Source organism: Treponema sp. SP13 (genome assembly GCF_050938355.1).
GTDB classification, from domain to species: domain Bacteria; phylum Spirochaetota; class Spirochaetia; order Treponematales; family Treponemataceae; genus Treponema_D; species Treponema_D socranskii.
In genome coordinates, this window is sequence record NZ_JADOVM010000001.1 from 230,113 (window position 1) to 287,783 (window position 57,671).

Genomic DNA, 57,671 nt, shown 5'->3' on the forward strand with positions numbered 1-57,671 from the left:
TATTTTTCAAAATGCGCGCGGCACTCTCTTCGGTAATCGTTTCGTTCGTTAAGAGGACGGCCCCCGGAATGTGACCCGCCTTGTACTCATCGGGACGGCGCACGTCGACGAGAATAAAATCCTTTTCCGTTTCCATAAGCTTTGCAGCTTCGTCCATCGAAATCGATGTGAATTGCTCTGCCGCCTTTTTTTCATTTTCTTTTGCAAAGCATGAAAAAAACATTATCGCCCCCATAAAAATAATAATTCCTATCGTTCGTGTATTCATATTTCCAATCCTTATCAAAATAGTATATGATCCGTGTCAACAACACCGGAAACCGTATTTTCCAAAAACGGCATATAATATAAAAATCGGCTGCACTTCCAGCAGAAGCCCTCGCGTTCGACGCGGCGATTACAAAACCGTGCCGATTGCGTCGAGAGACGGTAATATGCACATCGCGATTTTTTTCATTTCATCGTCGGGTGCAATTTTATCGGGCACCATGATGCACGAAAGTCCCGCTCTGTACGCGCTCCGCATACCGTTCGGCGAATCTTCGATCGCACAGCAGACATCGGGCGAAAGACCGAGCGATGCGCAGGCGCGCTCGTAGATTTCGGGATCCGGTTTTCCGCGAGCGACCGTATCGCCTGTCGTAAGCGTTTCGAAAAAATCGATAAAGCCGGCGTTTTTCATCTGACGGCGTACGGCATCTCCCTCGGTGGAAGAGGCAAGCGCGACGCGGTAGCCTTTTTTTGTCAAATATTCAAGCGCCTCACGCGCGCCTTTCATCGAAGGAAGCCCCTCTTCCGTTTCGATTTTATTGAACAACACGGCGATGCGATTCATAAATCTATCGGCCGCGGATACGCTTTGCAAATCGTGTTCGAGCGAGGCACGGGTGTCGGCATAATTGCATCCGCGATTTTTTTCGATAAGATACTCGATATCGGCAATGCCGTACTCTTTTGCCGCTTTACGCCACACAAGGTCGCAGACGGTTTCGCTGTCGAGCAAAACCCCGTCCATATCGAAAATCACTGCGGCAAAAGTTTTCATCATCATCGGTGTTCCGGCGCTTAGGCTTTTGCCGTCCAGAGTCCGTGCTTATTGCAGTACTCGTATGCCGCAATCAATTTGTCGCCCGAAGCAAGCGCAAACGACGCTTCGGGTTTTTCTCCGGGTTTAAGCGACTTGCGCTGAACACCCTGTTCTGTTTCTATCGCGATCCACTGAATATAGTGGTCGGCTTCCATCGGATGGACGGCGGAACCGACTGCAACGTGAACTTCGCTGCCTTTTACCGTGATGACCGGCACGTGCTTTTCCTGCGCAGCATCAGTCGTGTTCGCTTTCAGCTCCTGCATCTCCTCTCCGCAACAAGACGGAAGGCAGCCTCCCTTGTGAATCATGCTGACGATTGTGCCGCAATGTCTGCATATGTAAAATTGCATAGTGTCCTCCAAGACATAGTATCATATATAATATACCGAAAAAACAAAAAAAAGCAAATAATTTTATTTTTGTTTTTATTTCACTTTTTTGCTCATTGACGGAAATGCGCGGTTCGAGTAAATTTTTACCATGCATAAAAAAATCGAAAGCTTGTATCGTTTCCATATAACGGCATCCCGCTTCTTTGCAAACGGTAAAAAAATTATTAAAACAAATATGCGCCGCGCTCGTACGGTATGTACGGTTCTTTTTATTGTCTTTTCCGCCCTTCCCCTCTCCGCTTCCCGCCGCGCCGTTTTTTTGTGGCAGGGCGTGCGGAGTATGAAAAACTGCGATTCGGTTATGTTTATGAGCAAGCCCGAAAACGCAAACGGGGCAGCTCTCATCATTTGTCCCGGCGGAAGCTATCACCACTTGGGTATGTATAACGAAGGGCACTGTACTGCAAAGCGATTCAACGCACTCGGCGTTACGACTTTCGTACTGCGCTACCGCGTCGCCCAAGGAGGCGCTCATCACCCCGCCCAGCTCGAAGACATACAGCGGGCGATCCAGCTCGTGCGCGAAAATGCGGACGACTACGGCATCGATCCCGACAGAGTCGGCGTAATCGGTTTTTCCGCAGGCGGACACTTAGTGACGATGGCAGGCGCCTTTGCCGAACGCGACAACGAACTTGCAAAACTCGGTATCGATGTGAAAGGAAGCCTGCGCCCCGACTTCGTTATGGCGATCTACCCCGTCGTTTCGATGCGCGACGATATCGCAAACAAGTGGTCGCGGAAAAGCCTGCTCGGAAAAAACATGAGCGAAGAACGAAAAGAACGCTTTTCCATGGAAAAGCAAATCCCTCCGACAATGCCGCCGACATACATCCTCGCCTGCCGCGATGATCCCGTCGTCAAATTCGAAAACAGCCGTCTCCTGTACGCCTCTCTCAAAGCGAAAAACATACCGTGCCGCTTTGCGCAATACGAAACGGGCGGGCACGGCTTCGGCATGCTCGACGGCGCTTTTATGAAAGAGACGCACTGGAACGAAGACATAGAGGCGTGGTTAAAAGAAAACGGCATGCTGCAGAACTAGCATATATCCGAATGAAAGCCTTTCTCGTAGTGCGTTCCGTAGACATGACTTTTGCTTTGTTTTGCATAGTTTTTTGAGACTGTGAAGACCTTTCTGGCGCCTTTTTTTTATTTTGTAAGCTTTTCTAAGCTCATCATCAAGCCCCATGCTTGTCGGTTTTCTTTGTCGATTCGTTGATTACCTTAAACTTCAACGTATTGATTACCGTCACTTCCGCTCCGGCTTTCTCAACCTGATTCTTGAAGACCGTTTTGCTTCAGGGAAATCTAATCGGTAGTGTGTTCCATTCCGCTGGAAACTTCGTTGCGAAGTTCCCATTCAGTCTCTTACGATTTTATCATGCCCCCATTATTTTTTTATTTTGCGGTGCCCGTATAGTTTTTTTATAAAAAATTATTCTTTAGTTCTTTTTCCAAATCGGACGGTAACTTTTCATGCATGATATCTTTCCATGCTTTTATAAGCTGTTTGGGTTTTACAACATACGGATCAACGCCGATGTATTTAATTTTTTTATTTGAAACCAAGGATTTTGCAACAGCCATTGCAGCTGCGACTCCTTGTTCATACGGGCGCTGAGTGCTTAAACCTTTTACCATTTTTTGGCGCAACATATTCATTGAAATATCATGATCAAGATCACATGTGAACACGGCAATATCCAATCTTTTTAAATCGGTAAGAGCACGAATCGCTTCAAGCGCAGGCTGATCCCATGAAATATATAAACCCTCGATTTCGGGGCATGAGTTAACCAAGTCATAGCAGGTTTTGTATGCGTTTGAAATCGAGATAAATTTTTCACATGCAAAAATATTTACATTAGTATAATACTCTCTGACAAGTTTCTCCGCTGTAGAATCTCTTATCTGTGTTCCGTAAAAAGGTATTCCATGGACAAGAAAACCCACCGTCACATGTTCCCTTTTTTTGTAATATTCGCCAAGCAGTGTTCCGACATTCCTTCCGTTTTCGTTTTCATTTACCGAAACACATGAAACATAGGCGTCGGCATTAAAACCGGCGGGAACATTGCTTAAAAAAATAAGTTTCATCTGTTTTGACAATTCCGTAAATTTAAGAGACGTAAGATTATCATCGGTAGGTATTGCGATCAGAGCGTCGGGTTTTTGCAATCTAATCGCATCCAGCTGTGCAAGTTGTAGTTTAGGATCGAAATCCGCATCCATAACGGATATTACCGAAATTCCAAGATTTCCCAGGGTTTCTCTGATCCCTTGTTCGTGCAATCTTGCCCATGCGGTTCCTCTGTAATGAAGAGAAATCGCAACCTTGGGTTTTTTATTTCTGATAATCTCTTTTTCCCTTTGCGTTAATTCCAATTCTTCGGGTGCGGTTGCTTTTTCTCCAAATGGCCCCATGCTGATCATCTGTATAGATTTACCTTGTATAATTTCAATCGGTATGACAATCTTCTTTGTTTCGGGTCTTTCACCTTGTAAAAGTTTCATCATAAGGACATTCGAACTTTCTATAATTTTTGAAACATTCTGTTTTAATACAGTCAACGGGGGAGAGTACAATTCACTCCAAGGAGAATCTCCGTATCCGATAACGGATATGTCTTCAGGGCAATCCAAACCAAGTATTTGAAGGACTTTAATTAACGACAAGGTAAGATTGTTTCCGCATGTTATGCAGGCTGTAGGTTTTATGTCTTCTAAAAACGTTCTGATCTTATGCTCTTGATTTTCCATAAATTGCTCCGAGTCAACGGTAAGGACCAAAGAATCTCTAAAGAAAACATTGTGCTCTGCCACGGCTTCTCTGTACCCTTCAAGCTGTTCTGAAGCCCTCGATGGGTCATTTTCTAAAACAATAAGAGCAATGTCATGATGTTTGCAGATTAAAAGCTGCTGTGTACTAAGGTAGACGGCCTTTTTATAATCGGAAATTATTTGATATATGTTTTTAGAGTTAAGTTTTCCGTCCAAAAAAACTATGGGTTTGTTTATTTTTATTAAACGTTTATAATTTGCAATGTTATTTGTAGTAGGTATAATAAATATGCCTGCAATAGTTTTATCGGCAGCTAAAGAAGTAAGTATATCTTTTTCTTGCGATATGTTATTACTCGTAATCTCCACGATAAAGCGGTAATTATGTGACATGAAATAGATTCCCAGCATAGTGGCAATTCGAAGATTTACGGTACCGGAAAGATTGGGTAATAATAGGCAGATCACGGAACATTTGTTTCGCTTTTTCAAACCGGTATCTTTTATGTTGTCAGTGACATACCCCAGCTCTGCAATAGCCTTAAATACTTTTTCATTCAAGTTCTCGGCGACAAACCTTGTATGATTTATTGCATGAGAGACGGTTGCAATCGATACCCCCGCTCTTTCAGCTACATCCTGTAAGGTAACTTTTTTATTATTTGCCATCGGTATTCCTCAAATTTTACGTAAAATAATAACATATGATTGCATAAAACACAGAGAATAACAAGGATAAAAGCTTCTGTGTGCGTGTAAAAAGAAACAGCCTGATATTTTTTACAGGTTTTTCTATTATAATGTACAAAGTTATACAGATTATTTGTACTTTACAATATTTTACGTAAAATTAAAGAAAAAGTCTATGTAAAATAAATATTAAAATAAATTTGTTGACATATACTTTGTATCGTGTTAATATTTACGTAAAACAAGGGCGGGCGTATTCCGTCAAACAAGGAGGATGTAATATGAAAAAAACAGTCAGCATAATTTTATCGCTGTGTATTGTTTCTATGGCAATGTTTGCCGGAGGAGAAAATGAGAAAAAATCGAAATCTCTTAGATTTGCTTTTTTGCCGAACACGCAGAACAACACATTTCAGAGTACAATGAACGACACTTTTAAAAAACTTTGTGCCGAAAAAAATATTGAATATACTTGTCTGGATCCGGACTACGATCTGAATAAACAGCTGAATCAACTATCGGATGTTGCGACTCAAGGCTATGACATGGTATTCGTAATTCCGGTGGATTCAAACGGTATTACTGCAGGACTTATCGAGCTTAAAAATGCGGGTGTTCCTGTAATCAATGTCGATACATCCGTAGGAAAGGCGGATTTGGGCTTGGTTTTATCGGTTGTAGCAACGGATTGTTATATGGCCGGGCAGCTTGTCGGGCAACAGATGGTCAAGGACTTTCCTTCCGGCGGACAAATTGCAATTCTGGATTTTCCGTCAAACGAAAGCTGTGTAGATCGCGTAAACGGATTTTTAAACGGACTTGGATCCAATAAGAGTAAATTCAACATAACGGCGCAGCAGGACGGAAAAGCGGCTTTGGACGCATCTTTAAAACTCGCCGAAGATATCATTACGGCGAACCCCGACCTAAAGGCCTTTTTCTGCATAAACGATCCGTCGGCTTTAGGAGCTGCTGCAGCGGTAAAAGCTGCAAATAAAAGCGGTAAAATAAAAGTATACAGCATAGATGCTTCTCCCAGCGGAAAAAAAGCTCTGCTGGACGGAGAATTTGCAGCCGTAGCCGCACAAGTTCCCATAGAAATCGTAAAATACGCATTCCAGCAAGGACTTGATGTGCTAAGCGGCAAGCAGATCAAAAATTCCGTTTATCTTGCTTCCCACTTGGTTTCCATAGACGAAGCTAAAAAAACACTCAACGACTGGCAGTAATTTTCAATAATAACCAAAACGAAGGAAAGCATTCCTTTCCTTCGTTTTACATGTTTTCAAGGGTAATATTATGAATGGTCCGATTCTGGAAATGAAAAACATATCAAAATCATTTTCAGGCGTTTATGCGCTCAACGGAATAGATTTTTCACTGGAAAGAGGAGAAGTACACGCTCTGCTTGGCGAAAACGGTGCAGGAAAATCTACTCTAATAAAAGTGCTCGGAGGCATATATAGACCGGATTCGGGATCGATAAGTTTAAACGGAGCTCCTGTTGAAATTAAAAATGTACATACCGCCCGAGAATACGGCATAGGAATAATCCATCAGGAAATAATGCTGGTTCCTTCCATACCGGTTTACAGAAATATTTTTCTTGGACGGGAGATAACAAAAAAAACAGGAATTCTTGACGAAAAGGCAATGATCCTTGAAGCGAAGGACAAGTTAAACTCTCTCGGGGTGGATCTTGACGTCACACGGAGAGTTGAAGAATTGACAATAGCACAACAGCAGATGGTTGAAATAGTTAAGGCCATCTCATTTAATGCCAAAATACTTGTCATGGACGAACCTACATCCTCAATAGGAAAAGAAGATGTAAATACTCTTTTCCGGACGATCGAGCGTTTAAAAAAACAAGAAGTAAGCATCATCTATATTTCTCACAGAATGGAAGAATTATTTCAAATTTCCGACAGGATCACCGTTATAAGAGACGGACACTTTGTCGGTACAAAGTTTACTCAAAAAACCGATACGGATGAACTTGTATCCATGATGGTAGGACGCGCTTTAGAGAAATATGATTTTCGTACCGGAATTTCATTTAAAAACACTCAAACTGTTTTAGACGTACAAGGGCTTTCGAGTGAATCCTTTAAGGATATAACTTTCAAAGTTCATAAAGGAGAAATCCTCGGCTTTGCAGGCCTTATAGGGGCCGGACGGAGCGAACTTATGATGAGCATCTTTGCAAACACGCCTCATCGCACGCAGGGACAGGTATATTTAAACGGTGAAAGCGTTTATTTTAAAAAATCTTCTCAAGCTATTAAAAAAGGAATCGGATTTGTTCCTGAAGACAGAAAAAAACAAGGATTGGTTTTGAGCAATTCGGTAGGCTTTAATATGGTACTTGCGTCTCTTGATCGGATCATGCGCGGATTTGCCATAGACACTGCAAAGAAGAATAAACTGATTCACTACTATGCGGATAACTTTAAGATAAAGGCATCATCTTACGATACCGACGTTATAAATCTTTCCGGAGGCAACCAGCAAAAAGTTGTCATAGCCAAATGGTTATCTACCGATCCCAGCTTATTAATCTTGGATGAACCTACGCGGGGTGTAGACGTGGGCGCCAAATTTGAAATTTATTCAATAATTAATGAACTTTCAAAAGCCGGACTGGCAATAATACTGATCTCCAGCGATCTGCCGGAGGTGATTAATATGTGCGATTCCGTGTGTGTAATGAAAAGAGGCCGATTGGTAAAGCAACTTACAAAAAACGAATTATCGCAGGAATTAATCATGAAATATGCGGCAGGAGGATGATAATGAACAATAAAACAATCATAAAAGTAAAAAACCGCGGTATGTTTGCAACATTAAAAAATAACGCAGGCATATTGGTTGTTCTGCTTTTTTTATGTATCTTATTAACGTTTCTTACGGATAAATTTTTTACCGCAAATAATATTTTGTCCGTTCTAAGACAAATTTCCATCAATATGTATATCGCAATCGGAATGTCGTTGGTAATTATCCTTGGCGGCATTGATCTTTCAGTTGGGAAGATCGTTGCGATGACGGGAACCTTGACCGTAGGCTTTATAGTCACCCAGGGTATGCCTATATGGGCGGCTATTATTTTGGGGCTGCTCATAGGCACGGCTACGGGATTCTTATCGGGTTTGTTTATTGCCAAATTCAATGTTCCCGCTTTTATTGTAACCATGGCTATGATGAATATTACAAACGGCGTTGCTTATGTATACAGCGGCGGAAGATCAACCCGAATTCAGGAATCTTTTTTCGTTAACATAGGGACCGGCTATTTGTTCAATGTCATTCCGTTGCCGATTGTCTACATGCTAATCCTTATAATTATATTTTCGTTTTTGCTGAATAAAACCAAATTCGGCGCCTACATATATGCGATCGGCGGCAATAGAGAATCTGCCAGATTAAGCGGCGTACCTATCTTCAAAGTTGAAGTGCTGATATATACCATCAGCGGATTTTTATCCGCTTTTGCGGGAATAGTCCTTTCAAGCAGAATGTATTCGGGACAGCCTTCGGTAGGAAGCGGCTATGAACTTGACGCCATCGCCGCCTGCGTACTCGGTGGAATTTCCATGTCGGGCGGCAAAGGTCTTCTAAGCGGAACCGTAATAGGAGCGATGGTCATCGGTATCATTTCAAACGGTTTAAACTTACTGGGAGTAAGCTCTTTTTGGCAATTGATAGTAAAGGGTATAATCATCTTGATCGCAATCTTAATAGACACTCAAAAGGGCGGCAACGGCATATTGCGTTCTTTTATTAAAAAGAATAAATGAACGTTTAAATTGAACATCCGAAATAACGCCGTTCAGTTTAAACTTAAACCGTGCACAAAAAGCGCACTGATTCAACATCTTATAAAATCGATATTTTGTTAGTCTGTCGAATTTTTAAGGAGGATAAAAAATGACATCAAAATTATTCAGACATACAAAACACTGCCCGTCAACAGGCGATGCAATCCCTTTTTTTCATGACGGCACATATCATATCTTCTCACTTACCCCGCCCCAAGGCACTACAGTATATCCCGATCGACTTAGAACCTCATGGTGCCACACAATTTCAAAAGATCTGCTTCACTGGGAAGAATTACCCGTAGCCATACATCCGGGCACAAACGATGATGCGGATTCTTCAGGTGTTTGGACGGGTTCCGTCGTTTTCGGTAACGGAATGTTCCATGCGTTTTATACCGGATACAATATTAAAGCAAAATATCAGCAAACTATATGCCATGCATACAGCAAAGACAGCATCACATGGGAAAAAGATAAAAAGAACCCCATACTGTTACCTAATGAAGATCTTTTTGAAGCTTTGGACTGGAGAGATCCTTACGTATTTTACAATGACGAAGAAGATGCCTATTGGATGATCTTGTCCGCAAGGCTTAAAGGCAATGCGATTACCAGAAGAGGATGTGTTGTATTGTACACTTCCCCGGACTTGGATAAATGGACATATTCACGTGTTCTTTATTATCCGGGGAACACCAACTGTCCCGAATGCCCCGAAATGTATAAAATCGGCTCAAATTGGTATTTATCTTATTCAAGGTTTTCGGAATACGTAAATACCATTTACAGAGTTTCAAGTTCGCCTTTCGGCCCGTGGAGAACCCCGAAATCCGACGGAATAGGCGGCAGACGCTTCTATGCCGCGAAGTCCATGGCAAACGATGAAGGACGCCGTATTTATTTTGCTTGGGCGCACGACAGAGGCGACGATTGCGATCAGGGAGAATGGTATTGGGGCGGTAAATTTTGCGTCCCGCACGAAGTAGTACAAAACTCAAAAGGAGAATTGGATGTAAAAATGCCGCCTGAAATTCGCTCTCTATATCCTAAAAAGATCGATTGGCAGTATATGCAGATCCAAGGAAACGGGACTAACTTCGGCAACAGATCTATCGACATATCCTCTTTAGGAACGTGCTCCTACGGTTTTTTCACCGGCATCCCCGAATCCTATTTATTTTCCTGCCGATGCAGAGCTCATGAAATATATAACAATTTCGGCATTCTTTTAAAAAGCGATCGCGACGCATCGACTTGTCTGCAGTTGGAATTCGATTATTCCATGCAAAGGGTATCCCTTTTAAATCTTCCCATGCCCGTGGATCCGTTTTGGCAGCAATCCTGCCAGGCTATCCCAAAACCGAAAATGCCGGGTCCTGACGGCTTTAGGGTTTGCGAAAAATCTTTTGCCTTTGATGTAAATTCATGGATAAAGATCTGCCTGCTTGTTGAAAAGGATAATATAGACATATTCATTGACGAAAAAATCGCTTTTTCATATCGTCTGTATGAAAAACCCGAATATGAGCTGGGCTTTATAGCGGAAGACTGCAACGTCGAATTCTGTGATATAAGCTTTGCGGTTTAGACGGACTATGTTGCCGTTCGTCTTTTAAAAATCCGCAGTACCGGTTTGTTGCCGCCGCTTGGACATCAATAATCCGGCGGAAACAGGCGGTAACAACACGGCAACGATACGGTCGCTTTATAGCGACTGTTATGTTATAATGATTGAATAATATGAAATTTATCTGTTTCGGAGAAATACTCTTTGACATATTCAAAGATTCGGCGCGAATCGGAGGCGCCCCGTTAAATGTGGCTGCGCATTTTCAAAAACTCGGCGCAACGGGAACTATCGTCAGCGCGGTAGGAGACGACGAACTGGGGCGGTCGGCGTTGAACACCGTTAAAAAATTCGGAATAGGCTCCGAGCATATTCATATAAGCGAATTTCCTACCGGAAAAGCCGAAGTTTTTCTTGTCGACGGAATAGCCGACTACGCTTTTAACGAGCCGTGCGCTTGGGACGACATAAAAATTTCCGATGAGCTAAAAGGACCGTTTGACGTTCTATGTTACGGAACTCTTGCACAACGCAGCGAACAAAACCGAAAAGCCCTCTGCCGAATATGGGACTCTATCGACGTCCCCGTAAGATTTTTCGACGTGAATATCCGTAAAAATTTTTACAGCAAGGAAATAATCGATCAAGGGCTTCTACATGCCACCATCGTTAAAATGAATAACGATGAAATTCCCGTTATAGCGAACGCCGCAGACATCGGTAAAAAGAATTTCGATGAAACGATAGCGGAGCTTTTTCACCGATACCCGCTCGATATAATCTTAGTAACTCTCGGAAAAAAAGGTTCGGTTTGCTGTGCGAAGGACGGAAAAATTTTCCGGCAGAACTGTAAAGACATAACCGTCGTAGATACGGTCGGCGCCGGAGACAGTTTATCCGCAGGTTTTTTGTACATGATGCTTAAAGGTGCCCCTTTACAGCAGGCGTTGGCCTTCGGATCAACCCTTGCGGATTATGTCTGTGCGCATCAGGGCGCAATTCCCGAATACGACGAAGAGCTTTTAAATAAATTTCACTACGTCCAAGATAAAGAAGGTACTTTTTAAAGTCTGTAATTCGCGGTATAAGTTTGGGTTAGAACATAAAACCATATCACAAGCGGCAGCCTCTATCATCTCGGCATTCACAAGGACATGAAACGCGCCACGATTTCCTATGCGAACAATAACCGAAGGTTTAAATTGAACGTCTGAAATAGCGCCGTTCAATTTAATTTCGAGTTTTCTTTCGAAAACTCGCAGATAAAGGGTACGAGCCGTTTTGCACACAGGCACATCGAAAATATCCACACGTGAATAATTAATCTGTAGTAAACCACCGCCTTTGGGGGTGGACAGGAAAAGCTGTGCAGATCCGGCAATAGCAGGAAAGGGAAAAAGTCCATAGAATCCAAAGTGTGAACCGCTCAAAGTATGGAAAAGTCAATAAAAGTGCAGCCTCAAAATACTCCGAAGTTGTAGTTTAGGCAGCCGGTTTTACTAAGCCGGCTTCAAACCTTTGCCAACGCGTTGGCGTTTTGCACATAACTACCGCTTAACCTGCATTTGCGGCTTGTCCGCAATGTTAGGTTAAGCTGGTGTTATACGTCTTTTATTTATTTTCCTATGATGAATTATCTATAACACAGAAAAATTCTATCTTAGCCCCAAAATTTATCTTCTGCTGATTGTTGTTCGGCAAAAGTCCATACTTCTTGTATCTTACCGTTTTCTATTTTGAATAGATCAATACCCGGATCATTTAGCTTATCAGCACCTCTTTGCGCTACGGAAACAACACTTGCAGCAACAAAACAATCGTTACTTGCAGCCCAATTGGTAATAACTTTAAATGTATCGCCACTCCTTTTTGCAAATTCTCCTAAACGTTCTCCCAACGCCTGTTTCCCTACAACCGTACCTGAAAGCGAACTTTCGCCTCCCATGTGCCATACGATAGTATCGGAGATTGTTGCAAAAACTTCTGCGAAATCACCTCTTTCCAATGCATCTCGATAAGCATCAAATACCTTCATTGCTTCATTTTTCATAAAATTCCTCCGGTAAATATTTAGAAGTGTTCCTCTCTTCTATGGGTAGTATTATACTCTCTTGTCTTGATTTTACAAGTACGAACATTTATAATACATAGTATTAAATATAATACTTATAAGGAATTTTATATGATGTCGATTTATGATAAGTGCCCCTTCGCTACTACGCAAAGAGTATTGCAAGGGAAATGGGCGATTATAATTTTATATCATCTGAGTACGGGTACAAAAAGGTTTAATGAGCTTCAAAGATTAATGCCTTCAACAACTCGAACTGTTTTAACAAGGCAGCTCCGTCAGCTTGAAAAAGATAAACTAATCGACCGAAAAGTCTTTGCCGAAGTCCCGCCTCATGTTGAATACTCTTTGAGTAAATTGGGAACTCAATTTCAAAAAGTGTTAGATGAGATTGAGATTTTCGGTTTGAATTATATCGCCGACTTAAATAAAATACAAAAAGGAAAAAGCAGGTAGAATTTTTATCGATATATTCCTTTTTATTCGGATTTCAATTAATAAGAAACTTCTGTATCTTTAATTCTTTCTTCAAGCTTTGTTTCCCGGCAAATCGAATATTTCAGCTCTTTTGGGCTTTTTTCGTTAATTTTTATGATTAGAGAATCTGCCATACAGTAGCGATTCTTCTCATTTTTCCATTTTTTCGCATCAAATGAAATTTGTTTATACGCACATGAAACCGGTAAAGAACAAATCGGAAACAGAACAATCGCTTTTCTCATTTTTTCTCCAAGCTGCCTGAAGAACAGTTCCATATAACATTTGCTTAACCTGCATTTGCCGTGCCTGAGCTACCAAATTACTAAAGCTCAGGCTTGTCATGAAAATTGCTTCCAAAATTTAAAGCAATTTTCATGACAAAGGGAATGTCAGCTTGAAGCGTTTGTTAGGTTTCTGACACAAGACTATTAAGTGCATGATTAAGTATTACCCTCAAATCCTTTTCAACATTTAGCATTTCAATTCGTTGAAACATTTTTTCTAAATTATATTTATCCGCAATAGGTTTAAAAATGCTTCTTGCCGCAATAGTAGAAAGCAACTTAATATTACCGAAGTTCAATGTAATTATTTCATCTTTAGTATCATTAATAATCTTCATTATATCATTTGAAAGTTTTGATGTAACTTCTTCATTTGTAATATTAGTTCCGTATTTATCCATTTGATATTCCATATATCTACCTCCAAGTAATCGATAATTTATTGACCACAAGTAATTCTTTAATATCTCTGATACAAACAATTTTATCTAATCCAAGACGCAAATAAACAATTGTACCTTTCCAGAAACCAGACTTCCTAACTTTTTCTTTGTTTCGACCAGAAATATATTCATAGCCTTCTGAAATCACACGAAAATAACCATTATTTTTTTTAGCAATCATGTCTATTAAATATAGCCCCATTCCTAAGTGATTGCTATTTGCTTTTGATGTAACTCCTTGCATAAGAGATTGTCTTAAAATCATTTCTTTTGACATTTTTTTATATCTTTCATTTGATGATTGTAAATTTGTAATTATTCCACAACCATTATCAGCAAAACAAATTTCCATATAATGCTTATTCCCCATGGCTACCATAACAGTTCCGCTGTCATCTGTGGCATGAGACCAAAAATTTGATAACAATTCACTTATTGCAGTACATACTAACCGTGATTTATCGTTACACTGATAAAACAAGAAAATTCGATTAAATAGTTCTTCTTCAAAAATACTTTTTAGATGAATTTCTGAGCGAAGCAGACGTTGTGGAGTGATTAAAACATTATCCCGTTCAAAGTATTTTAACTTTTTATATGCTTTTAAAATTTCTCCTTCATTAGTTGGTGAAACAATATATGTTTTAATAATTGGATAAAATCCATACTGAATGAGTGTTTCTTCAAGTTCATGATCAGGATTAAAAGTTAATCGAGGTTTTATAAAACATTCATTTTCTGATGTGTAGCTTATAAATTTGTAAATAAGCAATTGTCCGAGTAAACAAATACTATTTATTTTTGATAGATTTAATTCGAAATCTTTTTCATGTTTATGTTTTAAAGAAAAAATAATCTCTGAACTCTTAAGGAACTCATCAACACTTTCAATGCCAAAGTTCTTTGGAAAAACTATAGTCATAACTGCTCATATTCCTTAATATAATCTGCAAATAGCTTGTTTTCTTTTGTTATATCTCTTGATCTAGGATTTGATATAACAATAACATAGTAATCAAGGATTTCATTTGAAATATCAAAAATGGCTTTTTCTAAGAGTATGCGATTATTACCTATTTGAGTTCGTAATTGACTAACCTTTTTTTGTATACTCTGATCTTGACCAGAAAACATCAGGTTCGATATGTAAAACAACCAACTATAAACATTTTCAATATATTTCAGTTTTCTTTCATATTTCATTTTCTTTATGTCATTTCGTAAAACACGATTATTAATATATACCTGAACCATTAGATTCACTATTACAGATATTAAAGTTACACAGATTAATACTGTAAAATATGTTACTAGTTTTTTACTATCATTTTCAGAAGTTTCCAAAATTTTTTGTAATAATTCTAAAGGTGACATCTTTTCTCCTTCTTATTGAGCCCGTAGGGGCAACCTAACATTCGCTTAACCTGCATTTGCGGCTTGTCCGCAATGTCAGGTTGAAGCGGGTATTAGGACTTTTTTCTTTCACGAAAGAACCGATTTCTACAAGATTCCCTTCGGGGTCGGCAATGTAGCAAGTTCGCTGTCCCCAAGGCTCTGTTGTAGGCGGCATTACAGATTCTCCACCCTTTGCGACTATTTCATTATATGCTTTATCCACTGCCGCAAAATTTTCTACACCTAAGGCAATTTCAAAATGCCCATTTATCTTTTCTGCATAATTGAGTTTTATAAAAGTCATCTTTTCAAAATCTGAGCGTCTGTAAAATAGAAACAGAGTGCCGCCCTTTTCAAGAAATACATTCGATGCATCTTCTGCCTCTTTGATTTCAAATCCCAATATATCCCTGTAAAAACGCACCATCGTCGGCATATCTTTTACAAAAACACCAAATCCATCTAATTTCATAGATTTTCTCCAAAACATCGCACGCCAGCGCCAGCGGCGTGTCGTCCTAACATTGTTTTAAACCGCAAATGGGCGTCGTCCCATTTATCGGTTTTGAAAACAGTGTTATGTGATTTTTACTTAAGCATATTTTTTATTGCTTTAGTAATTAACCCAGTTCGTTTTTTTATAAATTCTCTGAAATTCTTTATATCCAATGAACAATTTGGTATATAGTTTCTTTCCATATACATTTTTCTATCAGTTTCATCAGGATATGTTTCAACGATCCATTCAATAAACATCCTCTTTGATTTTTCTTGATTAGGAATTCCTTCTAATAACTGCAGATTTGCAATACAATTATAATTATCTAGATAGAATGATATATCTTCTTCTGGGATTCCTAACTCTTTCAATTTTTTTGCTGTAAAAAGAGTTTTTGGAAATATATGATCTTCGTGGAATTTTCCTCTAAAATTGAGTGATGGGTAAATTATCGCCAAAATGGAATATGTAAAAGCATTGCCATATTGATACATAAATAAATTATCTATTTCATCATCATTAAACATAAACGATTTTATAGAACCTTTTTGCTTATCAAAAATTTCTTGTCTTGGGAAAGCAGAATTTGATTTACGTATAATTTCTCTTATAGGACGTAGTACATTATCTGGTTGTCCACTGAAAACTTTCTTTAACAAAGCGGAAACTAACCAATGAAAAATTTCTTTTCTGTCTTTTTCATATTTCTTTGATATATCAAAATTATCTGGGCAGTTTTGCTGTAATAGATAATACGCGATTGGAATTATTGCATTATTTGAAGTTAAACTATCACGATTATAGCCAAAGCTAACTAATAAATTATATGAAAGCCTTATTGCTTTTGTAATAGTATCCCAATTTTTTTCAATTTTCAACATATTACCTTGATTAAAATTATCAACTTTAAAAGCGATATCCTTAAAATCAGACAATACAAGACAAGTCTTCAATACAAAATCTTTATTTACATTGAAACCATCACCAATTTTATTTATTTCGTCTACAAAATGAGTTATTTCTTCTCTTGCATCTTTTTCTTTCCATTGGGCAGACGCAATCGATAACAATAAATCTGAATAATTCAATTGTGTTCCACCACTATTTACTCGAATAAATATATTAAGAACTTTGTCTAAAGAATCACTTTCTTCCAAAAAGAAATTTATCGAAGGTTCATTTATAACTGAATACAATTTATATAACGCATTATTTGCAAAATGAGCCTTATCTTTTTCTTTTGTAAAGATATCATGTTCTATCAGATAATTATTTACATCACCAGGAGATTTAAAAGATAAAATATTTCCAACTTCAAACCAAAAACATTCGTCATCAATTGTTGTACGTTCTTTTTGTGTAAGAAATTTAAAATCATATTCAAGGTTTGAGTCTATGGGTTTTGACATGATATTTAAACATAAAGTTCTTTTAGGAAATCCTAAATCATTATTCCATCTCATTCTTGGCATTTTATAGGAATACGAACCTTTTAAGCCGATATATAAAGACGTTAATCTCTGTTGACCATCAAGAATAGCTGTAATGCTTTTTTCACCAGTTAAATTTGCTTTTTCATTATGGGTATTATCACGTTCATGGTAATTTCTTATAAACTCATAAAATTGATACTTAGGAATATTTTCTTCAGCAACTTCCCAAAATAAAAAAGAACTAATAGGATAACCACGCATGATAGAGTCAAATAAAGTTTCTATTTGCTCTGTCCCCCAGACAAATTCTCTTTGAATTGCAGGGAGTAAATATTTTTTTTCATGAATTTTATCAATTGCATTTTTTATTGAAATCGGTTGTGCAAATCCCATTATATTTTTTCTCCTCAAGTGCCATCTGGCATCCATATAACATCCGCTTAACCTGCATTTGCGGCTTGTCCGCAATGTCAGGTTGAAGCGGGTGTTAGCACTTTTAAATTCTTTCTATGTTTACCCTGTAGCCAAGAGAATTTACAACAGATAAAAAAGTTTGATAATTTATTTTATCTGCTGTTTTATTATTTCGTAATTTTTGAATGATTGTCGGTGATACTTCAGCTTTCCTCGCAAGTTCTCTAACAGATATATTTTCCTCTTCCATTTTTTCAAGTATAAATTCCGACAGTAGAAAGTTATTATATTCTTTATCAAACTTCTTTTTTTGTTTTATATCATTTTTTATGTACTTATCAAAGGTCGACTCTTCCATAATCACATCGCTCCTCATATAAATGTTCATATATTTTTTTATTTTCTAAAGCGATTGTCTTTTCTGCCAACGGCAGTTTATTCGTTCTTTTACAAAATCCATTTGTTACAATTATTTTCTTTCCTTTCTTAAAAAAACATAAATATCTATCAGGCTGAGGTTTAAATGCATAAATTTCATCTCCTTCATATCTGAATTTTATTTTATCAAATATTTTACCGAAATCACCTATTTTCTTTATCAACATAAGAAATTTTCGTTTTTGAGAAGGTGATACTTTTCTAAAGTATTCAAATGCTTGACTATATCCTGCTTTATCATAAAACCATTCAATTCTAAAAAAGACACCTTCATATATCAAGCAATTCTCTTTATTCATATCATATTGTACCATTTTTATGGTACAATACCAATACCTCGTATGCTAAAATTTATAAAAATTATTCTTTTTTTGCACCGCTAAAGCGGTGTCATGCTAACATTGTTTTGTGCTGCGTTTTGAGGTTCTGGCGACGCCAGAATTGACGCGGTTTTTACGTGAAGGAGCGAAGCGACCAGCAAAACCGTAACAAAGCAAAATGTCCGCACAAAAACTGAGTTATAACAAATATTATGTATTTGTAAAATACTCATTTAATATACTTAATTGACCATTTAATTTATTAGTTTTGCATAAATCTTTAATATTATTCAAGTTTTTCCAATCTATACTGTATTTTTTTATTATTGTTTTCATTTTATTTAATGAAACCAAGGCTTGGGCATCAAAATCAGATGTGGTCCAAAATTCAAATTTTATTTTTTTACCATTATTTTCAGGAATACTTAAAAGCCATTTATAAATTAAAGACATACGATTTTTCCATCTATCAATTTGTTCTTCTGTAATGTTATTAGCATATCCTTTAGCCTCTATAACTAATATTTCATTTTGTCCTTTCCTGCAAAAAACATCTATTTCTGCATTTTTGTTATAATAAACAATTTTTCTATTTAGTTCAATATAACAGTTATCTATTGAATACTTTATATTGGCAACAATCATTTCAAAAAGGAGACCTTTTATATTATTGACCTTTCCTTCAAATTTGGTTACTGCTTTTAATATGTTTGTAATTTTCTCTTCGTTTGAAGATAGTATTACTTGGGTTGAATTCTGAATTACATTACAGATTTCTTGCAATAATTTTGATGATGTTTCTCCAATAAGGTTTTCAACAGTTGTTACAAGAACATTAGCTTCTTTTAATAAATTAAATGCTTCTGCTGAAAAATTAAAACCGATAATAATAGGTAAAAAGGTTCTTACATTTTTTTTTGCATTTATTGTTTTTACTTTTTCAATAAAATATCTTATTTGTGTTTCATTAATATTATATTGAGGAAGAATATCTATTACAATAAATCCTGGCTTCAATTTGTTCGATGAAAATTTTGTAAGTGATTGCAAATAAGAAGGCGCAGTTAAATCCCAAATTGCCCCTGAAAAATCATTAAAACGTTTTATTCTGTTAAAACTAACAAAGCTATTTTTTTTGAGCCAATCCTCAACAATTGCTAAGGTACATTCTTCTTCTATATCGTTTACTCGTACGTCATAGTCATTGTGTTGTGAAATAGCTTTGAGAATTCTTATACGCTTTGTACCTTGGGAATCTACATATTGCTCTATAAAGCCAACCGAAATTAATTCTTTTTTAATAGTTTCAATAGTTTTTCGTTTTGTTGCAAAAGAACTAATAGAGAGAGTTAAAAATTTATTATATTCAATATCGCCAGAAAGACAATCAATAGTAGCAAGAACACTTCCAGTTATGGAATTTTTTTTGATTAATGCTTGATATAAATTATGATAAAAATCTGGAGTTTTATATTGTTCTGATAAATATAGAAAAGCCTCATTCTTTGGAAATGTAAAAAAAGTTAATCTCTGAATATTGCCTTTAGCTCTCGAAATTTGTTTTCTAGCTGCTGTATCCGAAATATTTTCTAGCTTCATAATAATTTCTTTTATTTCGGAAGAAAGCATTGGTCCGTTATTTTTCAATATTTCTGCAATTGCTGCCATTTTAATAGAATGTCACACTCCGCTATTTATAATAATTTTATATTATTGCCTCTTTTAAAAAACAGATCTTCTAATTTATTGTATTATATAGAATTACATATTCTTCAAAAGAGATTTTGTCACAAATACTTTCCACTTATTCAATGCTCTCTTGCTTTGTTTCACCGCCGCATAGGCGGTGTCGCTATAACATCCTTTCGACCTTTCCTTATAATATCACAAAAACCTATGCTTTTCCATCTAAATTGCTGCGGATCAGAAAATCAGATCTTTCTACCATAACTGTTCACAAGAATAAATCAACAATCGGCAGATTAGGCCTATCCTCACTAAACGGAGCAAAGAAAAATTACATCCTGTCTATAGGGCTTTGAATGCCCAGCCCGCCGCGGTTTAGAACGTGGGTGTAAACCATAGTGGTTTTAACATCGCTGTGGCCGAGAAGCTCTTGGATGGTGCGGATATCGTAGCCGGCTTCCAGCAGGTGCATTGCAAATGAGTGGCGGAAAGTGTGGCAGCCGATTCGTGCGGAGGTTTTCATACCTCCGACGCTTCTTGAACCGTAATAAATGGTATGAAAACCGCCTGCAACCACCTTGTAAGAACAACATCCTGATGCTTTGCGTCGGGAGTGTTGATTGTTTTAGGGATGCCGGACTTTAAAACCGCTTCATGCAGGGTACGCTGAATAACCGAAGGATCGATATGGTGGCGTCCCTGCTCGCCGGTTTCTTTGTTACGCCATCGGCAAGCTTGAGGAAACACCCACTGCCGGAACTGAGTTTTGCCGGCATTGGGATATTTTTTTGCAAAAGCAACCGGATAAAAAGACCGTAATCGTTCTCAGGCAAGAGAGAGAATATCTTTGCAGTTCGCTGTCATTGCCTTTCCAAAAACATCCGGCCGGAATCCAAGCTCTGTTCGGTACTTTTTTTATTCGTGCGGAGGGTTATCTCACATGCCGCGTCGTAACAAAGGGTATTAATGCCGACTGCAACCACCTTATGAGAACAACATACCCCGACGCTCTGCGTCGGGGTTGTTGATTGATTGCAGAATTTTAGCAAAATCTTCGCCCCCCTGCTTTAAAACGTACCGACAGTGTGACTTTGCCAATGCGTTGAGTTCACTCATATATCGATATTTATTTTCAAATTCTTTTCTTGTCATAGAGTCTTTTGCTTATGTGCGGTGGGTAACTGTATGCATTAACAGTTATAATATCATTTATATCCGTAGTAATTAAATGCCGATACCCACATAGTAATTTTATCCAACTGAGCGGAATCGGTAACTTCTTCTCGTAAAACCGTATCATCCGTAGAAATAAACTCAATTTCCAATTTTTTCAAATTACATAATTGTTCGATTGCTATCTTACTCCACAAATCGGTTAAGAAAATATCTCCCTCGATGAGATAAGGAATACCGTCTTCTACATTTACTTCTTTGCCGTCTTCTTTGGTAGCGGTTATTTTATACTTTCCGGTACTTTCCGAATCGGAAGAATAAGTTTTTACAATAAAATTATAAGAGCCGGTATTCGGATCATCGATAAAGAAAATACCTGAACCAGTCAAATCCAGCGGAGCAAGTGCTCTTTCAGAGTATAATTCATCGGCTTGGACCGTTTGCTCAGATAAATCATTGTAATAGAAAATAATTTTGTCGATTGTGTACATATTATCTTGAAGAAAAGAATCATGCAATTTAACCGTGCAGTTACTTCCTGACATAAAATCGAAAGTATCAAATGATACCGATAAATCTTTATCTTCGGAGTGTCCTGTTCCCCTAAAAAAAATTTTTGCTTTCATAATTCGCTTTGAGGTTATATTTACAAAATTCGGTGAAACACCGGCATTTTTTCTTATGTACCCGTAATTCGGATACATTATAACCGGGGCTGTAATACCGGAATATTCCTGATAAGCAAAATTCATGGCTTTTCCCATAAATTTAGGATTCTCTTTTAAATAATAACTTTTTGTTGACAATGAGTATTCACGCCGGTTTGTTGTTTTTGTTTCCGAATATGGAGTTTTATTTACTTCCTCAGCTGAAGTATTACCTTTTTTTTCGCCTCCGAATAACAAAATTATTAAAATCAATAGTAAAATTATTTTTTTCATTTTTCCTCCCGGCGCGTCCCGGTGCGGGCGTCCGTATAACTTGTATTTAAGCCGCAAACCGACTTGCTCGTGTTGTCGACTTTGAAAATCGTATTACCTGCTGCTCTCAAATCTAATTACTTGCTCTCATGTATCGAGATAAGCCGTTACTCCAAAAGGAATAATACGCAGCATAAAATGATTTATGGTCGTATCCGAATAGCCTAAAAATATTTTTTTATTATCTTTGACAGCGTTTTTAAGCTCATCGTTTTCAAAAAGGTACGGTAAAAGGCGGTATGTATCATCTCCGCCTATCGCACATAAAATCATATCTACGGATTTATCATTCAAAGCATTTAACAAGTCGTCAGCCCTTGATTCAGGGTGCTCGGACAAATACGTCATTCCTTTTAAGGCATTTTCAGTAGTAACGACTTCAAGACCGTAATCATGGAGCCTTTTCATCCCAATCTTTACTTCATGCTGAACAAACGGTTCTCCGAGAATTCCGCTTGAAAGACTTATTATTGTGACCTTTTTTATCAATTTTATCCTCGGCGTCCCAGTGCGGGCATCCGTATAACTGCGCAGTTAAATCGCCTTTTTGTGCAGACAAAAATGACTGCTTTGAAAGCTGTGTCAGGTGTTATTTATTTCATCATTGCAGCATAGTTTATATGATGTTTTCTTGCATAAGTAATAAAATCTTTTTCTTCCTGCGTTACACGGATTTGAAACTTTAGCGGAGAGCCGAATTTCTGTTTTCTTCCGGCATTTTCTCTTGCACCGCCATGTCCAAATTCTTTTTCATAAGCTGCAAGCCCGGATGTTTTCATATATTCCTTTTCAGAAATAATTTTTTCATCAGAAGTGACTTCTGCTTTCCGTTTCTTAAAAACATACCCTTCCGAATCTTTTACATATACATATTCCATAATCAGATCTCCCTCAAACGCTTCTCCGCAAGTTTTATAGTTTCTTTTGGAGTTTTCTGTGTTTTCTTTACAAACACAACTCCAATTACAATAATTCTTCCTTCTTTATATTTAAATAAAGACCTCAGCTCATTCGATTTAATTTCATAAATTTTCTTCTGCAGAGGTTTTACTTTTACAAACTCAATTCCTTGTTGTTCAATCTTTTGATATTCAGTTTTAAGTAAATCTTTTTGCGATTGTTCCAGAAATTCTATCTCAGCTTTTGCTTGGGGAAGCCTTTCTACAGTGAACTTCATAGCGCTAATATAAAACGAACACTTGAATTTGTCAACATATTCAAGGCGTATTCTAAAGTTTTATTATCAAATTCATTAATTCAGTAAGCTTGACTTGCTGAGTTAATTCTCCATTCTCCATGTTCTAATCTTTCTGCAATTTGAAACGTTTCTCTTTATCCCTTTAATTCATGTACCCTAGCATGAGCGTCCGTATAACTACCGTTTAACCTGAATTGCCGTCAAGGCAATGTCAACGCTAAAGCGAGTGTTAGCTTTCTGTTTCTATTTTAATTGTGTATTTCTGTTCAATACAACTTATCACTTCATCAATAACTAACTGAAGAACCTTAAGCATATTATTTACGTCATCTTTTGTTAAGGATGAATCGATTTCAAAATGATGAATAATTCCATGTCTAAGCCGGATTATTTCATCCATGGTTTTTTGAAGATATTTTATTTTGTTACCGATTTTCTTTTTTTTGAATAATGCCTTGTTAATATCAATATCAAACCATTCTTTAAACGCCTTATTAATTTGTCCAATATTTTGAAAGCTGTAATTATCACTTATCAGTGCTTCTATTGTATTTTCGCCTTTTGATATTTCAATTACTTTTTCAAATTGTATTTTCTGATTATATGTATTTCGTTTCCCTATTGCGTTATCATCATATTTGAGTAGTATTTGAAATGTTTGAGAAAAGAAATATTCAAATGCAGATATTATAAATGGAACAAAAGCATTATAAACAACACGTATAGGATCCATGGATTTCATAATAATTGTCATTGGATCGCTTATATCATTTGTTTCTGGATACTTTAAGCAAGATTCAGGCATAGCAAATAACAATGAGTCAATTTTCCTATTTACATGATTTGCAACAAATGTTAGGCCTCTGCTCATTGGTGTACTTTCATCTTCCCATAACGGAGCATATTTATTGGTTCCATAATCTCCTTTTATTATTCCACCATATTTCTTTCTAATATCTCTTAAAACAGAATTAAGTTTTTTTACATCAAATACACTGGCACTATACAGATTCCTTACATGTACTGCCCATTCATTTTGAGTGTATTTTTTTTCTTCATCACAAATTGGGTATATATCTGCACTTACTCCATCTATTGACAAAAAATCTTTTGATTCAAACCATGAGTAATTTAATGTCCCCTTCGGCCAATCCCATAAGTGCTTACAACGATTAAAACCATGTGATTCGATTATTTCCTTTAATTGCTCTTTTGTCGCTTTAATCGGGTATATAGTTAAGTCTCTTCCCATTCTATCCTCTGCCCAAAGGGTCAATTTAACATTGTTTTAAACCGCAACACAGCTTGCCTGCGTTGTCGGCTTTGAAAACTGCGTTATGTGCTTATTAACTTTTCTTTATAAAAACTCCATCACTCATATTTTCTTTAATTTGTTCAAAAATAAAGTAGAAAATATTTGAGTTACCGTTATCTGAAAAAAGCATTATAGAAATACATAAAACTATTATGTAGATCAATAAAATCCCTAAACCAATAACAAAAAATTTCTGTCCATATTCCATTAATTTGTTTTTCTTAGAATTACAGATTTGATTCCAAGTAATTGAATCATATAATGATCCAAAATATCCAATTTTTTGAGTTTTTATATCATTTTCAATACCGTAACTCATTAGGGCTTGACGAGGCCTTTGGTAAGGTCTTGGAATTAAAACCCTTACAGACCAAATAATTGAAAGACAAAAGAAAAAAAACATTAATGTCATAAGTACAAAAGATATAACTTTCAAAAAAATATACGTATTTTTAAAAATCTCAAAAACTCCGCCTGCACCGAATAATCCAATTAAACCTATCACTAATGAAGTTTGCTCTATTTTACCATGGGCTTTTTGATCAATAACTTCTTGCCTTCTATCTTCTTTTTCGTATATTTTCTCCAAATATGAAATTTTTAAATCTAATAACGATTCAGAGTAATTAGTCATTTTAGAGCAAATATATTCAATTTGCTCTAGTTCATAATCAGAATAAATATCATCTTCTTTTTTATCACAATTTTTTAAGAGATTCTTAAATTCTTTTTTTGTATATTTTTTTAATGACTTCTTACCATTATGTTCATATTTATTGTAAACTGTTTCTAAATCATATTTCTTGTATGATTTCAAAATTTCAAAGCATTCTGGAACTGTTCTCTTTTCTTTCACTTTTTCCCCTTTTACGCGCGCCAGTGCAGGCGTCGACCTAACATTCCTGTCACCCCATCCTCATTATATCATAAAAATTACTAATTCTCAGCCTAAAATGTTGAAATACAGAAAGTAATATCTTCCTACCTTATCATCAGCCGAAATAAATCAACCGCTTCATACAGAGTACGCTGAATAACCGAAGGATCGATATGGTTCCACCCCTGCTCGTCGGCTTCTCTGTTACGCCATCGGCGAGCTTGTGGAAACACCCACTGCCAGACCTGAGTTTTACCGGCATTGGGATATTTTTTGCAAGAGCAAACGAAAGCGGCACCGAATCGAAACAGGGAGCGAGGGGGCGGCTGAAGACAGGGGGAGCCGCAAGCGGATAAGGCTGCTCCCCCTCCTCTATTCGGTTTTATGCGGTAAAAGATTTATGCATCATTTTTATCCGCTTGTTTTATTTTTTTATTAAACATAATAAAAAGGAAAATGCCTACAAGGGGGAAGGCGGAATACGATGCGTATAAAAATCTGTAGCCGCACCGGTGAACGACGATGCCGTCCAAAGCGCTCCTAAAATTTTTGCCGGCCTATCGCACAGATGGAATACAAAAGCTGGCTCAGCACGTACTGCTCTTTGCGCCACGCATGCTGAGCGGCAAACATAACCGCAGCAGGGTGAAAGAGGCCGAAGGTAACGCTGTTAAAAAGCTGGACCGCGGCGGCTCCGGCGACCGACGGGCTGTCGAAAAAGTAACCGACTTTTGAGACAGCCCCCTTTTATTTTCCTTTGCGCGATTTCCCCGCACCTTTTTTTACGGCGGTTTTTTTCGCTTTCGCTGCGCCCTTTTTCGAAGCGGACGATTTCACCCCGATTTTTTTCGAAACGGATTTTTCGCGTCGGCTCGTATCCTTTTTTGCCGCCGACGATTTTCCGCCGTCAGCGTTTCTCGAGGATTTTTTCCGCATCGATTTTTTTTCAGCCGCTTTAAGCGTATCGCTTTTTACCGCGCGTTCCGCCTGAGCGCTCTTTTTCGCCGCGCTTTTTTTCACGACCGGCATCTCGAAAAGCGCTCCCGTTTTTCCGTTTTCCGCAAAGGCGTGCAGCATCACTTCTTCGGCGCGAGTCACGGGTATAAACGTAATACCCGCCTTTACGTGATCGGGAATATCGGAGAGATCGCGGACGTTCGCTTTCGGAATCAAAATCGTTTTTATGCCGTTCCGCCTGGCCGCAACCGTCTTTTCTCGGAGTCCGCCGATCGGCAAAACCTGCCCCGTAAGCGAAAGCTCGCCCGTCATCGCAAGATGCCCTTTAATAATTTTTCCGGTGAGCAGCGACATAAACGCCGTCGCCATCGTAATGCCGGCGGACGGGCCATCTTTTTTGACCGCGCCTTCGGGAATGTGCAAGTGAATTATATTCTTTTCAAACCACTCTTCGCTCTTTATCTTTTTTGAAAGCACTTGTTCTTTTACCCAGTTGATCGCGATCTGCGCGCTCTCTTTCATCACGTCTCCCATCTGACCGGTAAGCTGCAGTCCGCCCTTCGCGCTCGGATACGCGATGCTTTCGATGAGCAGCGTATCGCCGCCCATGCTCGTCCACGCCAAACCGATCGCCGTTCCCGCGATGTCCGCCTTTTTGATTTCGCTTTCATCGAAGACGGGTTTACCGAGATACTTGTCGAGAGCTTTCGCATCGATCGTATATTTTTTCGTTCTGTCGACGAAATCGGCGGCTGAAACTTTTTCGCTTTCGCGCTTTACCGAAACGAGTTTGTCGATCTCCGCCTGTGTGAGGTTTTTATTTTTCTTTACGAGCAGATCGATATCGCCCTGCGAAAGCTTCCATCGGGAGTCCACGAGCGAGTCGATTTCCAACTGCGTCAAATCACGGTTCGCTTTGACGAGTTTGTCGATTTCCGACTGCGTGAGTACGTGTTCGCCCTGTGCTTTTTTTGCAGCAAGTTCGGCTTCCTTTGCTTTTTTCGCTTTCGCCGCCGCTTCTTCCGCTTTTTTCTCCGCTTCGTTCATAAGTTCTGTAACGATTTTGCGGTGGATTTTATCGACGCTCTTTTCGTAATTGCGCACTCCGGCTTCGCGCGCGTACTCTTCGGCGATCATCAAAAGCGCTTCTTTCGTATACTGCACTTGATTTTTTTCAAGTCCGTTTTTATTAAGATTTTTCGGAATGAGATAGCGCTTTGCGATTTCGATTTTTTCCTGATCGATATAGCCCGGCAGCTGAATGACTTCGGCACGGTCGAGCAGCGGTTCCGGGATCGAATCGAGCGTGTTCGCGGTGAGGATAAAAAATATGTCGGAAATATCGAACGGCAAATCGAGGTAGTTGTCGCGAAAACCGACATTCTGTTCGGGATCGAGCACTTCGAGCAGCGCGCTCGCGGGATCTCCCTGATAACTCTGTCCCATCTTATCGATTTCGTCGATCATAAAGACGGGAGCGCGCGTTTTCGTCGTGCGCAAACCTTGTATGATTTTTCCGGGCAGCGCACCGATATAAGTTCTGCGGTGTCCTTTGATCTCAGCTTCGTCGCGAAGACCGCCGACGGAAAATCGATAAAAAGGTTTATGCATCGCATCCGCGACCGAATGCCCGATGCTCGTTTTGCCGACGCCGGGAGGACCTACGAGCAGCAGTATGCTGCCCTTTGCATCCTGCTTGAGCTTTCGAACCGATAAAAATTCCATGATGCGTTTTTTTACGTCGTCAAGGCCGAAGTGATCGCGCTCGAGAATCTTTTTCGCTTCGTCGAGGCTGTAATTTTCCGCAGGCTTGTCGTTCCACGGAAGCTGCGTGACGAGTTCGAGAAAATTCCGCGTACCGATGTATTCGGCGGAGTTCGGATCCATGAGATTGAATTTTTCGAGTTCGTTGTCGACCGTCTCTTTTATCTCGCCTTCAAAATGAAATTCCTCCGCTTTCTTTTTAAACTTTTGATAATCGGTCGCGTTGCCTTCGGCGTCCGTGCCGAGCTCTTCCTGAATCGACTTCAGTTCTTCGCGGAGAAAATATTCGCGCTGATTTTTTTCGACGCGTTCGTTGAGTTCGTTTTGAATTTTTTTCTGGACGCGTAAAAGCTCCTGCTCTTTTTTAATATAGATGAGCACTTGCTCCATACGCTGGCGCACGTTTACCGTTTCGAGCACTTTTTGCTGATCGGCTTTATCGATGTTGAGGATCGACGCGATAAAGTCGGCGATCTTTCCGGGGTGATCGATGTTCACCATATTCAGGCGCATCTCTTCTGAAAAGAGCGGATTGTTTTCGGATACTTCTTTCATTTCGCTCAACAGCGCGCGCGTGAGCGCTTTTACTTCAAACGTATCGTCTTCTTCGTCGTCGAGGTAATCGACCGCGGCCGCCATCGGCGTCGTCGCGTGCAGCGCTTTTCGGATACGGAAACGCTTGAGCGTCGAAATAAACACGTTGAGTCCGCCGTCGGGCAAATTGATCTTTTTAATAATGCGCGCGATCGTACCGACCGCATGCAGATCGGATACCGACGGATTTTCCGTTTCATTTTTCAGCATGACGATGCCGATATAGCCGTCGCCCGCACACACTTCTTCGATCACTTTCGTATCGTCGGAAGAACTGATCATAAGAGGCGTAAAGATGCCCGGAAAAATCGGACGTCCCTGCAACGGAATGAGCAAAAGCTTTACCGGAAGTGCCTGATCCGCAGGAAGGATCTCCTTAGTCGCCGACGGCTTTTTTACGATTTTTTTGTCCGCCGCTTTATCCGCTTTCTCGCCGTCAAAAGCATCGTCCAGTTTCGCCTGTGAAATCGATACCGTGGAATCATTATTGTCAATATCTTTCTTTGCCATAGAATAAATATACTCCCTAAATATGAAATAGTCTACGCCGGAAATTTTATTCTCATCCGTTCCGGAAATTTATCGATTTTTTTTCTTCGAAGCATCGGACGGCAAAAATCGTGCCGGCGCCAAATGCCTGTGTCCGATTTGAAAAAGCAGCTGCACCGTTTTGATGATATTGTCGCGCGACGGGCCGTCGAGCTTTGCAAACGCACCGACGATTTTTGCCGAATTCTGCCACCAATTTTTTTCGAGCTCCGAATTCGTCTTTGCGTCGGTCGCCTCAAGCACTTTAAAAAGCGTAGTGACAAAGCGGGAGCGCTCGGCGTCGGAAAGCTCACGGAACCACGCGTTGAACGTATCGTGAAACCATTCGCTTGCCGCGTCGAAGCCCGGAAGCGAGACGAAACCGTCTTTCGTCAAATGCCATGAAAACGGATCGTGCTGTCTGATGCCGGCCTGCTCGCTTTCGACGACGGCGTACGAGGCCGCATGTGAAAAGAGCATACCGACGATGGAAAGCTGCGGATAAAACGAACGGATTTTCGGCGCAAGTTCCCGGAATTCGAGAGAAGCGACGATCTCTTCGCGAAAGCCCGGTCCGTCGTTGTTGTACACGCAGGAGATGCGTTTTTTGAATTTACGGTCGATGTTTGCGGCGGCATAAATTGAAAGGTTTCCGCCTTTCGAATGGCCGCCCACGCGGAATCGTCCGCGTATCGATTTCATCGCTTCGGTCAAATAGCTAAGCGCGTCGGTTTGAGCCGGTACGGTTTTGAGGACGCCCATGTTGAAATCCTCTTTCCAGCCGATTATCGTATCGTCGGTACCGCGGAACGCGACAAAGGCGTACTTGTCGCCGGTCAAAAAAGTCGTCGCGGAAAATTGCTCTTCCTTTTGCAAATCGAAACGCTCCGCATAACCGCACGCTTTTATAGTTCCGAAACGATTTGAAGAAGCGGCTGCGAACAAAAGATCTACCGTCTGCGAATTGATCATCGCGCCGACTTTGCGTCGTCTTGAAAAATCCTTTGCACTTCGAAAAAGTGCAGCGGCATCGTTCAGCGTTACGCAATCTTTAAAGCGTTCGCTTACGATGCCTGAAAAATCGAGATACGAAATTTGACACAGGATGAGAGCGTCGATATCGTTGAACGGAACGGCGGAAAACGACAAGTCGCCGCGCCACTCGATATAGTCGATAATATTCGCCATAGAACCTCGCTCATTCATATTATAGCAGAAAATTATATCCTGTGATATAATATATATGTATATTTGTAATAGGTTCCCGGCGGGGAAAATCAACGTTGTATAGAGGAGCATACGGATATGGAACAATACAATTCGATCGGCACGCGTGCGGTAGAAAACGAAAAACGGAAATTCCTTACGCGTACGTACGGCTGGATGGCGCTCGCGCTCGTAATCAGCGCAGTGAGCGCCTACATTACGGCAGGGAATGCGGCGCTGTTGAGGCTGCTGTTCGGCGGAAGCGGTATCGGTTTTTGGGTCGTCGCGATCGGTGAAATCGCGCTCGTGTGGTGGCTTTCCGCGTCCATCCGCAAAATCTCGCCCGCTGCGGCGTCCGTCGCGTTTATCGTCTATTCGGCGCTGAACGGACTGACGCTTTCATCGATCTTTCTCGTCTACACCGGTACGGCGATAACCTACACGTTCCTTGCGGCAGCGGGAATGTTCGGCGGTATGTGCCTCTACGGCGCGGTCACGAAACAGAATCTCAATTCGTTCGGCCGCTATCTCATCATGGCGCTGTGGGGTCTCATCATCGCTTCACTCATCAATTTCTTTTTGCGCTCGTCGGGATTTTCGTGGCTCATTTCGCTCATCACCGTCGTCGTCTTCGTCGGACTCACCGCATACGATTCGCAAAAGATTTTAAGGGCGGCGCAGTATTCGGACGGATCGGATACGTTCAAAAAAGCGTCGATCATCGGCGCGCTCGAACTCTATCTCGATTTTATCAATATCTTCCTCGCCCTCCTGCGCCTCTTCGGACGCAGACGATAAAGCGCAAAAACAAAACGGCTCCTCTCGGAGCCGCGGATAAGCGCATATCCGCACGGATTGCGCCGGAAACAACGTAAAAATAAAACGCCCGCCGGTAAAAATGCGATGCGCGGGCGCTTTATTTTACCGGCGGTGCTTATTCCACCGTTTTCGGAATTATTAAATTCAATACGATGCCGACGACGGTCGAAAGCGCAACTCCTCCCAAACTGAACACGAAGTCGCTCCCGACGGTAAACTGCAAAATGCCGCCGCCGATGCCGATGACCATGACAACCGACGAAATCGTCAAGTTACGTTTATCTTTGTAATCAACGCCTTCTTCAACGAGCGTGCGTAAGCCGCTGGACGCGATGAGCCCGTACAAGAGCATGGAAACGCCGCCGAGCACGGGGCCCGGAATCGTTTGAATGACCGCGCCGAATTTTTGGCAAAAAGACAGCACGAAGGCGATGACTGCAGCTCCTCCGATAACCCACACGCTGTACACTTTCGTAATCGCCATAACGCCGATATTTTCACCATACGTCGTGTTCGGCGGCCCGCCCCATACGGCAGCCCATGCGGTCGCAAGACCGTCGCCGACAAGAGTTCGGTGCAAACCGGGATCTTTTAAAAAATCCTTGCCGACGACGCGCGAAGTCGTCAGCGTATCGCCCAAGTGTTCGCAGATCGTCGCAAGCGAAACGATCACAAAGGTGAGAGAGGCGACGAAGTTGAATTTCGGCGCAAGCCAAAAATACTTGCCCGCCGCGTCGGTTTGCAAAAACGGAAGCGCAAACCACTTCGCTTCACGCACGACGGAAAAATCGATGACGCTGTACGCGGGAAAAACGGCGCCCATGACGAGCGCAAAAAGATAACCGCCGACAAGACCTATCAATATCGAAATCGTATTGAAAAAGCCCTTCAAAAAAATCGTCGCGACGATCGCGATGCCGAGCGTTACGACGGCGATGCTCAGATACACAAGCGAGTAATCCTGCATCGCACCGCTCGATCCGATGTACATCGCTTCTTTGATCGCCGTCGGCGCAAGGTTCATACCGATGACGACGATGACCGAACCGATGACGACCGGAGGAAGCGCTTTGTCGATCCAGCCTTTGCCCGTAAATTTAATAATCAATGCGACGACGCAGTAAAAAACTCCCGCGCAGATCGCGCCCCCCATCGCATAGGCAACGCCGTACTGTTCGCCGATTCCGATAAGCGCCGGAATAAAGGCGAACGACGAACCCAAAAACGCAGGTACTTTTGCGCCCGTTATGAAGATGTAGATGAGCGTTCCGGTACCGGCGGTAAAAAGCGCGGTCGACGGATTCAAGCCCGTCAAAAGCGGTACGAGGATGGTTGCGCCGAACATGGCGAACACGTGCTGGAAGCTCAACGGAATCCACTGCGCGAGCGGCGGCTTGTCGTGAGGCCCTAGAATTTTCGATGAATTCATAAAGAAACTCCTGTGTGATACAAATCGGCACAGTATAGCACAAGCGTTTTTTTTTGAAAAGAACGCGGCCGTTTTTTGTCGGATATTTTTATTAATTTAATTCAAAAGGGAAAGCCTCCTCTGCAGCAACGTCCCTGCGCCTCGGCGTATCAGCGTATCGCAACGTTTTCAAAGCCGAGCGCGGTCATGGATGCGCGAAGGACGGCCTGTGCCTGCGCATCCGCGTCATCCAAAAGACCTTCGGCGACCAGGCGTTCCGCGGCGGATGCTCTGCTCTCTTCGATTCCGTCGAAGATTTCCCGCATCGTGATCGGTACGAAGATGCTGCGCTTTTCATCGAAGATTTCCTGCGACGCTATTTCGTTTCCGAGGAGCTCCGACTTCGGAAGTGAAATCGAAACGGATTTTCCGTCTTTCGAAACGGTCGCTGCGATCTTTGAAACGTCGGCAATACCTGCACGCGCTACACCTGAATATTTGACGATACTGTAGCTTTTTGCGACACCGAGTGCACCGCTTTTTTTTATGCTCACGATTTCGCTGTAGCGCAGTTTTACCGTAACGAGTTCGCGGCACAGCACGAGCTGCCGTTCGATCCTCATATATTTTTTTGCAAGTTTTATTTCAGTGATTTTTTTTCTGCCGAAATACGCGCCCGCACCGAGTGCGCACAAAAGAAGCGCGGCAAAGATGATTTTCAATAAACGGTGTCGTACGGGAACCTGTGCCGCTTTGATAATTTTTTTCGCCGCGCTTTGCGCAGTCCGTTTTTTTTCTTCGACCGATGTGCGCTCTTTTTTCATACCAATCTCCCATAAGGGCATTTTCAAAGTCACCTCTAAAAGCTGCGGTTTTTAGAGGTATCATAAAATGTTTGCACGAACTTGCCGCACCGCACTTTCGATTATATCATCGCTTGTTGTTTTATGGTATAGTTGAAACGAGGAATACTATGGGAAAAATAACAAAAGAATCGGCGCGGCGTTTTTTTTCAAAGCCGTCGTCCTATGCGCTGCTGCTCGCCCTCTTCATCGGAGCGTCGGCGGTAAAAAGCAATTTTTACATCGTCGATGAAACGGAGCAGGCCGTCATCACGAGATTCGGCAAATACGTCGAAACCGTCGGTCCGGGTCTGCATTTCAAGCTGCCCTTCGGCATCGACAAAAACTACAATATTCCGGTGCAAGTCGTTCAGACGGAACAGTTCGGTTTTCAGACGATCGAAATGAAGCGGAACAGCCGCTATCAAAACGGTATCGTCGCCGAATCCACGATGCTCACGGGAGATTTGAATATCGTCGACGTCGAATGGATCATTCAATACCGCATCGTCGATCCGAAAGCGTGGCAGTTCAACGTCGAAGACCGCACGCGTACGATCCGCGACATCTCCCGCTCGGTGATCAATACGCTCGTCGGCGACCGCGCCATCCTCGACATTATGAGCGCGGAACGCACGAACATCGAAATGCAGTCGCGCGATATGATGAACGACAATTTTGCAAAGCTCGGTTTGGGCATACACGTTACGACGGTCAAACTGCAAAACATCGTTCCGCCCGAAGGCGTGCAGGATGCGTTTGAAGACGTCAACAAAGCGATACAGGATATGAACCGATTTATCAACGAAGGAAAAGAAGCGTACAACGCCGAAATTCCGAAAGCGCAGGGTGAAGCCGACAAACAGATTTCGGTTGCGCAGGGATATGCGGCGGAACGTGTAAACCGCGCGAGAGGAGACGTCGCCCGATTCAACTCCGTGTACCGAGAATACCGTCGATCGCCGCGCGTCACCCGCGAGCGTATGTATTTGGAAACGATGGACGCCCTTTTCAATTCCGACACGAAGAGTACGCTCATCGACGGGAGGCTCCAAAACGTACTGCCTATAAAACAGCTTTCGGCTTCCGAAGGAGACGCACAATGAAATCGATCAAACGTATCGTACTGCCCCTCGTCGTTTTTTTATTTTTGTTAATTTTTTTCTTCGCGTCCGGCCCGCTCTATATCGTCAGAGAGGGAAATCAGGCGGTCGTCACGAGATTCGGAAGCATCGCCGAAGTCCGCACCGATGCGGGATTGTATTTTAAAATCCCCGCAGCCGACATGGTGACGACGTATCCGAAGCGCATCCTTTCGATCGACGGCGATCCGCAGCGCATTCCGACAAAGGAAAATCAATTTATCGTCGTCGACACGACGAGCCGTTGGAAGATAGCCGATCCGAAATTGTTCTACACGAGTTTTAAAACGATCGAAAACGCAAGCAACCGCCTGAGCGACATCATCGATTCGGCGACGCGTACGGTCGTCACCGCAAACCGATTGAGCGAAATCGTGCGTTCTTCGAACATCATCAACGAGCGCGCGGCAAAGGCCGTCGCAGCGGAAGACGAAGAGACGAAAGAAATCGAATCGCTTGTAAACGTCAATACGACGATCGAAGAAGTCGTACGCGGACGGAGCGCGCTCTGCGAAAAAATGACCGCCGCCGCAAACGCCCTCGTTTCGGATTACGGCATCACGGTTATCGACATCGTACCGCGGCAAATAAAATATTCGGACGAACTCACCGAAAGCGTATACAACCGCATGATAAAAGACCGCAGCCAAGTCGCACAGGCATACCGTTCGCTCGGAGAAGCGAAAAAAACGGGATGGATCGGACGGCTCGAAAACGAAAAACGCACGATTTCTTCCGATGCGTATCGCCGCGCCGAAGAAATCAAAGGACAGGCGGACGCGGAAGCGGCGCGTATTTACGCCGAAGCGTACAACCGCGATCCGGAATTTTACGCGTTTTGGAAAAGCATGGAATCGTATGCGAATACGCTTAAAGGCCGCGATGCGACGTACAGCACGAATATGGATTACTTCCGATATTTGTATTCGCCCGAAGGCAGACGGTAAAAATTAATAATTAATAATATGAGTGAAATTATATTCGATACGGGATTAAGCGAATCGGCATTTGCCAAAACCCGTCTTTCAAATTTGCTTTCCGAATCGGGCATCGCCGCCTGCGCGGACAAAAAATTCGGATCCGATATGACCTTTTCGTTTTCCGAATGGAAGTTCGACGGCGTCAAAACGATCGGCGACGAAGATGGCGCGCACGTACACCTTTTCGGGCGGTTCGGCGAAGAAGAGGAAATGCTCTCTCTTGCGGAAATATGTTTGAGAGCGGAAAGAGGCGGAGAGGCCGAGCGCTATGCGGCGGCAACGGCTTCCTATGCGGCGGTATGCGCAATCGAAGAGGCGAAAAAAGAAAACGTAAAAATCGAAAACATCGGTGCGGGCGGCATTTACGTAAAGGCTGCACCCGGGTTTGCAGAAAAACCTGCGGTCCTTTTTTTGCCCCAAGCGCTGTTCGATAAAGCGTGCGCGACCGGCGGCGCATCCTATGCAAAACTGCAGGGCTTTTGGATAAGCAAAGCGCTTTCCGAAAGGCGCAGCGCACTTTCTTTTACGCAGGCGGTTATCGCCTACCGCGCTCTTGCAAAGCGCATGCCTTACGACAAAAGCGATGAGAGCGCGCGGAGCACCGACGAATACGATAAAAATTATATGAAGCTCGAGCACGTCATAAACGGAGTCGATAAATCGCTTGCCGAAAGCGTCGATGCCGCGCTTGAATTTCCGTCGCGCACTGTAGAAGCGGAAAGGAAAAATGCACGCGGATCACACGGTGTGCACGGCGCGGCGGACACGCCGCATACGGCGGAGGCGTTGCATACCGCGAACAAGCAAAAAGAAAAACCCTTTCCGCTTCAAGCTTTTTATGCCGAACTCGGAATCGATGACAGCACGATCAAAGAAGTACCGCACCCTGCAGCCCTCCCTCAAGCGGAGTTCGACGCAAAGGTCGCAGCGTATTATAAATCGAAAAAACGAAGCTTACGCGCCCGACGGACGTTCAGACGCAATGCGGGAGCGATCGCGGCCTGTTTTGCGCTTGCCGCCGTTATCGCATTTTTCGCTTTCGGCGCGGTGCGCGATGCCCGACGCCGTCCCTCCGCCGTCGGTCTCACATCTTTTGAAGTCGCCGAAGCTTTTTACGAAGCGATACATACGCAAAACGTCGAACTCGTCGGCGCGATGTCTTCGGGCAAAGTGTCCAAGCGCTACGGCGATATCGTCGGCAGTATCTACGTCGTAAATAAAACAAGGAGCGCCTACGATCCGAAAAACGGTATCGTCGCCCCGGAAACGTGGTTCGCCTCCCTTTCGGAGGAAAATGCGGAGGCAAGGCGGGACGTATACGGCATTACTTCTTTTACGCTCGACGGCAAAGAAAGCTCACTTGAAGTCCGCGTACCCGAACGGAGCGAAAAGAGAACGCCGGTAAGAAGCGAAGGAGGCGCACCGCTCGACGACGGCGCTCAAGCGGCGCATACGGCGGAGTATTACACCGTGCGCACGGACGGCGAAACGGGCGAGTTTATCATAGAGCGCAATTGCGATACGGTAAGGCTGACGTATAAAAAGAACAGATGGGCTGTCACCGGCATCGAAGAAAAAGAGGAGAATGTGTCCGTCGACACCGCAGCGTTCAAATCCGACGCGATCTGCGCCCTGCAAAAATACGGAGGAGATGCCGCCCTTGCCTCAAGCGCGCTCAAAGAAAAGTACCCGTGGGTGCCGGATCGCATCGTCGTTCAAAGAGCGGCGGAACGGATGCCGGGAATAAACCGAACTACCGATTAGCTAATCGATTCCACTTCTTCTTGGGTGAGTCCGGTAGCTTGCATTATCTTTTTTACGGAATCGCCGAGCTGTTTTAAAATCCGTGCCGTTTCGAGCTTTGCTTGGCGCGAGCCGTCGGAAAAGCCTTGTTGTATGCCAATCCTTAGGCTTTCTTCTCTCTGTACCGCAATATCCGTATCATAGTCATATTCTGCTACTAACATGTTTATTACCTCCCGTGATTTTCTCATTAAATATTCTTTTAAGATTCCTTTTTCTATACATATCTTTACTGCATTGGTAAAACCGTTTTCGCTGTCGAGTTGGGTTTGTTTTCTTACCTCTTCTACAAAGAGGCTGTATTCTTCAAGCGGCTTGCATGCCGTTAGGACTTTGTTCGATTTGTCCGTGTTGATGTTGAGCACTTGCACCGTCAACTCAAGCGGTACTTGTTCGGGCTTTGTGATAAACGCATCCGACAGTTTTAAAACTGTAGTTTCAGGGTAGTCTTCTGTGCCATTATAAAAAACGTAAAACTCAGGCGCAGGGATTTTTGACAGCTTTCTTAAATACCGATCAGTCGGTGCTTGCAGTTTTTCATAGAGCCTTGCTATATACTGTAAAAATCGTAGGGGCATGTTTTCGTTTATTGTAGACTGGTGTTCTGCCAACACGATGATTTTACCGTCTACAAGGCAGGAGACGTCATTGATTATGTTCATGTACATAACGTTATCGAGCCTTATGTTTTCTACCGGAGACGAAAGCGGAAGGTGTGTACCGTGTAAAGCGTTGTAAAGAGATAAAAAATTTTCTTTCGCTTTTTCGTCTTCACTGAAAAGGTCGACAAACACCGAGTCTTTGTATTTTCTGTTTGAAGTAGGCATAGCATACCCCCTCATTGATTGTATTATACCACAGGCTGAAGGATTCTAAAAGGGATAACTATAACTATTTAAGTGACTGGAAAAGTCTTCACAAAAAAACCGCCCCCAAGCCGAAGTTCCCTCCAACGTGAGAGCGGTTGGTTTTAAATGCGGAACGGATGCCGGGGATAAACCGAATTACCAATTAGCTAATCGATTCCACTTCTTCTTGGGTGAGTCCGGTAGCTTGCATTATCTTTTTTACGGAATCGCCGAGCTGTTTTAAAATCCGCGCCGTTTCAAGCTTTGCTTGACGGGAACCTTCAGCAAGACCGAGCGATTTACCTTGTTGTATTCCTTGCCGCAAACCTTGTTGTATACCCTCTTCCCGTGCATCCATTTCAAACCCCGACATAAAGCGGTATTCCTGCCGTGCCTGTTCGTTGTGTTTTACTGTCTGTATCATCGTTTCTATCCTCCCGGTATACTCCGTATTCACCGTTCCGGTTTTAACGTATTCCAAAAAGCCTTTCAGTTCCTTATTCTCGGCTTTACTGAATGCTTCCGCATTTATTATAACCTTTTTTGTCCCGTCTTGTAAGGGCGTTTGTCCGTCTTCGATACAAATATTTTCAAACGTGTAAAGCGGCTTGCCTTTTCCTATCGCGTCAAACAAGCACACGAAAATGATATAGCTGTCGTTTAATGCTTTGTAGTGCTCGCCTTTGTCCAAGAATGCGATGTCGATTGCCGCCTGATAATACCTCATGCGTTTCGGAAGATTATACTCATTGCTTACCTGCATCTCAATGTCGTAAGATTTCCCCGCCTCGTCTTTTACGAGCAGGTCAAGGCGTACCGATTTTGCTTCGATGCCGATTGTCACACTGTTTTGCGGCGACAGGCAGATGATTTTTCCGATTTGCCCTGCCAAAATCATTTCAAGGAATTGCTTGCAAATACTTTCATCCTGCATAATTTTGCAGAACATAAAGTCATCGGCGATGGTTAAGTCGTCAAAACTTTTTCTCATACATACCTCCGTACCTAAATATAGGCGCAGACGGTACAAAAACAGGAACAAAAGGGAAAAGTTTTTGCATTTATTGTTCAGACAGCGCCGGCAAAAGCTGTATATGGACACCCGCACACAAAAAAACCGCCCCCAAGCCGGAACTTTGTCCGAGTTGAGAGCGGTCAGATTAGTTTAATTCCCGCACAGGAGGGCGCTTACGGCACCGTCAAAGTCCTACGAACGGCTTTTTAAAGTCTTTCCATTTCAGGGCATTTTGGTAGTCGCCGACCGAGGCGGCGGGCACTTTCAATGTTACGCCGGCTAAGATTACGTTCTTAAAAGCATTGCTATGCAGTATGGGCGGAGTTACCGCATTGCAGGTAACACTTTGCAGTGCCGTACAGTCCCCGCAGAAACCACCTCCGTTCACCCTAGTAAGGCTTGCAGGCAGTTCAAGCGTTTTTAACGCCGAACATTTGTCAAGGAACTGGTAACTTAATTCGGTAACGCCTTCGGGAATCTTGACATCTTCAACCTTGCTGCAGTCAAGGAATCTTCCCCCTATGGAAGTAAGCGATGAAGGAATATAGACAGTTTGTAAATTCGTGCAAAAACTCAAACCGCCTTCTTCTACCGTTGTAAGACCGGCAGGCAAAATAAGGGAAGTAAGATTGTCACTGTGGTAAAAAGAGCTTTTGCCCAATACTTTAACGGAAGCAGGCACCGTATAAGAGCCGGTCTTACCGGTCGGATAGCGGATCAGCTTTGTTTTATGCTTATCGAATAAAACCCCGCCTTCTACGCTTAAAAAGTTACTCGGACCGCTTAACGCAAAAGCTTCTAACATCCCCCAACCGCCGAAGCTGCTTATACAGCCTTCGCTTAAACCGGTGAGGGTGTATGTAATACCCGAATATTCGGGCTTTACATTGACGGTATAGACAATATAGTTGCCAGCATTGTTTCCCCGCTTTGTCATTATTACATGTTTTTGTTCCTTATCGACTACCTCGTACTCTGCACCGTTTGAGAGCGTAAAAGTATCGGGAATCGTTACGGAAGATATAAAGAATACCCGTATATCCGCCGCCTCTGTTACGGTGTGCTCATAGGTGTTTGAGGTATTACCCGAAACGGTGGTGCCGTTTACCGTCCACTTTTCCACCTTGTAGCCCGCAGCAGGAGAGGCCGTAAAGACGAGTACGGTATTTTCGGCAACCGCAGTGCCGGAGGTAAAGGCTGCTCCGCCCGTCTTATATTTTGCGCTTATGCTTCCGTTCGGCGGTGTACTTGCAACGCCGAAGATTACGGCATGGGTGGTAGGCGGTCTTAGCTTAAAGGAGACGGCAACCGTTATCGGCTCGGTTATTTTTACCATAGCCGTCGTATTTTCAGGATTTCCGCCTGTAAGGAGCTGCCCGCCTGTAATCGTCCATGTGTCTACCATGTAGCCTGCATGAGGAGAGGCGGTAAAGACAATCGTTTTATCCTCTTCCACTTGCGCAGGAGAGGCGATTTCGGCACCGTCAACTTCCGCCTTGAGCGTGCCGTTTCCGCCGTCTACGCCGAAGATTACATTGCCGAAGGTAACCGTTACGGTAACGTCTTCGGTAATTTTGAGCGTCGCGCTCGTGCTTCCCGGACTGCCGCCTGCTAAAAATGAGCCCGCCGAAACCGTCCATTTATTCACCGCATAGCCTGCATCCGGTACTGCCCTAAAGATAAGTTCGGTACCTTCGGGTACTTTCTGATGGCCGAGCGGGATTACCGGCACAGTATCTACACTGCCGTGCTCCGGCTCGGTAAGCGTTACCGTGTGCAGGGCAGGAAGCGGCTCGCCGTTCCGTTTAAAGAATACAAAAACCTGTGCGTTTGCCGTAACTTTGAGCGTGTAGGTAGGCACCGTGCCGTTTACTTCTGTGCCGTCAAGTTCCCACTTTTCAAGATCGTAGCCTTGAAGCGGCTCTGCTTTAAAGGTAAGCTCGGTGTTTTCGGCTACCATGCCGTCATCGCTCAGTGCAGGCGTTACCCTTACATTACCGCCTATAGTGCGGTCGAGCTCTACTTTGTACGTTTGCACGGGCGGCGGTATGGGCGGGGTGCCTCCCGAATCGCTGCCGTTCGAGCAGCTTATCGCCAAACCTGTAAGCAAAACTGCGGCTGTAACGAGCGCCGCAACTCTCGTTTTCTTGTTGCTTGAGTTAAATCCGCTCATAAAAAACTCCTCTTAAATGATTTTGTTTGCAAAATAAAAAGCGCACCGAAGAGATGATTCTTTTCGGTACGCTTGTTGTGTAAGAATTTGAAAAGAGAGTAAGTTCCGGTATGGACGCCGGCAGAGTTGTTTGTCGATTATTTACGGATTTTGTGTTTTGAAGACAATTTACGCTACGCGAACGAACGAACGAACGAACGAACGAACGAACGAACGAACGATTATACGGCGCCCGAGCGCTTTGTCAAGTACCCGAACGGGACTTTGTGCCTTTTGCGCAGGAGATAGCGTTGTGCCGTTACCGTACATAGGTCCCTCGTCATAAGGAATTGCAGGTATGACTTAAGATGACTGATATATTTATTATAACACGTTTTTACGCAAATTTCAACGTTCGCATAAATAAATTGAATAATCGCTTCGTCCTGCACGGCAGGCAGTCTTACTTTTTTCGGCACATCGCAGCCGAACACGTCCGGTACGACTTCGACATAAAATTGATTTTTGTCATATTGACAGCGCGGAAACGATGGGTTATCATAGAGCGTACGTTTAAATTATTTTGAAACGAGGAATTGTCTTATGGAATACAATGTCGAAAAACAACACGAAAAAGGAAAACTCCACGCAATCGAACGGATTCGCGCTCTGTGCGATGAAAATTCGTTTATGGAAATCTATTCGGGTGTGCGCCATAACTGCACGAGCTTCGGTATGGAAAAAAAAGACCTGCCCTACGACGGCGTCATCACCGGATTCGGAAAGATAAACGGAAGGACGGTCGCGGTATACGCTCAGGATTTTACGGTGCAGGGCGGCTCGCTCGGCCTTATGCACGGCAAAAAAATCGCCGAACTCATCGACAAGGCGGTCGAAGCGCGGTGCCCCGTTATCGGTATAAACGATTCCGGCGGAGCGCGCATTCAGGAAGGTGTCGACGCGCTGTGCGGCTACGGAGACCTCTTTTATCAAAACGTCCGCGCATCCGGTTCGGTGCCGCAGATTTCGATCGTCGCCGGTCCCTGCGCGGGAGGCGCCGTGTATTCGCCGGGCATCACCGATTTTATCTTTGCAATCGATAAGATAAGCGAACTTTTTATCACCGGCCCGAAAGTCGTCAAATCGGTTATGTTTATGGATATTTCGTCGGAAGATTTGGGAGGAGCGGCTATCCACTCGAAAAAATCGGGCGTCGCGCATTTCCGCTGCGAAAGCGAAAACGACTGCTATCGAAAAGTGCGCGCGCTGCTCGACTACATCCCCCATTATTTCGGCGACGATCTCGCACAAAACGAAAAATACAAATTCGACGCGAAGAAAAAAGCGAAGCGCATCGAAGAAGTCATCCCCGAAAACCCGCGTGCCGGTTACGATATCCGCGAAATCATCAACTGCTGTATCGACGACGATTCATTTTTTGAAACGTCGGCCGAATTTGCGGTAAACTGCGTCACGGGCTTTGCGAAAATCGAAGGCAAATCCGTCGGCATCGTCGCAAACAATCCGATGGGTGTCGGCGGCGTGCTCGACTGCGATGCGAGCGACAAAATCGCGCGCTTCGTCCGCTATTGCGACGCTTTCGGCATACCGCTTTTAACTTTCGTCGACGTTCCCGGATTTATCCCCGGTCCGCAGGAAGAACAAAAAGGCATCATCCGGCACGGCGCAAAAGTGATCTATGCGTACAGCGAAGCGAGCGTTCCGAAAGTGACCGTCATCGCGCGCAAAGCGTACGGCGGCGCATACATCGCGATGTGTTCAAAACACCTCGGCGCCGATTACGTATACGCGTGGCCGAAAGCGGAAATCGCAGTTATGGGTGCGGAAGGTGCAATCGGCATTTTATACGCAAAAGAACTCAAAGATCCGTCGAAGGCGGCCGAAGTCGCGGCAAAATCCGAAGAATATAAAACGGAAATAATGACGCCGAAAATCGCGGCGAAGCGCGGTTATGTCAGCGAAGTGATCGAACCGCAGGAAACGCGAGAGCGCATCGCACGGAGCTTTGAAATACTCGCGCGAAAGCACAGCATGGACACGCCTTTGAAAAAGCACGGCAATATCCCGCTGTAAGAGCGGGCGGTACGGCGCGCGATACTGTTTCGCTGTAATTGCAAACGAGCTGCGCCTTGCATGCGGTCATGCCGAAGGCAGATTGAAAGGCAAACCGATGCACTATACACTATACAGGAGATGCGGCCGCGCACGACGCGCGGTCGTTTTTATTCGTGCGGATAGTAGTGAGAACGGCATAGTATTAAAAGGCTCACACGACAAAAGACGCAAGCACGATATAGCCGAAAATCGTAATGAGCGTATAGAGCGCCAAATACGCGCTCAAAAAAGCACTTTCATCTTTTCCGTTTACAAATACGCCGTACGCATATGTCGGCGGCATGATAAAATACAGGACGGCACCGAAACGATACAGCGGATCGGAGGGGTACATCCGGCCGACAATATAATAGACGATACCGCCCATAAAAAGTGCAAAGACGAGCATGCGCGCTAAAACGGTTTTCAGCGTATCGCTCCATTCGATATTCGAAAAAGTAAGTCCGTAACCAACCGTCATGATAATAATCGGTCCGACGGGTGCTCCGACAAAGTTCAAAACGTCTTCGAAAATACTCCCTGCTCGTGTCGACGAAAGATACTGCCCGAAGCCGGTTACGGAGCAGAGTATGCCTGCAAGGATCGCGATATTCACCGGAGTCGCAAGCGATTTTGCAAGTTCGGAAGCGCGGAGCTTTCCTTTTGTACGAAGCTGCAGAATCGAGATGATGACCGCCCACTGTGTGACGGCGCCTCCCGCATCGAAGAGCGCAAAGTGATACAGATCGCTTTGTCCGAAAAGCAACATAAAAAGCGTATAGCCGATCGACCCTCCTTCTATCGTCGCGCACATAAACGGCGCAACGGGCGTTTTAATTTTTAAAAGAGCGCATGTAAGGATTCCGAAAGCGAAAGCTGCGAGGTTCATCAGCGCAAAGACGCCGAGCGTAAGCGCTTCTTTCCACGTAAAGCGCATATTGTAAAAGGCCGCAAAAAGTACTGCGGGAAGACATACTTTTACGATGAGCGATTTGATATCTTCGATACCGCTTTCGCTTAAGAATTTCGTTTTCCGCGCCCACGCCCCTATTGCGATCATGACGATGACGGGAAGCGCGACTTCCGATATCCCTAAAAATCTTTCCATAAATAATTGTCAACTAAACACACATAAAAAAAGCCCGCCGCGCTCCGCGCGGCGGGTTCACAAAATCTTTCGCTTATTTTCTATTGATCTGTTCGGTATAGAATTCGAACGCTTCTTTGTCGGTAAATTTTCTGTGAACGATTTTTCCGATCGCATCGGCCATCGCAACCGGATGCGCGCTTTGGAAAATATTTCGTCCCATATCGAGTCCGTGAGCGCCGTCGCGTATTGCGTGATACGCCATTTCGAGCGCTTCTTTTTCAGGCAACTTTTTACCGCCGGCGACGACGATCGGTACGGGACAGGCCGCCGCAACTTCGTCAAATTCTTCGCAGTAATACGTCTTTACGATATTTGCGCCGAGCTCCGCAACGATACGTGTCGCAAGTTTAAAATATTTCCCCGTGCGTTCCATATTTTTTCCGACTGCAACGACGCCGAGCGTCGGTATGCTGTAGCGCATAGCTGCGTTTATCGTCTTCGAAAGGTTGTCGATGCTTTCGAGCTGACCGTCGGCGCCGATAAAGGTTTGAACGGCGACGCAGTCCGCGTTCATTCTGATCGCATCTTCGATATCGACCGCAACGACTTCGTGACTCAAATCATCCTGCACCATGGACGAACCGGAAGACACGCGGAGCGCGATGGCTTTTTTGCAGTCAGGGCGTACACAGGTACGCAGTGCACCTCTGGTCGCCATGAGAACGTCGACGTGATTATTGAGAAGCGGAATCAAAAGGTCGAGGCGTTCGAGCCCCGAAACGGAACCCATAAAATAACCGTGGTCGAATGCAAACATCACGGTGTTGCCGCTTTTGGGATTGAAGATATTCGATAAATGTTTTTTCATGCCCCAGCCGAGGTTTCCGGCACCTTTTACATAAAAGGATCCGTCAACGGCGAAACGGACATCCGTGTGATAATCGTGAGCGATTTTCAAACCGTCTAAATCTGCCATAGTGTATTCCTAAAATTATTAAAATCGATAGCAATAATGTGTAAAGTTACGGAGCTGTCGAAAAAGTAACCGATTTTTGAGACAGTCCCCTTTCCTGATCGACAAAAGCCGACGCACGAAACGAATCATGCGCCGGTTTTACTACGCGTTATAATTTCGATTTAGAAATTATATTTGTCCATGTTTTCTTTGGTAAATACGGCGCGCTCGGGAAGGAGCACGACGCCGGAATCGTTTGCCGTATAGGCTTTCGGATCGAGCACGGTGTTCGGTTCGACTTTTACGGTACCGATCGTCGGGATATCGATCGTATCTCCGACTTTCATACTGTGACCGGTCGCAGCCCAGTATGCAAGATAGCAGGAAATCGCGCCTTGGATACCGCAGTCCCACAAACCCCAGCGGGTGAGGATACCTGCGCGGCAGTAATCTTTGATCGCATTCGGAGTTGCAAAACCGGTGATCGTCACGTTCTTTTGATTGAGTCCGAGGTTTTGCGCAGCCTGGCACTGGCCCGGAAGAGCGGTCGAATCGTTACAGATGATCAAGTCGATGTCTTTGTGCGCGGAAAGGACGGCTTCTCCGACGGTGATTGCGCGCTCGGCATCCTGATTCGAATAGTAATTGGAAGGAGCGACGTTGACCCATTTCGGATATTTTTGACGGATATACTGTTCACCCGCTACGTGCCACGAGTTTTGATCCGTGACCGTCGCCTGCGAATAGTGCCAGCAGTATTTGATCGTATCCGCGTCGGGATTTTTGCCTCTCTCTTTCAAAGAAGCGACGCCCATGTCGACGAGCATTTTACCGAGTATATCGGGCGTACCCTGACTTGTCATAAGCAAGCGTGCGTCGGGATTTGAATCGGAATCCCATGTCATAACCGCGAGTCCCGCTTTGCGCGCGGCTTTCAGAGCCTGATCAACGCCGGCCGCATCGACGGTCGAAATCGAAATCGCGTCCGCACCCTGCTGAATCGCATTGTTGATGATATTGACCTGATTCGCGACCGCCGCATCGGGACTGCCGTCGTACTTTACGGTAAAGCCGACTTGCTTTGCAAGTTTTTGCGCGCCTTCGTTTGCCACTTCAAAAAAAGCGTTGCCGCTGATTTTCGGAATGAACACGACAACAACGTTTTTTTTCGAACCACCGCCGCCTTCGTTTGCGCCGTTCGCAAATGCAAACGAGCCGACCAAAAGCGCCGCCAACATGATCGACAACAGTTTTTTCATAAATACCTCCTGATATTTTTCGTCGTCTGGCAGTTTTATTTATTAATAATTTTTCAAAAACGGGCATTTCGAAAAATTATTTTTGCACAGCACTAAATTCTCCCGCCGTCCGCCGCGTGCACTCCGGACGGAATTTTCCGACAATGCATTTCAGCGAAAAACCCTGCGCTGAAAGCCCTCGGGACGCGACGATGATGAGCAGCAGTATGCCGACGGGTATGTCGAGGTACTGCGTGTTCAATCCAGCCATCGATAAACCGAAACGCATAATGCCGATGACGAGCGCCGAAAGTGCCGTCCCTAAAATCGTACCGGTACCGCCGGTGATCGCCGTTCCGCCGAGCACGACAGCCGTAATGATCGGAAGCGTGAGCTCTTTACCGAAATCCGCTTTTGCCGTGCCGAGGTAGGACGTAAGCACGATGCCTGCAATCGCCGAGCCGATACCGGAAAGCGCGTATGTCGTCATCACGATAAACTTCGTATTGATGCCGGAAAATTCCGCGGCGTTCGGATTGATACCGCAGAGGTACACATAGCGGCCGTACTTCGTGCGGTGCAGAATAAAATAAGCGATAAACGCGATCGCGATAAAGAGCAGTATCTGCGACGGAACGATGCCGAAAAAGCGGAACTGCGTAAAGGCCGTAAACGCGGAAGGAAAACCGCTGATGCCTTTGTAGAGTTCGACTTTTGCAATGCGCGTGATCGAAATCGCCATACCCGAATATAAAAACGAACCGCCGAGAGTTACGACCATGGGTGGAACCCGCGCATAGGCGATGATAAAGCCGCTCAAAAGACCGCACAGCGCACCTGCGACAACCGCAATGAGGCAGGCGGCATACACGTTCACGCCGCTTTGGAAAATGACACCGACGACGATCGACGTGAGACCGACGATGGAACCGGCTTGAATGTCCATGCCGCCTGCGATGATGACCATCGTCACAAAGAGCGAAATGATACATATCGAAATAAAATCATTGATCGAACCGAGCAATACCATCGGGCGCAAAAAGCGCGGATTCAAGATGCCGAACAAAACGATTTCGCACGCGATGACGGCGACGAGCAGCAATTCGTTTGTAAAAATAAATCGTTTCTTTTCCATAGATTATCTGCTCCTCTCTTCCGCCGTCTTTGCCAAAAGCCGCGCTTTGCGCGCCTTTTCGATCGAATGATGTTCCAAAAGACCGTCTACCGTAACGATCGTTATCAACAGGATGCCCGTAATCGTACTGTCGTAGTCGGAAGAAAATTTCAAAAACACGAGGATACGGTCGATCGACGCCATAATGATCGCTCCGATAGATGCGCCGAACAGAGAGCCGACGCCGCCCGAAAGGCTGATACCGCCGAGCACGCAGGCTGCGATCGCTTTCATCTCGTAGCCGTTTCCCGCAATCGGCGTTACGAATCCGATGCGGCTCACATAGATGCATCCGGCAATCGACGCGAAAAGCGAACACAAAACGAACGCGCTTATCTTCGTCCGCTTTACCGGAATACCGATGAGTTCGGCTCCTCCGACGTTGTCGCCGACCGCGTAAAAATTGCGGCCTAAAGAAACGCGGCGCAACAGCACAGAACCTCCGATCGCAATCGCAATCGTTACAAGATAAAACCACGTAATGCCGCCAAGCGTTGCCTGGCTCAACGCTTTGTATGCGAACGGGACGTTTTCCACCCACTTGCCGCCCGTATACACGTAGATGAGTCCGCGCACGACGCCGTTTACGCCGAGCGTCATGATGATGGAAGGAATGCCGAGGTAGACGAGTCCGAAACCGTTTATAAGGCCGCACACGATGCCGATAGCGACTGCGGCAAAAATCGCGAGCGCCCACGGAGAGCCGTCGCGGATCAAGCTCGCGCTCACGGCGGAAGCAAGCCCCATGACCGCCCCGACCGAAACGTCGATTTCACCGATGATGAGCACAAAGGCGATCCCGATCGATAACAGAGCAAACACGACGCTCGAATTGACCGTCTGCATAAGATTCCGCGCGGCAAGAAAATCGTGATTGACGATGCCGACGAGCAAAAACAGTACGACCGTGACGATAAGCGAAGAAAGGCTTCTCATTTTGAAAAATCGATTAAAAGACATGCGCCGCATTTATCCCACCTTTTCCTGTTCTACACCGAACGATGCCGCCATCAGCGCGTCTTCGTTGATTTCGTCTTTTGCGAATTCGTGATTGATCCTGCCGCGATACATCGTGACGACGCGGTCACTCATCGCGACGATCTCTTCCATATCGGAACTGATGAGCAAAATCGCTATGCCCGTTTTTTTCAATTCGTTGATGATCGCGTATACATCGCTCCTCGCTCCCGCATCTACGCCGCGCGTCGGTTCGTCGAGGATGACGAGGCGCGGATTCGTCGAAAAGCATCTGCCGATGATAACCTTTTGCTGGTTGCCGCCGGAAAGGGAACCCATCTCCTGCGTATCGTCGGTCACTTTGATATGAAAGCCCGATATGTATTTTTCAGCAAGCAATTTTTCGCGCGCCGTATTGATGAGGATCTGCTTTAAGCTCGCAAGCCTGACCGGCGTGATATTGTTGCGCACCGTCGTCAATTTGAAGATACCGTTTAAAAATCTGTCTTCGGGAAGATAGTTGATGCCCTTTTCGATGATCCGCTTCGTCTTTAAGCCGGTGATGTCTTCGCCGTTCAAATACACTTTTCCGCCGAGCACTTTATCGCGTCCGTATACGGTCGTCGCAAGTTCGGTCTTTCCCGCGCCGACGACGCCCGTCATACCGAGCACTTCGCCCGAATACACGTCAAGGTTCACGTCGGCGAAACCGTAACCGCTCAAATTTTTCAAAGAAAGCACGAGTTCTCGTTTTGACGGAGCGGCTGAAAGATTTTCGACATGCACTTTGCTCATGCTTTCGGGAGCAAGCCCTTTGAGCAGCATATCGTACGTAAAATCCTTTGTGTCGCCGTTCATCGTAATCGTGCCGTCGATCAAAAGCGCGATACGGTTCGCGATGACAAACACTTCGTTGAGCCGATGCGTAATATAAATGACGCCGACCTTTTTTTTCTGCAGCTCTTTGATGATTTTAAAGAGCGAGTTCACTTCGTCAAACGTAAGCGACGACGTCGGTTCGTCGAAAAACATAACGCGCGCGTCTCGCATGAGACCGCGGAGGATCTCGACGAGCTGCTGTTCCGCAATCGAAAGCGTACGCGCCGTGCGGTTGAAATCGAGCTTCCAGCCGAGCTGAGAGACGATATTCGCGAGGCGATCGTGCAGTTCGCTTTTATTACCGGGAATTCCCATGACGACGTTTTCTTCGAGCGTCATATTCGGGAAGAGCATCGGCTCCTGCGGAATGAGGTAAACACCCGACGCGAGAGATGCCGAAGGATTTCCGAAGTGCAGCGGTTTCCCGTCGACGAGTATTTCGCCTGAATCGGGCTTTTTGATACCCATAATCGTCTTTACGAGCGTGCTTTTTCCCGCGCCGTTTCCTCCGATAAGCGCGAGCACGTCGCCGGGATACACATCCAAGTCAATGCCTTTGAGCACAGCGTTGGAACCGAAAGATTTATAGATTTTCCGTACCGACAACATCGGGCTTACATCGCTGCCCATAGTTCGATTCCCCTTTTATATCTATTTTATATTAGAACTTTTGTTCCAATCAAAAACATTTTTATTATCTCAAGTATAAAACGGAAATTTCGTTTTGTCAAATAAAAACTATAAAATTTAACGAAATTTATATATTCGATACCGATAAACCGATATACTGACAAAATACCGGCAAAATCGGCTGAAATTTATTACCGATATGTATATTTTTTTGTTGTGTTTTTTTTAATATCGTGATATTATGTTCATAAAGTGATATTTTGTTCAAATTAGGAGAAAAAAGTCGAAAATGACGGCCGACTGGGAAAAAGAGCTTATCGTGCGAACAGCATGGTATTATTATATCAGGAAAAAAACGCAAAAAGAGATAGCCGATATGCTTTCCGTTTCGCGGATGCGCGTCATCCGTCTGCTCGAAAAAGCCGAGCAGGAAAACGTTGTTCAAATCACGATCCACACGAATTTTCGCGGCAGACTCGAAGCGGAACAGGCGCTCATCGATTCGTACGCTCTTGCCGACGCTATCGTTATTCCGTCCGATGAAATGTACACGTCGGCTTCGCTTAACGACGCGATTGCAAAAGCGGCGGCTATGTATATAGATGAACATTTTTCCGACAATCCGATCATCAATATCGGTTACGGAGATACGACCGGCCGCTTTATGAATTATTTTTCACAGATTTCGAAAAAAAGGCCGACTTATGTATCGCTCACCGGAGGGGTCAGCATCTATTTGCTGAATACGCAGTCGTCTGCAGGCAACGCTTCCCTCTACCTCATCCCGGCGCCGTTGGCCGCATCGACGCCGGAAATGGTAAAAGCGATCAAAAAAGAAAGCGCCGTCATCGAAATAGCGCGCATGCATACGACCGCAAGCTGTTCGGTTATCGGTATCGGCGGCGTCGACGACAATGCGACCGTCATCAAATCGGGTATCATACAAAAAAGCGATTTCGATTTTTTGAAAATGTGCGGCGCCGTCGGAGACGTACTCGCCCATTTTTTCGACGAAAACGGCAAGTTTATCACAAGCGCTACCGACGAACACTTGGTGACCTACCCTCCCGAATCGCTGAAAAAACTGCATAACGTTATCGCCGTCGCGGCAGGAAGCGCAAAGTACGTTGCGATCAGGGCGGCACTTCGAGCGCACTACTCCGATATCCTCATAACCGACGAGGATACCGCGCGTTGGCTTGTAAAAAATACATGATGATCGAGCGACAACACGAGGAGGCATAGTTATGGATAAAAAGTATTTAATGGCCGTAGATGCCGGTACCGGAAGCGTCCGCGCCGTCATTTTCGACGTACACGGAAACCAGATCGAATGCGTGCAGGAAGAGTGGAAGCACCTCGAAGATCCGAACTATCCGGGCAGCATGAATTTCGATTGGGAAAAAAATTGGAACGCGGCAAAGCGCTGCATATCGGAAGCAATAAAAAAATCGAACATCGAAAGCGGCGATATCGCAGCCGTTTCCACGACGTGTATGCGCGAAGGGATCATCCTCTACGATAAAAACGGAAAGGAACTGTGGGCTTGTGCAAACGTCGATGCTCGCAGTACTGCCGAAGTCATCCAATTGAAAAAGATGTCGCCGACGCTCGAACACGAACTCTACCTCGAATCGGGGCAAACGTATTCGCTGAGCGCCCTCCCGCGCATCCTTTGGGTAAAAAACAATCTCCCCGACGTATACGAAAAAACCGCCGTGGTCGGTATGTTCAACGATTGGCTCATATACAAGATGAGCGGTGTCCTCGCCGTGGAGCCGAGCAACGGTTCTACGAGCGGACTTTTTTCGCTTACAACGAGAACGTGGGACAAAACGATAGCGGAACGCTGCGGTCTAAAAAGCGATATATTTCCCGAATCGAAAGAATGCGGTACGCTTGCCGCCCGCGTCAGCCGCGAAGGCGAAAAAGAAACGGGTCTCAAAGAAGGCACGCCTCTCATCGTCGGCGGAGGCGATGCGCAGCTCGGCACGATCGGCATCGGAGCGACGGAAGCGAACGATGCGGCGGTTTTCGGCGGAACATTTTGGCAATACGAATACAATACCGCAAGCGGAAAAATCGACGACCGCTGCGACATCCGCGTCAACTGTCACGCTCAGCCCTCGCTGTGGCAATACGAAGCGCTCGCATTTAAACCCGGCCTTTTTATGCGGTGGTACCGCGACGGATTTTGTGCCGAAGAAAAAAAAGAAGCCGCTTCTCTCGGAAAAGACGTATACGCACTTATGGATGAACGCTCGGCAAAAATTCCCGTAGGTTCGCACGGTATGTTTTGTACCTTTACCGACGTCATGAATTTTTCCGCATGGCGGCACGCAGCTCCGACCTTTACGAACTTCGATTTGGATGCCGACAAATTCAACAAATATACGTTTTACCGCTCCATACTCGAAAGCACGGCCCTCGTCACCTACGGCCATATGCAGCTCGTCAAATCAGCGACGGGAAGCATGCCGCATGTCGTCACCTTCGCAGGAGGTGCTTCGAAAAGCAGACTGTGGTCGCGGATTGTCTGCGATGCGCTCGGCCTTCCGCTCCGCATTCCCGCAGTAAAAGAAGCGACGGCGCTCGGAGCTGCAATGCTTGCGGCAACGGGAGCCGGCATATACGCGAACGTCAAAGAAGCAGCGGATGCCATGGTAAAAATCGAAGCGACGCTTGAACCTGATGCGGAAAATCATAAAAAGTATATGGAAATGTATAAAACGTGGCGGAAAATATACGATGCGGAGCTCGACTTAAGCGATGCGGGTGTTACAAACTATATGTGGTCCGCTCCGGGCGTCGGCAAATACTGACGAAATTTTTTGAGGAGTAAATTATTAATTAATAATCAACGGCGGTCATCGATATCGGCTGCGATGCATACGTATGCAAGTTTTACAGGAGGAATACAATGTTTATAGTGGATGAAAAAGACAAAGAGTATCGATTTAAGGACAGCGGTCCGAAATATCTGATGAAAGGGCCCCGCATGAATTTCGCAATCGTACAGTTCCAAGCGGGGCAAGATTTCCGCGCTCACTATCACGACATAATGGAAGAAGATTTTTACATACTTGAAGGCGAAGTCGATATTGTCGTAGATAACGTCGTCCATCATTTGACAAAGGGGCAGTTTATCCACATTGAACCGAAAGAAGTTCACTACGTGATCAACCGTTCGAAAAGCGTCATGCGCATGGTTTCATCGCTCGCACCGTACCGGGAAAACGATAAAATCGAAGTCGATAATCCCGTACTCGATTGAAAACTTTGAAATGAGGAAGTCATTACAGACGACGGCGTAATCGACTCGTCGCCCATGAATTCGAGTTTAGTTGCAAACTTGATTATACAGGAGGTGTATATGAATCGATTGAAGAAAAAAGGAATGCGGCTGGTATTTGCTGCGGCATTCGTCGCAATTCTCGCATCCTGCACATCGAACCGCGTCGCAGTATTAACCGAACGCGTCCGCGTCATTCGAAATCAGGAAGACATGAACGCTCTCCTCGGTTTCAACGGAGACTGGTCGGCAAACAGTAAAATCGGTTTTTTAAACGGCGATGTCCGCGAATGGAAAGCGGCCGATACGGGTTTGCCGTTTGACGGCGTCGTCATCGAACGCGGCGCAGATGTCAAAGTATGCGTACCCGGTAAAGTCGTATCCTACGGACAAAAAACGCTTTTTGTTCCGGCAGGAAAATTTATTAAAATAAAATCGGGTGCCAAACTGCAGATCTGGAACGGCAAAACTCTGTACGATTTCGATACGTTCCACTTTATCGTCGGCGGCACGGGTACAAACAATCCCGAAGTATCGCAAAAAACGGCCGGCACGGCGGCGGTAAGCATTCTGAACGATTCTTTCAAATATGCGATCGACATCGATAAGGGCGGCACGCTCATACTCGGTTCGAATAACGCAAATGCAAACGACTCGGCGGTTCTCTGGCTCGCAGACGGCAGGTCGATCGGAGCAGATGGAAATCCGAGTCCCTATGCAGGTTCGATCCGCATTGACGGTGATCTCCAAATTGCATGCGGCGCAGGTGCGGGCGTCGCTAAAATCCGTACGGTGCGAAATCTCAGAGGCGCAGGTTCGACGCTGACGGGAAGCGGCAGATTGTATATTCACGGATTAAATAAAATACACGGAAATGCGATCTTCGCGATCAACGAATTCGACCGCGGAGAATATTCGGACGGTATGGATTGGATCGACGAGCCGTATATCAAACTCGGCACAATCGAAATCGTCGCGGAAGGAATCGAAGGCATCTACAACCCCGACGGCACTGTCGACGGAAGCCCCGGATACAGAAACAATGCAACGGCTGGCTTTTACTATGTCGCACCGAGCGGTACAATCGACGTCGATCACATGATCGTAAAATGCAATAACAAAGGTACGACGGCTGACGCGACCGTCGCGTTGGCAAATTTCAACACCGAGCGCGGTATTCTCGGCGGCAAAGTAACGCAGGCCGGACCGAAAGCCCGGCTCGGAGATGTGTACGTCTACAATGCTGCGGAAAAAGACAAAGACGGCCCGCTTTCGGCAATATATACCGTACAGGGCGTTTTCGACGCGACCGTCGACGGTAAAGTAAAAATCGAATGCCCGAACGGAGGAGCCGCGGCAATTGTCGCGACGGGACACAACCGGTGGACAGGTGCGGAAAAAACGGTTTCGCGGATGGGCTCGGTCGAAGCGACGGCAAAAGGGAAAAACGCGTTTTTCCAAAGCGCAGCCTTTAACGGATTCGGCACCTATGTAAAAGGCGACGTCAAAATCAGCGGATACAATGACGGCAAGATCGCTCCGTTTATCGGCGCGGTTCCTCCGGGTCCCGATATGGGAAAAGGCGGCAAGCCCGGCATTGCGCCCGAAGCAGAAGACGTGCGCAATGAACAATTTATCGTTCAAGGCGGCATCGTCGACATAGGCGGAAAAGTTTCGGTTGAAAATACGAATAAAAATTTCTACGCGCTCGTAAGCAACGAAAAAGATGCGACGACGACGGTAAGTTCGCTCTTTATCAACGGAATGCCTATCGGTGCAAACGAAAACGCATCGACGACAGGAGCAACGGGTCAATCCCGCTTTATAAACGAAGGTACGTTTACGATCAAGCAATAAACTTCGCATAAAACGGATGTTTTAAAACTTGCGGCCGCGCACGACGCGCGGTCGTTTTTATTATAAAAGAGCATTCGAATGCTTGATAAAAAAATCGATGCCGTATATATTTTATTAAATATGTCGTCGGCAGATAAAATTATCGCTGCGGTATTAAGCGGTACGAAAGATAAAAACATAGCGTTCGCGGATTTATGTACATTATTGACCGCGCTCGGATTTGTCCATCGGGTAAAAGGGAATCACTTTATGTATGCGAAAGACGGTATCCGTGAAATTATCAATATTCAACCTAACGAAGACAAAGCGAAAGCTTATCAAGTACGGCAAATACGTGCTATCATTCTGAAATATCACATGGAGGTATAGCCATGCATAAATACGAACGAATCATCTATTGGTCGGAAGACGACGGTACTTTTATCGTCGAAGTGCCGGAGTTGCCCGGATGTATGGCTGACGGCGATACCGCCGAACATGCATTGCAAAACGCCGAAATTGTCATTACCGAATGGTTGGAAACCGCAAAAAAACTCGGCCGTGATATCCCGGTACCGAAAGGAAAACTGATGTACGCTTAAAAATGTGTGCGGGAAACCGGCGCATTTCCGAACAGATGGACGAGCAGACCGCATTTGTCATTTTTTCGTTTTTTCATTATATTATAGCGATAAGGATATTATCATGGAAAAAAAATTGACACCGATTACGCTCCTGTGCGGATACCTCGGAGCGGGAAAAACGACGCTTTTAAATAACGTTCTGACGAATCAAAAAGGCTATAAAGTTGCCGTCATCGTAAACGATATCGGAGAGGTAAACGTCGACGCGAAACTCATCGCCGACGGCGCGAAGATCACCGACACGAGCAGCATCGTTCCGCTTACCAACGGCTGTATCTGCTGTACGCTCAAAACGCAGCTCGCGCAAAATATCGAAAATCTTATTAAAACGGGCAAATACGATTACATCATGATCGAAGCGAGCGGTGTATGCGAACCCATGCCGATCGCGCAGGAACTCGAAACGATTTCAAACGGCAAACTCGACAATGTCGTCGGCGTCGTGGACGCGAAACGCCTCGTCGACGAATTTTCAGGCGGAGATGCGCTGCTCAAAGAAAAGGAAGAAGACGACATCGAATCGCTGCTCGTTCAGCAGATCGAATTCTGTTCGACATTATTAATTAATAAAATCGATTTGGTGAGCGAAGCCGAATTGAAAAAAGTCCGCGCCGTCATCAATACGATTCATCCGAACGTAAAGATCATCGAAACGCAAAACGGCAAAGTACCGGTCGAAGACATCATGGGCACGGGATCGTTCGATTTTGAAAAAGTATACGGAAGCGCCGGCTGGTGCCGCGCGATCGAAGAAGAGGAAGAAGAAGGCGAACACCATCACAAAGAAGAAGGCGACAGCGGCAGCGACGAAGACGAATACGGCATCAGCACGTTCATCTACACGAGGCGGAAACCCTTCGACCGCGTAAAGCTCGACTCTTACGCGAACCGCTGGCCGAAAAACATTATCCGCTGCAAAGGCGTCATGTGGTTTAAAGACGAACCCGATATGGCGTGGGTATTCGAAACGAGCGGCCGCCAAATCCAAGCGGGGTATTCGGGCGCATGGCTCGCCTCGTGTCCGAAAGCCGAACAGGAAAAAGTGCTCGCAGAAAATCCGCAGATGAAAAAAGATTGGGATGCGAAAGTCGGCGACAGAATGATAAAGCTCTGCATTATCGGGCAGGATTTGGATAAAGAAAAAATCTCGAAAGAACTCGACGAAGTTCTCGCGGATTAAAAAAAGCAAGTTTTCGCTCATCGGCACAGGCCGCCGATGGGCAATCGATTTTCGGGCGGCGCCTTTTGCACTTCTGCCGCCCGTTTGCAACCGCCGATTACTTTTTTCCGATTTCGCCGATCGCCGATACGACGCCCGCAAGATTTTGAAAATCCGCCGGCACGATGATTTTCGTCGCCTGTCCGTTCGCGGCTTTTTCAAGCGTTTCAAGGCTCCGAAGCTTCACGACCGCTTCGTCGATGTGCACGTCTTTGATCATCTGCAATCCGG

55 protein-coding genes and 3 pseudogenes (2 of these 58 only partly in view) are annotated in these 57,671 nt (G+C 44.3%); 20 read left to right on the forward strand and 38 right to left on the reverse strand.

What is annotated here, in order from left to right:
- From IZU26_RS01035 to IZU26_RS01045, 3 genes are all read right to left on the reverse strand, one after another.
- On the reverse strand, positions 1-268 hold the 5' portion of the coding sequence (locus IZU26_RS01035; protein ID WP_253725293.1) for a rhodanese-like domain-containing protein. Its footprint begins 137 nt before the window's first position; the window shows 268 of its 405 coding nt (coding positions 1-268); the start codon lies at positions 266-268; its stop codon lies beyond the left edge, outside the window.
- Between the two features lie 129 nt (positions 269-397).
- A complete protein-coding gene (locus tag IZU26_RS01040; protein WP_433276076.1) occupies positions 398-1,051 on the reverse strand; it encodes an HAD family hydrolase in 654 nt (217 codons plus the stop codon).
- Between the two features lie 14 nt (positions 1,052-1,065).
- Positions 1,066-1,440, reverse strand: a complete 375-nt coding sequence (locus tag IZU26_RS01045) for a desulfoferrodoxin family protein (protein ID WP_433276078.1) — start codon at positions 1,438-1,440, stop codon at positions 1,066-1,068.
- Positions 1,441-1,570: 130 nt separating this feature from the next.
- Here IZU26_RS01045 and IZU26_RS01050 point away from each other — a divergent pair, with 130 nt between their 5' ends.
- Complete coding sequence (locus IZU26_RS01050; protein ID WP_433276080.1) at positions 1,571-2,527, forward strand: alpha/beta hydrolase; 957 nt, start codon at positions 1,571-1,573, stop codon at positions 2,525-2,527.
- A 383-nt stretch (positions 2,528-2,910) separates the two neighbouring features.
- Here the strand turns inward: IZU26_RS01050 and IZU26_RS01055 are convergent, their stop codons facing one another.
- The gene (locus IZU26_RS01055; RefSeq protein ID WP_433276082.1) at positions 2,911-4,935 is read right to left on the reverse strand and encodes a LacI family DNA-binding transcriptional regulator; all 2,025 of its coding nucleotides are present in this window, start codon (positions 4,933-4,935) and stop codon (positions 2,911-2,913) included.
- Between the two features lie 302 nt (positions 4,936-5,237).
- Here IZU26_RS01055 and IZU26_RS01060 point away from each other — a divergent pair, with 302 nt between their 5' ends.
- From IZU26_RS01060 to IZU26_RS01080, 5 genes are all read left to right on the forward strand, one after another.
- The gene (locus tag IZU26_RS01060) at positions 5,238-6,185 is read left to right on the forward strand and encodes a sugar ABC transporter substrate-binding protein (protein ID WP_021495814.1); all 948 of its coding nucleotides are present in this window, start codon (positions 5,238-5,240) and stop codon (positions 6,183-6,185) included.
- Between the two features lie 70 nt (positions 6,186-6,255).
- Positions 6,256-7,749, forward strand: a complete 1,494-nt coding sequence (locus IZU26_RS01065) for a sugar ABC transporter ATP-binding protein (RefSeq protein WP_021495815.1) — start codon at positions 6,256-6,258, stop codon at positions 7,747-7,749.
- Between the two features lie 2 nt (positions 7,750-7,751).
- Positions 7,752-8,756 carry an ABC transporter permease gene (locus tag IZU26_RS01070; protein WP_021495821.1) on the forward strand — a complete coding sequence of 335 codons (1,005 nt, stop codon included), beginning with the start codon at positions 7,752-7,754 and terminating at the stop codon, positions 8,754-8,756.
- Positions 8,757-8,886: 130 nt separating this feature from the next.
- Positions 8,887-10,368 (forward strand): family 43 glycosylhydrolase, encoded by a 1,482-nt coding sequence (locus tag IZU26_RS01075; RefSeq protein WP_315601812.1) that lies wholly within the window; start codon positions 8,887-8,889, stop codon positions 10,366-10,368.
- A 152-nt stretch (positions 10,369-10,520) separates the two neighbouring features.
- Positions 10,521-11,414 (forward strand): PfkB family carbohydrate kinase, encoded by an 894-nt coding sequence (locus tag IZU26_RS01080; protein ID WP_433276086.1) that lies wholly within the window; start codon positions 10,521-10,523, stop codon positions 11,412-11,414.
- Here the strand turns inward: IZU26_RS01080 and IZU26_RS01085 are convergent.
- Positions 11,370-11,777 carry a hypothetical protein gene (locus IZU26_RS01085; RefSeq protein ID WP_433276088.1) on the reverse strand — a complete coding sequence of 136 codons (408 nt, stop codon included), beginning with the start codon at positions 11,775-11,777 and terminating at the stop codon, positions 11,370-11,372. The two genes, IZU26_RS01080 and IZU26_RS01085, sit on opposite strands and share 45 nt — an antisense overlap.
- Before the next feature lie 230 nt (positions 11,778-12,007).
- On the reverse strand, positions 12,008-12,397 hold the full coding sequence (locus IZU26_RS01090) for a nuclear transport factor 2 family protein (protein ID WP_433276090.1): 390 nt from the start codon (positions 12,395-12,397) through the stop codon (positions 12,008-12,010).
- 132 nt (positions 12,398-12,529) lie between these two features.
- Between IZU26_RS01090 and IZU26_RS01095 the strand changes: the two genes are divergently transcribed.
- Positions 12,530-12,874, forward strand: coding sequence for a winged helix-turn-helix transcriptional regulator (locus IZU26_RS01095; RefSeq protein WP_433276092.1), 345 nt, complete (start codon positions 12,530-12,532; stop codon positions 12,872-12,874).
- A gap of 38 nt (positions 12,875-12,912) precedes the next feature.
- Here IZU26_RS01095 and IZU26_RS01100 read toward each other — a convergent pair whose 3' ends face one another.
- The 18 genes and pseudogenes from IZU26_RS01100 to IZU26_RS01185 form a co-directional block, all read right to left on the reverse strand.
- A complete protein-coding gene (locus IZU26_RS01100) occupies positions 12,913-13,140 on the reverse strand; it encodes a hypothetical protein (protein ID WP_433276094.1) in 228 nt (75 codons plus the stop codon).
- 164 nt (positions 13,141-13,304) lie between these two features.
- A complete protein-coding gene (locus IZU26_RS01105; protein ID WP_210119675.1) occupies positions 13,305-13,595 on the reverse strand; it encodes a hypothetical protein in 291 nt (96 codons plus the stop codon).
- 4 nt (positions 13,596-13,599) lie between these two features.
- Positions 13,600-14,547, reverse strand: a complete 948-nt coding sequence (locus IZU26_RS01110; protein ID WP_433276096.1) for an ATP-binding protein — start codon at positions 14,545-14,547, stop codon at positions 13,600-13,602.
- Positions 14,544-14,999, reverse strand: a complete 456-nt coding sequence (locus IZU26_RS01115) for a hypothetical protein (protein ID WP_433276098.1) — start codon at positions 14,997-14,999, stop codon at positions 14,544-14,546. Before IZU26_RS01115 ends, IZU26_RS01110 begins: the two co-directional genes overlap by 4 nt.
- A gap of 34 nt (positions 15,000-15,033) precedes the next feature.
- Positions 15,034-15,492, reverse strand: a complete 459-nt coding sequence (locus tag IZU26_RS01120) for a VOC family protein (RefSeq protein WP_433276100.1) — start codon at positions 15,490-15,492, stop codon at positions 15,034-15,036.
- 116 nt (positions 15,493-15,608) lie between these two features.
- A complete protein-coding gene (locus tag IZU26_RS01125) occupies positions 15,609-17,381 on the reverse strand; it encodes a DUF262 domain-containing protein (RefSeq protein ID WP_433276102.1) in 1,773 nt (590 codons plus the stop codon).
- A gap of 67 nt (positions 17,382-17,448) precedes the next feature.
- The gene (locus tag IZU26_RS01130; RefSeq protein WP_002689021.1) at positions 17,449-17,724 is read right to left on the reverse strand and encodes a helix-turn-helix domain-containing protein; all 276 of its coding nucleotides are present in this window, start codon (positions 17,722-17,724) and stop codon (positions 17,449-17,451) included.
- Entirely contained in the window at positions 17,705-18,118 is a 414-nt protein-coding gene (locus IZU26_RS01135) for a type II toxin-antitoxin system RelE/ParE family toxin (RefSeq protein WP_433276106.1), read from the reverse strand. Before IZU26_RS01135 ends, IZU26_RS01130 begins: the two co-directional genes overlap by 20 nt.
- Positions 18,119-18,334: 216 nt before the next feature.
- Positions 18,335-19,792, reverse strand: a complete 1,458-nt coding sequence (locus IZU26_RS01140; protein ID WP_433276108.1) for a hypothetical protein — start codon at positions 19,790-19,792, stop codon at positions 18,335-18,337.
- A 349-nt stretch (positions 19,793-20,141) separates the two neighbouring features.
- Positions 20,142-20,318, reverse strand: a pseudogene (locus IZU26_RS01145) (tyrosine-type recombinase/integrase); the annotation flags it as partial.
- Between the two features lie 113 nt (positions 20,319-20,431).
- Positions 20,432-20,614: pseudogene (locus IZU26_RS01150) on the reverse strand (integron integrase); the annotation flags it as partial.
- A gap of 401 nt (positions 20,615-21,015) precedes the next feature.
- Positions 21,016-21,924: a hypothetical protein gene (locus tag IZU26_RS01155; RefSeq protein WP_433276110.1), complete on the reverse strand. Its 909-nt coding sequence runs from the start codon at positions 21,922-21,924 to the stop codon at positions 21,016-21,018.
- Between the two features lie 126 nt (positions 21,925-22,050).
- A complete protein-coding gene (locus IZU26_RS01160) occupies positions 22,051-22,452 on the reverse strand; it encodes an LD-carboxypeptidase (protein WP_433276112.1) in 402 nt (133 codons plus the stop codon).
- A 104-nt stretch (positions 22,453-22,556) separates the two neighbouring features.
- Positions 22,557-22,841 carry a hypothetical protein gene (locus IZU26_RS01165; RefSeq protein WP_433276114.1) on the reverse strand — a complete coding sequence of 95 codons (285 nt, stop codon included), beginning with the start codon at positions 22,839-22,841 and terminating at the stop codon, positions 22,557-22,559.
- Positions 22,842-22,843: 2 nt separating this feature from the next.
- Positions 22,844-23,140, reverse strand: a complete 297-nt coding sequence (locus tag IZU26_RS01170) for a type II toxin-antitoxin system RelE/ParE family toxin (RefSeq protein WP_433276116.1) — start codon at positions 23,138-23,140, stop codon at positions 22,844-22,846.
- A gap of 250 nt (positions 23,141-23,390) precedes the next feature.
- Complete coding sequence (locus tag IZU26_RS01175) at positions 23,391-24,413, reverse strand: HEPN domain-containing protein (RefSeq protein WP_433276118.1); 1,023 nt, start codon at positions 24,411-24,413, stop codon at positions 23,391-23,393.
- 94 nt (positions 24,414-24,507) lie between these two features.
- Positions 24,508-25,332, reverse strand: coding sequence for a hypothetical protein (locus tag IZU26_RS01180; RefSeq protein ID WP_433276120.1), 825 nt, complete (start codon positions 25,330-25,332; stop codon positions 24,508-24,510).
- 152 nt (positions 25,333-25,484) lie between these two features.
- Positions 25,485-25,660 (reverse strand): annotated as a pseudogene (locus tag IZU26_RS01185) (integron integrase); the annotation flags it as partial.
- Between the two features lie 215 nt (positions 25,661-25,875).
- On the opposite strand from IZU26_RS01185, the gene IZU26_RS01190 reads away from it, so the two are divergent.
- A complete protein-coding gene (locus tag IZU26_RS01190) occupies positions 25,876-26,088 on the forward strand; it encodes a hypothetical protein (RefSeq protein WP_433276122.1) in 213 nt (70 codons plus the stop codon).
- Positions 26,089-26,100: 12 nt separating this feature from the next.
- Here IZU26_RS01190 and lon read toward each other — a convergent pair whose 3' ends face one another.
- Together lon and IZU26_RS01200 are read right to left on the reverse strand one after the other, a co-directional pair.
- Positions 26,101-29,178 carry an endopeptidase La gene (gene lon, locus IZU26_RS01195; protein WP_433276124.1) on the reverse strand — a complete coding sequence of 1,026 codons (3,078 nt, stop codon included), beginning with the start codon at positions 29,176-29,178 and terminating at the stop codon, positions 26,101-26,103.
- Positions 29,179-29,247: 69 nt separating this feature from the next.
- Positions 29,248-30,384: an Mbeg1-like protein gene (locus IZU26_RS01200; RefSeq protein WP_433276126.1), complete on the reverse strand. Its 1,137-nt coding sequence runs from the start codon at positions 30,382-30,384 to the stop codon at positions 29,248-29,250.
- 117 nt (positions 30,385-30,501) lie between these two features.
- Between IZU26_RS01200 and IZU26_RS01205 the strand changes: the two genes are divergently transcribed.
- Entirely contained in the window at positions 30,502-31,200 is a 699-nt protein-coding gene (locus IZU26_RS01205; RefSeq protein ID WP_021330892.1) for a Bax inhibitor-1/YccA family protein, read from the forward strand.
- A gap of 136 nt (positions 31,201-31,336) precedes the next feature.
- Here the strand turns inward: IZU26_RS01205 and IZU26_RS01210 are convergent, their stop codons facing one another.
- Complete coding sequence (locus IZU26_RS01210; protein WP_021495811.1) at positions 31,337-32,650, reverse strand: solute carrier family 23 protein; 1,314 nt, start codon at positions 32,648-32,650, stop codon at positions 31,337-31,339.
- Positions 32,651-32,799: 149 nt separating this feature from the next.
- A complete protein-coding gene (locus tag IZU26_RS01215; RefSeq protein WP_433276129.1) occupies positions 32,800-33,453 on the reverse strand; it encodes a DUF4230 domain-containing protein in 654 nt (217 codons plus the stop codon).
- A 149-nt stretch (positions 33,454-33,602) separates the two neighbouring features.
- Between IZU26_RS01215 and hflK the strand changes: the two genes are divergently transcribed.
- From hflK to IZU26_RS01230, 3 genes are read left to right on the forward strand one after another with little or no spacing between them, the layout of a single operon-like run.
- Positions 33,603-34,577, forward strand: coding sequence for an FtsH protease activity modulator HflK (gene hflK / locus IZU26_RS01220; RefSeq protein ID WP_433276131.1), 975 nt, complete (start codon positions 33,603-33,605; stop codon positions 34,575-34,577).
- The gene (hflC, locus tag IZU26_RS01225; protein ID WP_433276133.1) at positions 34,574-35,560 is read left to right on the forward strand and encodes a protease modulator HflC; all 987 of its coding nucleotides are present in this window, start codon (positions 34,574-34,576) and stop codon (positions 35,558-35,560) included. The genes hflK and hflC overlap by 4 nt, the downstream gene beginning before the upstream one ends.
- Before the next feature lie 18 nt (positions 35,561-35,578).
- Complete coding sequence (locus IZU26_RS01230; RefSeq protein ID WP_433276135.1) at positions 35,579-37,357, forward strand: hypothetical protein; 1,779 nt, start codon at positions 35,579-35,581, stop codon at positions 37,355-37,357.
- Here the strand turns inward: IZU26_RS01230 and IZU26_RS01235 are convergent.
- From IZU26_RS01235 to IZU26_RS01245, 3 genes are all read right to left on the reverse strand, one after another.
- Entirely contained in the window at positions 37,354-38,223 is an 870-nt protein-coding gene (locus IZU26_RS01235) for an Rpn family recombination-promoting nuclease/putative transposase (protein WP_433276137.1), read from the reverse strand. The genes IZU26_RS01230 and IZU26_RS01235 overlap by 4 nt on opposite strands.
- Before the next feature lie 184 nt (positions 38,224-38,407).
- Positions 38,408-39,235 (reverse strand): Rpn family recombination-promoting nuclease/putative transposase, encoded by an 828-nt coding sequence (locus IZU26_RS01240; protein WP_433276139.1) that lies wholly within the window; start codon positions 39,233-39,235, stop codon positions 38,408-38,410.
- Between the two features lie 208 nt (positions 39,236-39,443).
- The gene (locus tag IZU26_RS01245; RefSeq protein WP_433276141.1) at positions 39,444-41,432 is read right to left on the reverse strand and encodes an InlB B-repeat-containing protein; all 1,989 of its coding nucleotides are present in this window, start codon (positions 41,430-41,432) and stop codon (positions 39,444-39,446) included.
- A 582-nt stretch (positions 41,433-42,014) separates the two neighbouring features.
- On the opposite strand from IZU26_RS01245, the gene IZU26_RS01250 reads away from it, so the two are divergent.
- Positions 42,015-43,505, forward strand: a complete 1,491-nt coding sequence (locus tag IZU26_RS01250) for an acyl-CoA carboxylase subunit beta (protein WP_310822749.1) — start codon at positions 42,015-42,017, stop codon at positions 43,503-43,505.
- Positions 43,506-43,698: 193 nt separating this feature from the next.
- Here the strand turns inward: IZU26_RS01250 and IZU26_RS01255 are convergent, their stop codons facing one another.
- From IZU26_RS01255 to IZU26_RS01280, 6 genes are all read right to left on the reverse strand, one after another.
- On the reverse strand, positions 43,699-44,634 hold the full coding sequence (locus IZU26_RS01255) for an AEC family transporter (RefSeq protein ID WP_433276143.1): 936 nt from the start codon (positions 44,632-44,634) through the stop codon (positions 43,699-43,701).
- 73 nt (positions 44,635-44,707) lie between these two features.
- The gene (lsrF, locus tag IZU26_RS01260) at positions 44,708-45,592 is read right to left on the reverse strand and encodes a 3-hydroxy-5-phosphonooxypentane-2,4-dione thiolase (RefSeq protein WP_433276145.1); all 885 of its coding nucleotides are present in this window, start codon (positions 45,590-45,592) and stop codon (positions 44,708-44,710) included.
- A gap of 161 nt (positions 45,593-45,753) precedes the next feature.
- Positions 45,754-46,830: a substrate-binding domain-containing protein gene (locus tag IZU26_RS01265; RefSeq protein ID WP_021330428.1), complete on the reverse strand. Its 1,077-nt coding sequence runs from the start codon at positions 46,828-46,830 to the stop codon at positions 45,754-45,756.
- Positions 46,831-46,906: 76 nt separating this feature from the next.
- On the reverse strand, positions 46,907-47,944 hold the full coding sequence (locus IZU26_RS01270; protein ID WP_433276148.1) for an ABC transporter permease: 1,038 nt from the start codon (positions 47,942-47,944) through the stop codon (positions 46,907-46,909).
- A 3-nt stretch (positions 47,945-47,947) separates the two neighbouring features.
- On the reverse strand, positions 47,948-48,919 hold the full coding sequence (locus IZU26_RS01275) for an ABC transporter permease (protein WP_432996912.1): 972 nt from the start codon (positions 48,917-48,919) through the stop codon (positions 47,948-47,950).
- A gap of 33 nt (positions 48,920-48,952) precedes the next feature.
- On the reverse strand, positions 48,953-50,449 hold the full coding sequence (locus tag IZU26_RS01280; protein ID WP_433276150.1) for a sugar ABC transporter ATP-binding protein: 1,497 nt from the start codon (positions 50,447-50,449) through the stop codon (positions 48,953-48,955).
- Between the two features lie 289 nt (positions 50,450-50,738).
- On the opposite strand from IZU26_RS01280, the gene IZU26_RS01285 reads away from it, so the two are divergent.
- From IZU26_RS01285 to IZU26_RS01315, 7 genes are all read left to right on the forward strand, one after another.
- A complete protein-coding gene (locus IZU26_RS01285; RefSeq protein ID WP_021330437.1) occupies positions 50,739-51,665 on the forward strand; it encodes a sugar-binding transcriptional regulator in 927 nt (308 codons plus the stop codon).
- Positions 51,666-51,696: 31 nt separating this feature from the next.
- The gene (lsrK, locus tag IZU26_RS01290) at positions 51,697-53,271 is read left to right on the forward strand and encodes an autoinducer-2 kinase (protein ID WP_433276152.1); all 1,575 of its coding nucleotides are present in this window, start codon (positions 51,697-51,699) and stop codon (positions 53,269-53,271) included.
- A gap of 98 nt (positions 53,272-53,369) precedes the next feature.
- A complete protein-coding gene (locus IZU26_RS01295; protein ID WP_021330467.1) occupies positions 53,370-53,723 on the forward strand; it encodes a cupin domain-containing protein in 354 nt (117 codons plus the stop codon).
- Between the two features lie 99 nt (positions 53,724-53,822).
- Positions 53,823-55,598, forward strand: a complete 1,776-nt coding sequence (locus IZU26_RS01300; RefSeq protein WP_433276154.1) for a hypothetical protein — start codon at positions 53,823-53,825, stop codon at positions 55,596-55,598.
- Positions 55,599-55,676: 78 nt separating this feature from the next.
- Positions 55,677-55,967 (forward strand): type II toxin-antitoxin system HicA family toxin, encoded by a 291-nt coding sequence (locus IZU26_RS01305; RefSeq protein WP_433276156.1) that lies wholly within the window; start codon positions 55,677-55,679, stop codon positions 55,965-55,967.
- 2 nt (positions 55,968-55,969) lie between these two features.
- Positions 55,970-56,179, forward strand: coding sequence for a type II toxin-antitoxin system HicB family antitoxin (locus tag IZU26_RS01310; RefSeq protein WP_187384643.1), 210 nt, complete (start codon positions 55,970-55,972; stop codon positions 56,177-56,179).
- 103 nt (positions 56,180-56,282) lie between these two features.
- Positions 56,283-57,401: a CobW family GTP-binding protein gene (locus tag IZU26_RS01315; protein ID WP_021330470.1), complete on the forward strand. Its 1,119-nt coding sequence runs from the start codon at positions 56,283-56,285 to the stop codon at positions 57,399-57,401.
- Between the two features lie 97 nt (positions 57,402-57,498).
- On the opposite strand, the gene IZU26_RS01320 is transcribed toward IZU26_RS01315, so the two are convergent.
- Positions 57,499-57,671, reverse strand: partial view of an SPFH domain-containing protein gene (locus tag IZU26_RS01320; RefSeq protein ID WP_433276159.1) — the 3' portion only. The gene runs 748 nt beyond the window's last position; the window shows 173 of its 921 coding nt (coding positions 749-921); its start codon lies beyond the right edge, outside the window — the gene reads right to left on this strand; the stop codon is at positions 57,499-57,501.

Excerpts from the sequence above, each read along its gene's own strand:
- IZU26_RS01040 (WP_433276076.1), bottom strand. The coding sequence starts at position 1,051 with ATGATGATGAAAACTTTTGCCGCAGTGATTTTCGATATGGACGGGGTT.
- IZU26_RS01045 (WP_433276078.1), bottom strand. The coding sequence starts at position 1,440 with ATGCAATTTTACATATGCAGACATTGCGGCACAATCGTCAGCATGATT.
- IZU26_RS01050 (WP_433276080.1), top strand. The coding sequence starts at position 1,571 with ATGCATAAAAAAATCGAAAGCTTGTATCGTTTCCATATAACGGCATCC.
- IZU26_RS01055 (WP_433276082.1), bottom strand. The coding sequence starts at position 4,935 with ATGGCAAATAATAAAAAAGTTACCTTACAGGATGTAGCTGAAAGAGCG.
- IZU26_RS01060 (WP_021495814.1), top strand. The coding sequence starts at position 5,238 with ATGAAAAAAACAGTCAGCATAATTTTATCGCTGTGTATTGTTTCTATG.
- IZU26_RS01065 (WP_021495815.1), top strand. The coding sequence starts at position 6,256 with ATGAATGGTCCGATTCTGGAAATGAAAAACATATCAAAATCATTTTCA.
- IZU26_RS01070 (WP_021495821.1), top strand. The coding sequence starts at position 7,752 with ATGAACAATAAAACAATCATAAAAGTAAAAAACCGCGGTATGTTTGCA.
- IZU26_RS01075 (WP_315601812.1), top strand. The coding sequence starts at position 8,887 with ATGACATCAAAATTATTCAGACATACAAAACACTGCCCGTCAACAGGC.
- IZU26_RS01080 (WP_433276086.1), top strand. The coding sequence starts at position 10,521 with ATGAAATTTATCTGTTTCGGAGAAATACTCTTTGACATATTCAAAGAT.
- IZU26_RS01090 (WP_433276090.1), bottom strand. The coding sequence starts at position 12,397 with ATGAAAAATGAAGCAATGAAGGTATTTGATGCTTATCGAGATGCATTG.
- IZU26_RS01095 (WP_433276092.1), top strand. The coding sequence starts at position 12,530 with ATGATGTCGATTTATGATAAGTGCCCCTTCGCTACTACGCAAAGAGTA.
- IZU26_RS01100 (WP_433276094.1), bottom strand. The coding sequence starts at position 13,140 with ATGAGAAAAGCGATTGTTCTGTTTCCGATTTGTTCTTTACCGGTTTCA.
- IZU26_RS01105 (WP_210119675.1), bottom strand. The coding sequence starts at position 13,595 with ATGGAATATCAAATGGATAAATACGGAACTAATATTACAAATGAAGAA.
- IZU26_RS01110 (WP_433276096.1), bottom strand. The coding sequence starts at position 14,547 with ATGACTATAGTTTTTCCAAAGAACTTTGGCATTGAAAGTGTTGATGAG.
- IZU26_RS01115 (WP_433276098.1), bottom strand. The coding sequence starts at position 14,999 with ATGTCACCTTTAGAATTATTACAAAAAATTTTGGAAACTTCTGAAAAT.
- IZU26_RS01120 (WP_433276100.1), bottom strand. The coding sequence starts at position 15,492 with ATGAAATTAGATGGATTTGGTGTTTTTGTAAAAGATATGCCGACGATG.
- IZU26_RS01125 (WP_433276102.1), bottom strand. The coding sequence starts at position 17,381 with ATGGATGCCAGATGGCACTTGAGGAGAAAAAATATAATGGGATTTGCA.
- IZU26_RS01130 (WP_002689021.1), bottom strand. The coding sequence starts at position 17,724 with ATGGAAGAGTCGACCTTTGATAAGTACATAAAAAATGATATAAAACAA.
- IZU26_RS01135 (WP_433276106.1), bottom strand. The coding sequence starts at position 18,118 with ATGGTACAATATGATATGAATAAAGAGAATTGCTTGATATATGAAGGT.
- IZU26_RS01140 (WP_433276108.1), bottom strand. The coding sequence starts at position 19,792 with ATGGCAGCAATTGCAGAAATATTGAAAAATAACGGACCAATGCTTTCT.
- IZU26_RS01155 (WP_433276110.1), bottom strand. The coding sequence starts at position 21,924 with ATGAAAAAAATAATTTTACTATTGATTTTAATAATTTTGTTATTCGGA.
- IZU26_RS01165 (WP_433276114.1), bottom strand. The coding sequence starts at position 22,841 with ATGGAATATGTATATGTAAAAGATTCGGAAGGGTATGTTTTTAAGAAA.
- IZU26_RS01170 (WP_433276116.1), bottom strand. The coding sequence starts at position 23,140 with ATGAAGTTCACTGTAGAAAGGCTTCCCCAAGCAAAAGCTGAGATAGAA.
- IZU26_RS01175 (WP_433276118.1), bottom strand. The coding sequence starts at position 24,413 with ATGGGAAGAGACTTAACTATATACCCGATTAAAGCGACAAAAGAGCAA.
- IZU26_RS01190 (WP_433276122.1), top strand. The coding sequence starts at position 25,876 with ATGCCGTCCAAAGCGCTCCTAAAATTTTTGCCGGCCTATCGCACAGAT.
- lon (WP_433276124.1), bottom strand. The coding sequence starts at position 29,178 with ATGGCAAAGAAAGATATTGACAATAATGATTCCACGGTATCGATTTCA.
- IZU26_RS01200 (WP_433276126.1), bottom strand. The coding sequence starts at position 30,384 with ATGGCGAATATTATCGACTATATCGAGTGGCGCGGCGACTTGTCGTTT.
- IZU26_RS01205 (WP_021330892.1), top strand. The coding sequence starts at position 30,502 with ATGGAACAATACAATTCGATCGGCACGCGTGCGGTAGAAAACGAAAAA.
- IZU26_RS01210 (WP_021495811.1), bottom strand. The coding sequence starts at position 32,650 with ATGAATTCATCGAAAATTCTAGGGCCTCACGACAAGCCGCCGCTCGCG.
- IZU26_RS01215 (WP_433276129.1), bottom strand. The coding sequence starts at position 33,453 with ATGAAAAAAGAGCGCACATCGGTCGAAGAAAAAAAACGGACTGCGCAA.
- hflK (WP_433276131.1), top strand. The coding sequence starts at position 33,603 with ATGGGAAAAATAACAAAAGAATCGGCGCGGCGTTTTTTTTCAAAGCCG.
- hflC (WP_433276133.1), top strand. The coding sequence starts at position 34,574 with ATGAAATCGATCAAACGTATCGTACTGCCCCTCGTCGTTTTTTTATTT.
- IZU26_RS01230 (WP_433276135.1), top strand. The coding sequence starts at position 35,579 with ATGAGTGAAATTATATTCGATACGGGATTAAGCGAATCGGCATTTGCC.
- IZU26_RS01235 (WP_433276137.1), bottom strand. The coding sequence starts at position 38,223 with ATGCCTACTTCAAACAGAAAATACAAAGACTCGGTGTTTGTCGACCTT.
- IZU26_RS01240 (WP_433276139.1), bottom strand. The coding sequence starts at position 39,235 with ATGAGAAAAAGTTTTGACGACTTAACCATCGCCGATGACTTTATGTTC.
- IZU26_RS01245 (WP_433276141.1), bottom strand. The coding sequence starts at position 41,432 with ATGAGCGGATTTAACTCAAGCAACAAGAAAACGAGAGTTGCGGCGCTC.
- IZU26_RS01250 (WP_310822749.1), top strand. The coding sequence starts at position 42,015 with ATGGAATACAATGTCGAAAAACAACACGAAAAAGGAAAACTCCACGCA.
- IZU26_RS01255 (WP_433276143.1), bottom strand. The coding sequence starts at position 44,634 with ATGGAAAGATTTTTAGGGATATCGGAAGTCGCGCTTCCCGTCATCGTC.
- lsrF (WP_433276145.1), bottom strand. The coding sequence starts at position 45,592 with ATGGCAGATTTAGACGGTTTGAAAATCGCTCACGATTATCACACGGAT.
- IZU26_RS01265 (WP_021330428.1), bottom strand. The coding sequence starts at position 46,830 with ATGAAAAAACTGTTGTCGATCATGTTGGCGGCGCTTTTGGTCGGCTCG.
- IZU26_RS01270 (WP_433276148.1), bottom strand. The coding sequence starts at position 47,944 with ATGGAAAAGAAACGATTTATTTTTACAAACGAATTGCTGCTCGTCGCC.
- IZU26_RS01275 (WP_432996912.1), bottom strand. The coding sequence starts at position 48,919 with ATGAGAAGCCTTTCTTCGCTTATCGTCACGGTCGTACTGTTTTTGCTC.
- IZU26_RS01280 (WP_433276150.1), bottom strand. The coding sequence starts at position 50,449 with ATGGGCAGCGATGTAAGCCCGATGTTGTCGGTACGGAAAATCTATAAA.
- IZU26_RS01285 (WP_021330437.1), top strand. The coding sequence starts at position 50,739 with ATGACGGCCGACTGGGAAAAAGAGCTTATCGTGCGAACAGCATGGTAT.
- lsrK (WP_433276152.1), top strand. The coding sequence starts at position 51,697 with ATGGATAAAAAGTATTTAATGGCCGTAGATGCCGGTACCGGAAGCGTC.
- IZU26_RS01295 (WP_021330467.1), top strand. The coding sequence starts at position 53,370 with ATGTTTATAGTGGATGAAAAAGACAAAGAGTATCGATTTAAGGACAGC.
- IZU26_RS01300 (WP_433276154.1), top strand. The coding sequence starts at position 53,823 with ATGAATCGATTGAAGAAAAAAGGAATGCGGCTGGTATTTGCTGCGGCA.
- IZU26_RS01305 (WP_433276156.1), top strand. The coding sequence starts at position 55,677 with ATGCTTGATAAAAAAATCGATGCCGTATATATTTTATTAAATATGTCG.
- IZU26_RS01310 (WP_187384643.1), top strand. The coding sequence starts at position 55,970 with ATGCATAAATACGAACGAATCATCTATTGGTCGGAAGACGACGGTACT.
- IZU26_RS01315 (WP_021330470.1), top strand. The coding sequence starts at position 56,283 with ATGGAAAAAAAATTGACACCGATTACGCTCCTGTGCGGATACCTCGGA.